Below are 49,979 nucleotides of genomic sequence, written 5' to 3'. Positions count from 1 at the left end.
AAACAAAATTGGTACTGAGAGAAGATTTTTCTATCAGTACCAAATATTATAGAACCCTTTTTTGTAATAAATTTATTTATGTTTAGCAGAAAAGTTCTACATTTATGAAACAGCGTCACTTAAAAAGTCAGTTAGTTCAGTAGTTGAAAGATTAGCGCTGAGCCCAACTAATAATTTAATGCGAGCCTTCTGTCCATTTAAGCCATGACAAAATGTGATTCCCAAGTTGCTTAATTGGATTCCGCCGCCATTATATGAATAGACTTCTTGAGCAATTCCGTTGAAGCAGCGTGATACTAACACAATCGGTATTTTACGAGCAAGTAACTTCTTGAGTGCAGGAAGAACACTCGGAGGTAAGTTACCGGCACCCAGAGCCTCGATTACAATTCCGTTTGTTTTTTCATTATCCATAAACTCCAACATTTCTGGATCCATCCCGGCGTACGCCTTTATGAGGTAGACATGATTTACAACATGATCAATTGGATGATAATCATTAAGTAGCAGCTGTTCGTAGAAGAGAACACGATTTTTAGTTACTAGTCCAATTGGACCGAATGTGGGTGTACGGAAGGTTGCGACATTAGTAGTATGAGTCTTTGTAACATAACGGGCAGTGTGGATTTCGTCATTCATTACAACTAGAACACCTTTGTTTTTTGCTTCGTCGCTTGCTGCAGTTTGAATTGCGGTTTGAAAATTGTGTAGTCCATCAGATCCAATTTCATTTGCAGAACGCATTGCACCTGTCACAACTACAGGAAAGTCGTTCGGAACAGTTAAATCAAGAAAATATGCTGTTTCTTCAAGTGTATCTGTTCCGTGGGTAACGACAACACCATCAACGTCTTCAGATGCGGCCTGCAGTATTCTTTTTTCTAGTATTAGCATTTCAGCAGGACCAATATGAGGAGAGGGCAGATTAAACACATCCTCTGTAATCAGATTGAGTTTACCAATAAAGGGATTCTTAAATGTATCCAGTGGATTAGCACTACTAGGAGCAACGCCACCATCTTCATTTTGTGACATTGCAATCGTACCACCAGTATGTAATATGAGTATTGTTTTCATTACCGGAGACCTCCTATAAGAATTAACTTTTCTATTATATACACTTAGTGAATTAAATGCTAGCTGCAAAAATAATTTAAGGTGGTTGCTGTAAATTTATAGATGTAAGACCCTAATTATTTAAAAAAGAAAGTTGTATTCATGATAAATTATACCGTTATTCCTTGGAGTGATAATCTTTGTTTAATTCAGAGTGCTTAGAGCAAGTTTTTCATGCAGCGTTTCTTCATTGGCATCTCTTCTTTGTGAAACTATTTAATTGAAGTATTTTTTTGATGAATTACAGGATGAGTTAAAAAAGCAGTTTCATTATATTTTTCAATAATGTAATGCCCACTTTGCTCAACAACCTGTGATAAAGATAGATTTGAAAGCCCGCCGAGATTGTTATTATTAGTCAAACGCTGAATACCTAGTTGACTGATTGCACCATGTGAGACCACAAGGCAAGTCTGATTACCATTCATTTTTTCGGTAATGTCATCAATTGACTTGCAAAATCTTTTTTGGGCATTTAAAAAGGATTCGACTCCTAATTTCTGAAGACGAATATCATCTGTTCTAGAAGACAATAAATCAAATTCAACAGGATAGTCTGTTAGTAAATTTTCTTTCTTAAGGCCTTCAAAAAAGCCAAAAGAAATTTCTGCCAAACCGGGATCAGTAATCACTTGAATATCTGCAGAAATTTGTGAAGAAAGTAATGATGCCGTTTTATATGCTCGTTTGAGTGGACTGGAGTATACAGCCGAAATGCTAAATAGTTTCAAGTAAGCAGCGAGTGCCTTTAGATCAGATTGAATTTCTGGAGTATATATGAGGGGACTATCACCATGCGCACCTTGTAGACGTCCCTCAACATTCCATTCTGTTTTGCCGTGACGAATAAAAATAATTCTTTTACTCATTATTTGATTTTACCTACCGTATCTCCACGAAGACCTGTGCGCAGAGTTTCTAGGGAAATTGCATCAGTAGACGCAATATTACCTAAATTGACTTGAGGTCCAAATTTTAAAATTAAGTCCACTTGTTGCTTTTTCAAAGGCGCTTCAAATATAAGTTTATCAGTTCCAATTTCTGCTAAAATATCAAGTTCTTGTGAAATGATATTGCCGCTTTCATCATAGATACCGATATTTTTACCTGCCTCGCGGGCTTCGATAATTACGAAGTTCGACCCAGAGGAAATATCAGATTGGATTTGTGAGACACGAGTTTCAATACTGATTTTGTGATCCAACAATGGATTTTTCTTACCAACTTCGGAAACAACAAAAAATCCTTTCTCACGTGCCAAGAAGATGACATTGTCCCGAATTTTTTTAGATAGTGACGTTGATCCATCACTTACCTCAATTGCATTGAAACCTAGGCGAGAGGTTTCTTTGAAAAAAAGATCCAGTTTCTTTTCTTGGATTGCAATTTCTAACAAGGTTCCGCCAGGATAAGTCAATATTTTATTGTCATGATATATCTTGTTTTTTTTGACTACTAAATCAGATTCGAATGTAGCCGCAGTTCCCCAACCGAATTTAATGAAGTCAATGTATTCACCAGCGCTTTGGACCAAGTCAGATGCCTCATTTAAGCCTAATCCCTTGTCTAGAATCATACTTAAACCGGTTGTACTTGTTTTGGAGTGTGGAACTTTATTTAAAAATTCATATGCATGCATGAAAAAACCACCTTTTTAATTTTATTTAGTTACAAAAGTCGGTTCTAAAAAATTCTTGAATAGAAAAACTTTTATACTAGATTAACTTTAACAAAAGAAAGCGTGAGTAAAGTATGGCAACTAATGCGAAATCACGAATATAGAAGCATACCCTTTTACTATGAGTGATCTAAGGTTAGTCGTAGAAATTCAACTTATGTCACACGTTTAACCAGAATAATAAAGAGGCTAGATCAAATATTACCTTTTGACCTAGTCCCCAATAATCTAATAAATTAATTATTTTTTGTATGCTTCCCCAGTGAGTTTCTCGACAGGCTTGAAGCAATCACGGAAAGATTTTTCAAGCAAATCGCTGCTATTATTTTTTTCGTAGAAATATGCGAGTGTAAATTGAACAAAAGGTAGGTACAAGCATCCACCAATTATTCCAACGATTGGTCCGCCATAAATCATAATTGGTTCCCAAATATAAAATCCGAAATAGGTGACGACACTCCAAATTGCAATCCAAATGGCTAGTGGAATACTTAGACCAATTAATAATAATAGATATTTGAAGCGCAAATTCTTGATGAATCTTTTACTTGCTTTTAAGGCGTAGCGCTGAGACTGTCCAAGAAACTGTGGCTGATTTTCTCTATATAAGAAGATTGCCTGTGAATAATCAATCCCCTTCCAAAGAACCACAACAAAGAATAGGAATTGCAGAATATAGGTTACAATCTCAATCTTACTAGTGAATATATGAATCACAAGCAGAGGTAATAGCCATAAGAAAATGAATAATGCCAAGTAGCAGAACAAGCGAAGTACTTGATTTTTGTTTAACTGCTTAAATTTCTTAAAAACACTGGAAAAAGAAACTTTAGCAAGTTCATTTTTTAGAGTATCTTGAATAGCATATTGAATAGTGATTCTAACAAAAAAGCAAAGCAGCGCAATTATGAAGAACAAGATAATACTGCCAATTATTTCTAAAAGACTGATGAAAATCAGATAACTTTGTCCGTACAATAAAAGCGTAACACTTGTAGAAATTGATGAAACACCTACTGCGAAAAGTTCATAATCTAGCAAAAACAGTACACCTGCTACAAAAATAAGCAAAATATACAGTATACCAGCCAAAAGCCAGTTGTTTTTGAAGATAGTTTTGTTCTCTCCAAAGTAGGATTTTAATGAATTAGAAAAATTTTTTATCACAACATGTAACCTCATCTCATAAATTATTATTGTTCCATAAGTCGATGTTAACACTAATTTAGTACTAAATGCGTAAAGAAAGTAAATATTCAAAAAGATATTACATGAATTTCACAAAAAAAACGTTTTTCAAATGATTGAAAAACTATATTTGAAACTTATTAGTCAGTAGATGTGGTGCAAACAGCAGATATTTTAATATATAGATGAGGGTATTTATGAAATGTGGAAATAGTTAACACATGGATTGGTCTGCTTATTTTATGCAGGAAAATCTATAATTATTTGAATTATATCTATTTATTAGTGACATAAATATTATTTTGCTTATTCGGAGAAAAATAATAACAATTAATTGGATATTTGTGATACACTACCTTAAGTACGCAGAGTACAAATTTCGGGGTAGGAAATAAAGCGTCAAGTGCTGGAAGGACGGAATGTGTCTTCCAGACGAAAGGTTAACGCCTGCGGTTTTATTTTCGCATTCGCCGCATTTTTTTGTGGCAACTCCAAAAGGGAGATGTCTTGTATGAATAGTAGTTTTGTTTCACGTTTGTCGGTACGCAACATTGTGTTGATGGGTTTATTGATTGCCCTAAATATTGTTGTAGCCAAGTTTTTGTCATTTGGTATCTGGTCTGTGAGGATTAGTTTTACCTTCGTTGTTGTGTTTTTTATGGCATATTGGTTTGGTCCGTTATTAGGGGCAATTGGGGCAGCATGTGCAGATGTTGTTGGGACCTTGATTTTTGGAGGTCTTGGAGGATATTTTGCAGGTTTTACACTTTCTGCCTTTTTAGGGGCCTTTGTCTATGGTATTTTGTTCTATAAGAAGGATGTTACACTCGTGAGAGTCATTATCGCGGTATTGATTAACATTTTTCTTGTGGATGCATTGATGAATACCTATTGGATAACTCTTTTATATCATGCAGATTTTGGGACGATTTTCCCAGCGAGATTTATTAAAGAGTTATTAATGATTCCTGTCCAGATTATTTTGTTATATGCTCTTGGAAAGAACAAAGCACTCGCTGGGTTAGTCAAGCGAGTTGATTGATTTATGACAGTAAATAATAAAATTTAAAATTCAATTAATGATGGGGTAATCTATAATTACTTCCATCATTTTTTTGAGTGTAAAAATAAGAATGGGACTAAATATTCGAGAATTGTTCTTAAGAAAATATTACAATGATTAAAAAATTAGCATACAGGCTTGTTTATACTATAATTGTGTTAGTATTATTCATGGAATTTAAAGATGAATTGGAGCGGAAAAAAATGAATGTATTGGCAATTGATACATCAAATCAACCCTTGAGTATTGCGATATTGAAAGATAAAGAGCTGATAGCAACGGTAACTACAAATGAATCAAAAAATCATAGTGTGACATTAATGCCACAAATTGCTAATCTATTGAATAGCGTCGGGATGAAGCCGATAGATATTGATAGATTCGTGGTCGCAAAGGGGCCGGGTTCGTATACAGGTTTACGAATAGGAGTCACGACTGCTAAGACATTTGCATTTACGCTTTCTAAAGAACTAGTGGGTGTTTCAAGCCTAGCAGTTTTAGCGGACGCGATTAATGAAGAAGGAACGTTAATAGTTCCGCTTTTTGATGCGAGACGAGGCAATGTTTTTGCGGGGGGATACGTCAAAAATGGTACTGAACTCATGAATGTAATTCCAGACCAGCATGTTTCCTTGGGTGAATTACTTGAAAAAACTAAAAGTTATAAACACATTTTTTTTGTTGGAAGTGACAGTCATAAGTTTGAAGAACAAATCTTAGAGAAGATGAGCAAAGAACAGCGGGTTGTTTTTTCGAGTAATGAAGATGATTATCCACAAGCGTATCACTTGGGTTTGTTGGGAATAAAAGAAAAACCAGTTGAGATTCATAGCTTTGTACCAGAATATCTGAGATTAACGCAAGCAGAAAGTCAGTGGTTAGAAAATCATCAGGAGAAGGTAGATGAAACATTTGTTGAGAAAATTTAACAAAATTTTGGATTATTGCTTTAGTTATTTTGAAGATACCTCATTAGCTTTCGACAATAAGAGGGTTGTAATTCATGATAACGAATATCTTCTATGTCGGGCTGTGGTCCCTGACATAGATGAGATGCTTCAGTTGCAGAAGTTAGTCTATACGGATGATAATTCATGGGATGAGACTGTTTTCGAGAATGAGTTACGCAATGAAAAAAGTAAGTTGTATTTAATAATGCGTCAAAATGATCGTCTTATTGCTTTTATTGGTGCTTCATTCAAACAGAAAATCAGGGATGTACACATCTCAAATGTTGCAGTGCATCCGGATTTCCAAAATCGAGGGTTAGGAAAGTTTCTGATCAGGACAATGATTGATTGTGCAAAACATAATGATTATGCATCACTTTCTCTTGAAACGCGATTGAGCAATGTACGCGCTCAAAAACTTTATAGTACAATCGGATTTAAAAATATGGGATTAAAAAAATCCTATTATCAATCTAACCATGAAGATGCTGTAGATATGCGTTTATCAATAAAAAGCAAGAAGGAAACGGTAAATGAGTAATAAGAAAAGAGAATTGATCTTAGCTTTTGAGTCGAGTTGTGACGAAACAAGTGTCGCAGTTATTGAGGATGGCAAAAAAATTTTGTCAAACATTATTGCAACTCAAATTAAAAGCCATAAAAGATTCGGAGGAGTCGTACCAGAAGTTGCAAGCAGACATCATATTGAACAAGTCACAATGTGTTTGGAAGATGCAATGACAGAAGCAAACGTAACATACGACGATCTTTCTGCGGTCGCAGTTACATATGGACCGGGACTAGTTGGGGCACTTCTTGTTGGTGTTGCGTGCGCTAAGGTAGTTGCATTTTCACATAACTTGCCATTAATCCCAGTGAACCATATGGCAGGACATATTTATGCTGCAAGATTTACAAGCAAAATTAAATTTCCAGCGATGGCTTTGCTGGTATCAGGTGGGCACACTGAATTGGTTTATTTGCCTAAAGAAAATGTGTATCAAATTATTGGTGAGACACGCGACGATGCAGCAGGTGAGGCTTACGACAAAATTGGTCGTGTTTTGGGATTAACATACCCTGCTGGAAAACAGATTGATGAGATGGCTCATAGAGGCAAGGATACATTTTCATTTCCAAGGGCGATGTTCAAAGAAGATAACTTTGATTTTAGCTTCAGTGGTCTTAAGAGTTCATTCATTAATACTGTCCATCATGCAGATCAAGTTGGAGAAAAACTAAGCCCTGATGATTTGGCTGCAAGTTTTCAACAGAGCGTGATTGACGTGTTGTTGCACAAAACAGAACATGCACTCGACACCTTTCAGATTAAGCAATTGATTTTAGCAGGTGGTGTTGCGGCGAATCAAGGGCTAAGAGACGGCTTAGACCAGCTAATAAGAAAACATACTGGTGTTGAACTACTCAAGGCTCCATTGAAATTATGTGGTGATAACGCTGCAATGATTGGCGCAGCTGGGTATGTTGCATGGAAAAATGGAGAAGTTGCAAATCTATCATTAAACGCGGATCCAAGTTTGGAATTTGAATGGTTTAAAAAAGAACAATAGTAAAAGACTTGCTAAGATAAAGTAGCTGTGACGCAAAAAATGAAGTTAAATAATTAAATTACTAGGCAACTAGTTGCCATCCAAGTTTGGGTGGTAGCCAGTTGCCTAGTTTTATCTGAAGATAGTCTGTTATGCAAAAAGTAAGATAAATTTAACCAGAAATTATAAAGAATAATTCAAGTTAGACTAGGTATTTTTTTTATCTAGTACTATTGTGTTAAGCAAAGGCGGGAGGTAGTCTACCAAGTGATTTTTGTTTTCTTTACAAAAATCACTGATGCTTTCTTCATTTAAATTAACGGGTAGCAGATTTTGTAATTCGGGTAATCTATTCATATTTGATAAAGCGTTAGTATGTCTCTGGAATAAGTTTTTGATGTCAGTCCAGCTCTTATCCAAATTAATCCAAAAAATAATTGCTGTATATTTCATGTATGAATCAGTTTTTAAATACGCTGGAGTTAATTTATTTTTAGGAACACTTATTCCAATCTCTTCATTTATTTCCCTGCAAATACTATTTCTAAGATTGAATTTATTTTCTTCTAAGTCATTGGCGTCAATATTACCGCCTATACACTGTATTCGACCTGGACTTGACGTGCTTGTTCCCATTTTGCCCAAGATGATCTTGTTGTCATTTGTTAACAAAACCACGGACGTGAATATGATTTTGCAATCTTCCTCTTGTAAGTTATGACTATTGCTATATAAATAGTGGGCATAATCAGTCTTGTTTACCGAGAAAATAATTTCATTTTGGGTACTGCAAATCCGGTTAACAGTATATATATCACCATTAAAATATCTTTTTTTACGATTTATAGAATTCCAATTGCTAGTAATTTTTCTTTGATTTTCGACAGACAAAATTGTACTAGTACCTGAATAGGTAACAGAAATCTTTTTTTTAACCTTCTGTATTTTTAAATTATTCATGTTTTTCTCCAAGTATAGAAAGATATCTCTTGTTTGTGAACAAGCGCAAATTATTGGAAACTAAGTCTTATAATATTTTAGTACTTTAAAATTTAGGTACCAGTATAACCGGTTATTTATAATCTATGATTTTCGAAATTATTATAGCTGTGATAAAAAGTCAGCGCAATAATAATGTTTTAAACATTTATGTCTTGTGTGCTTTTTTTTCATGTGCAGAGTTCCTCAGAAAATATAATGTCTATTTTTGATTTTTTTGGTTAAATTTCAGTAGTGATCAGTAGTAAAAAGAAAATATTAGTCAAAATTCTCAAGTCTCATACTTTTTTCTTCCCATGAGTCTTCCAAGTTAGCAACTTTAGCTTGTGTATTCTTTAGTAATTCTTGTAACTCAGTACTTTGTTGAGGGTCAGAATAGACCTCTGGAAGTGTCATTTGTTTTTGGATTTCTTCTTCTTTCGTATTGAGTTTCTCAAGTTGATTTTCGATTTCTTCAATTTCGCGACGCAATTTTCGTTCCTTACGCTGTTGTTCCTTATTAAGTTGATAGTTGTTTTTTTCAGGTTTCTTAGCAACTGTAATTTCACTTTGTTCATTTTCCTGTGCAAGCAAAAGTTGTTCTTCTTTTTTATCGACATAATAATCATAATCACCTAAGTAGAGTTGACTACCATTTTCAGATATTTCTAGAACATTGGTCGCAACCTTGTTGATGAAATAGCGATCATGTGAAATGAAGAGTACAGTCCCATCGTAGTCCAAAAGAGCTCTTTCAAGCACTTCTTTACTATCAATATCCAAATGATTAGTTGGTTCATCAAAAATTAAGAAGTTATCGTGGTTGAATGCAAGTTTTGTCAGCAATAAGCGAGCTTTTTCACCACCGGAAAGATTGTGAACCACTTTCTTAACATCATCTCCAGAAAAAAGGAAACTGCCTAAAATCGATCTAATATCTTTTTCAGGGGTAGTGGGATGTTCATCCCATAACTCATTTAATACAGTCTTAGTAGCATGCAAGTTTTTTAGCTCCTGATCGTAGTATCCAGTGTCAACATTTGTCCCAAATGAATACTCACCACTGATCAAAGGAATTTTGTTGAGGATACTTTTCAACAAAGTTGACTTTCCAACTCCATTGCTGCCAACAATCGCCATCCTTTGATGTTTTCGTAAATCAATATTGATTGGCCCTGATATTGGATCACTTTCATATCCAATAAAGGCATTGTTAACAGTTAAAACGATATTTCCGCTCTGACGGTTTGCAATGAATTGAAAATGCGGCCCCTGTTGTCCATCAGTTGGCCGTTCAAGTCGATCTATTTTTTCAAGTTGCTTTCGCCGGCTTTGAGCCCTTTTTGTTGTTGATGCTCGCACAATGTTACGCGCAACGAAATCTTCAAGTTTCTCGATTTCTTCTTGCTGTTTTTCATATTGCTTCATTTTTTGTTGAAAGCGTTTAGCCTTTTCTTCAATATAGAAAGAATAATTTCCCTGATAATGTTCTGTTCCACTTGAGGTGAGTTCGTAAACTTCCTTGGCAATTTTATCAAGAAAATAGCGGTCATGTGAAATAATTAGGAGGGCACCTGAGTAAGATTGCAAGTAACCTTCTAGCCAGCTTAAAGTCTGGATGTCTAAATGATTTGTCGGTTCATCCAATATTAATAAGTCGTTTTTTTCTAATAACAGTTTTGCAAGTGCTAGGCGAGTTTTTTGTCCACCCGATAGTGTTCCAATAATAGTGGTGAAATCTTTTTCATAGAATTTAAAGCCATGCAAGACAGCTCGAATTTCTGACTCATAGCCATAACCATTTGCTTCTTTGAAATTGTGCGATAGTTGGTCATAGCTGCTAAGAAGTGCTTCATACTTTGAATGTGGTTGATCAGAGTGATTAAAAGATGAAATCTCATTTTCTAGTTTGTGCATCTTTACTTCCATCTTCTTCAGATCATCAAAGACGGTAAGCATTTCGTCGTAGATACTTCTTGTAGAATTCAAACCATTGTCTTGAGCTAGGTAACCAATTGTCATATTTTTATTTTTAGTAATTTGACCATTATCAGGAGATTGCAGACCAACAATCATTTTGATCAAGGTTGATTTACCAACCCCGTTTCGCCCAACAAGAGCGATCCTAGAATTGTCTTGAACGTCAAGGTTAACTTTCTCAAAGAGAACATCACTTCCAAATAGACGCTCGACATTTTGTACTTGAAGTAAAATCATAAAAAACACCTCTTAAATATTAAAATATGGAGATTAAGGCAGTTACAAGCCTTGTGAAATTTAGCAAGTAATTGTATGCTCTATTGCATGTGAATGTAATTTAGTGTAGCATAAACACGGTAAAACATAGTGTACAATATTAATGCTTGTGAAGATAGTTAAACACATAGCTTCACAAGGAGTGTGTTATACTATTTAAAAAGACTGAATTATTTATTAGCGAAAGGAGCTAAAACATGGTAACATCAAAAATTCCTCATGCGACAGCTAAAAGACTGCCGATCTATTATCGTTACTTGCACTTTTTATCGGATGCAGGTAAACAAAGAATTTCATCAACTGAACTTGCAGATGCTGTTAAGGTTGATTCTGCAACAATTAGAAGAGACTTCTCATACTTCGGTGCCCTTGGAAAAAGAGGGTACGGTTATGATGTAGACAGCCTACTTGCTTTCTTCAAAAAGACTTTAAACCAAGATCAGTTAACAAATGTAGCACTGATCGGAGTGGGTAATTTAGGACATGCGCTTTTGAATTATAATTTCCATCAGAGCAACAATGTACGTATTAGTGCAGCTTTTGATATCAACCAGGATATTACTGGAACGATTCAGAGTAGTGTGCCAGTTTATGATATGGCTGATATGAAGGAACAGTTAACAGTTCAACAAATCGAGATCGTAATTTTGACTGTTCCTTCCAGTGTTGCTCAAAAAGTTACGAACGAACTTGTTGATGTCGGGATTAAAGGAATACTTAATTTTACACCCCTTAGAATCACTGTACCTAATACTGTTAGAGTCCAAAACGTTGACCTAACAAATGAATTACAAACACTGATTTATTTCTTAAACAAATTCGGTGATAAAGATGAAACTTTATTAGACTAACATCACGCTTTACCAAAGTTTTTACTGAGGTAAGGCTTTTTTATTTTAATTGCAGTACGATGACAAGAATATTCATAAGTATATGAGCAATTATTGGTGCTTTAATGTCGTGAGCTTTGTAGTATATAAAGCTCAAAACCAGTCCTAAACAAGCATAGGTTAAGTAATGTCCGTCGGCATGCGCAATGCTGAAAAGAACACTCGAAAAGAGTGCAGCTCCCATTGGATTGATGAATGTTGAAAGATTACCAAAGAACACCTTGCGAAAAATAAATTCCTCCATTACCGGTGCAGCAGCTATTACGTATATTAAATAATAGGGATAGTGAGCAATAATGGTCATTATTTGGCTAGTGTTTTCAGAAACAACTGATTGATGCAGAAGATAGATTTCAACAAGCATCGTCACTTTTTGGATAACAAAAGCTAGAATCGTCCCTAAAAAGCCTAATAATAGTACAGAGGTCAATGAAATTTGTTTTGATTCAATGTTGTTTTTAAATGGAAATTTTCGATTGAGATAGAACATAAAAAATATTCCTACAGTTCCCATGATACTAGTTGTGATAAACAACAGTGGGTTGCTTTTGATTACTGTAAAAAAGATGTTTGGAAAGAGCATAACAACGAGATATGTTATGAGCAGTGCTAAAGAATTTTTTCTGATATCCATGAGTTACTCCATTCACTTTAATAGTAAACCCAGTATAACATACATTAATTAGCACTCTCGTAAGTAGAGTGATAAAAAACTTGCATTTTTAGTGCGAATTGATTATAGTAATAGTTGTGATTAGCACTTGAATTAGCAGAGTGCTAAAAACAAAACAATATTGGAGGGATATATAGTGCTTAAACCTTTAGGAGATCGTGTTATTTTGGAAGTTCAAAAAGATGAGGAACAAACTGTTGGCGGCATAGTGATTGCTAGCAATGCTCAAGAAAAGCCACAAACAGGAAAAGTGGTTGCAGTTGGTGCAGGCCGAGTTTTAGATAACGGTGAGAAGGTTGCTTTATCAGTTAAAGTCGGTGAAACGGTTTTGTTTGATAAATATGCTGGCACAGAAGTCAAATACGAAGAAAAAGAGTATTTGGTTGTTCATGAAAAAGATATTGTTGCAATTGTAGACTAAATATTATTATATAAATTGACTATGAGGTGAATTATTGATGGCAAAGGAAATTAAGTTTTCAGAAGATGCTCGTTCAAAGATGCTTGCAGGTGTTGATAAGTTAGCAAATACAGTTAAATCAACAATTGGTCCAAAAGGAAGAAATGTTGTTTTGGAACAATCATACGGTTCACCAACAATCACAAATGATGGTGTAACAATTGCAAAAGCAATCGAGCTTGAAGATCATTTCGAAAATATGGGAGCAAAGCTTGTTGCAGAAGTTGCTTCAAAGACAAACGATATTGCAGGTGATGGTACTACAACTGCTACTGTATTAACACAAGCAATTGTTACAGAAGGAATGAAGAATGTGACTGCTGGTGCAAATCCAGTCGGCATTCGTCGCGGTATTGAATTAGCAACTAAAGCTGCAGTTGATGAATTGCATGAGATGTCGAATAAGGTTGAATCAAAGAGTGATATTGCTCAAGTTGCTTCAATTTCTTCAGCCAATGAAGAGGTTGGTAAGTTGATTGCAGATGCAATGGAAAAAGTCGGAAACGATGGTGTTATCACAATTGAGGAATCAAAGGGTATTGATACTTCATTGGATGTTGTGGAAGGAATGCAGTTTGATCGTGGATATCTTTCACAATATATGGTAACAGATAATGATAAGATGGAAGCCGATTTGGATAATCCATATGTCTTGATTACTGATAAGAAGATTTCAAACATCCAAGAGATTCTCAATCTTTTACAATCAATTGTAGAGCAAGGACGTCCATTATTGATTATTGCTGATGATGTTGATGGTGAAGCATTGCCTACTCTTGTTTTGAACAAGATTCGTGGAACATTCAATGTCGTTGCTGTTAAGGCTCCAGGCTTTGGTGATCGTCGTAAGGAAATGCTCCAAGATATTGCTACGTTGACTGGTGCAACAGTTATTACAGAGGACTTGGGCCTGCAATTGAAGGACACAACGGTTGATCAGCTTGGTTCTGCAAGCAAGATTACTGTTACAAAAGAAAAGACAACCATTGTTGAAGGTGCTGGAAACAAGTCAGAAATTGCTGAGCGTGTAAACGTAATCAAGAAGCAAATTGCTGAAACAACTTCAGATTTTGATCGTGAAAAATTACAGGAACGTTTAGCTAAACTTGCTGGGGGCGTGGCTGTAATCAAAGTTGGTGCAGCAACCGAAACTGAATTAAAGGAACGTAAGTACCGCATTGAAGATGCATTAAATGCTACTAGAGCCGCTGTCGAAGAAGGATTTGTTTCAGGTGGTGGTACGGCATTAGTTAATGTCATTGGTAAAGTGGCTGAATTAAAGGAAACAGGCGATGTTCAAACAGGTATCAACATTGTTAAACGTGCTTTGGAAGAACCTGTTCGTCAAATCGCTGCAAATGCGGGTCTTGAAGGATCTGTAATTGTTGAAAAGCTGAAATCACAGAAACCAGGTATCGGCTACAACGCCGCTACTGATGAATGGGTTGATATGGTAAAGGCTGGAATAGTCGATCCAACTAAGGTAACACGTTCTGCTTTGCAAAATGCGGCAAGTGTATCTGCTTTGTTGCTGACTACAGAAGCTGTTGTTGCTGATGTACCAGCACCTGAGGCACCTGCTGCTCCTGCACCTGCTGCACCAGGTATGGGCGGAATGATGTAATAAATACAATATTAAATAACTAATAACAACAGAGCTAGGTCAAAAGTTAACTTCTGACCTAGCTCTGTTGTTTACTGTGTGTGAACGTATTTCATAAGTCGAAATTTTATTTTAACCATGACTTACAGGTAGAAAAGCATTCATAGATGTTTGAAATTTCTAATTAGTACTTAACTTAAATTTTTTCAGTTTATTTCACATTACAAGTTTTTATTGTAAAAAACGGATTTTGGCGTATTTATTTTTGAAATAATCAAGTAAAATTTTATTGAGTAAAATATTAAAATTGTACTAAGTTGTTGCTTGTTAGAATAGTTAAAATAGGAAATAAAGTGTGTAAGAAAGAGTATTAATTTATTTGCTGATGTATCTGAAAGAATATTCAAATTCAGATTGGTATTGAATTTAAGGTGCAACTGAATGTAAAGTGTGATAAATTGTTTTAATAGGGAATTAGCAGATAGCAAAATGATGCTATTTCATAGAATTTGATTATCTTAGTCATCAAAGAGGGGAAATTAAATGTGGCACTATTTAAAACGATTATTAATTGGAAAGCCTTTAAAAACAACGGATGAAGGTAATCAACAGCTGACAAAATTCAAAGCTTTGGCTCTGTTATCTTCAGATGCATTGTCTTCAGTGGCTTACGGTACTGAACAAATTACAGCAGTTCTGGTAGTTTTGTCGGCTGCAGCTACGTGGTATGCTTTACCGGCTGCTGGAATTGTCTTGATTCTATTGTTTGCAATAACCTTGTCGTATAGACAGATTATTCATGCTTATCCATCCGGTGGTGGGGCATATATTGTTGCAACAAAAAACTGGGGAACGCCTGTTGGTCTAGTTGCAGGTGGTTCGCTACTAGTTGATTACATGCTGACTGTTGCTGTTTCTGTAACTTCTGGGACCGAGGCTATTACGTCAGCTATTCCATATTTAAGGGCGCACAGTATCGCAATTTCAATTATCATTGTTTTGTTTATTATGACTTTGAATTTGCGTGGTATGCGTGAGTCGGCTTCTTTTTTGACGTTCCCAGTTTATTTGTTCATCACCATTCTGGTTTCGATGTTAGCATGGGGACTATTCAATATTGTTACAAACAAAATTCAATACAATGCTGCTGCACCAATAGGCGGAGCTGTTCCAGGAATGTCTTTAATCTTGTTTCTCAAAGCATTTTCGGCTGGATCATCTTCCTTGACCGGTGTTGAAGCTATCAGTAATGCAGTTCCAAACTTTAAAAAACCAAAAAGAAGAAACGCAGCCAATACATTAGCTTTGATGGCATTGATTTTAGGTGTATTTTTCACCGGAGTTACGTTCCTAAGTTATTACTTAGGTGTACTTCCCAGTACTAAAGAAACTGTCCTGTCCCAAATTGGGATAGCAGTTTTTGGTAAGGGTATCTTCTATTACTTACTGCAATTTTCGACGGCTATGATACTGGCAGTCGCTGCTAATACGGGTTTTTCGGCCTTTCCAATATTGGCTTATAATTTGGCAAAAGACAAATTCATGCCTCATATGTATATGGATAAGGGAGACCGCTTAGCATATTCGAATGGAATTATTTCGCTTGCAGTTGGAGCGATTGTCCTAATATTGATTTTTCATGGGCAGACTAACTTGTTGATTCCCTTGTATGCAGTCGGTGTTTTTGTACCATTTACACTTTCTCAATCAGGGATGATAATCCATTGGTTCAGGGAAAAAGGAAAAAATTGGATTTTGAATGCACTCGTGAACTTGTTAGGAACAATTATTTCATTTCTTTTAGTTGTATTCTTGTTCTTGCTGCATTTTCAAAATGTATGGCCATACTTGGTAATTATGCCAGTTCTGTTATTTGCATTTCAAAAAATTCACAGTCACTATATCATGGTTGCTTCTCAATTACGTTTGAGTGAAGAGGCTACACTTCATGATTATGATGGCTCGACTGTAATTGTTCTTGTAAGTTCAGTAACACATGTAACGACAGGGGCTATCAATTATGCAAGGTCAATAGGTGATTATGTGATTGCAATGCATGTTTCGTTTGATGAGAATCCAAAAAAAGAACATGAAACTGCGAAAGAATTCAAGGAGTCATTTCCAGATGTACGTTTTGTTGATTTGCATTCTTCATATCGCTCGGTAGCAACCCCTGTTTTGCGTTTCTGTGATGTTATTGCTAAAAACTCAGCTGAAAAAAATTATTCAATGACAGTCCTAGTGCCGCAATTTGTACCACGTAAACCATGGCAAAATATTTTACACAATCAGACCAGTTTAAGGTTGCGTGCTGTGTTGAATTCGCGTGAAAATATTATTGTGTCAACGTATAGTTATCATTTGAAGAAGTAGACTTTATGCGACTCTATAAAAGCTATATGAGTTTATGTTATAATGACTGAGAGTGGTTCTATAATTTTAGTAGATAATTAAGCTCTTCTTTAATTTATTAAAGAAAAAGAAAGAGGACGGCGTATGTATATAGTTGTTGCGTCTTTTTTGGCAACACTGGCATTTTCGTTTTTTTTGACACCAATTATTAGACGATTGGCTTTCAAAATAGGCGCGGTTGATAATCCGAATGCTAGGCGTGTCAACAAAACACCAATGCCGACAATGGGGGGCCTTGCAGTTTTTTTGGCCTTTAATATAACAAATATATTTATTTTAAGAAAAGAATATCCTAGTAGTCAATTTTGGCCACTTCTAGCAGCTGAATGTGTAATAATTTTGACAGGTATAATTGATGATATTTTTGAACTTAAGCCCAAACAGAAGATATTGGGGATAACGATTGCGGGGTTAGTGATTTATTTTTTTGCGAATATCAGGATGACGACATTAACACTTCCTTTTTTGGGTACCCTCGATTTGGGGATTCTGAGTCTGCCGGTTACTTTAATCTGGATTTTAGCCATTACTAATGCGGTTAACTTGATTGATGGTCTTGATGGACTTGCTGCCGGAGTATCAGTAATTGCTCTGTTTACAATGGGGATTACAGGCTTTTTCTTCTTGACGGTTACAAGTACGTATGTTTCAGTTTGGATCTTTATGTTGGTGGCAGCCTTATTAGGCTTCTTGCCATATAACTTTCATCCAGCTAAGGTTTATCTTGGAGATACAGGAGCTCTTTTTATTGGGTTTATGATTTCAACTTTTTCTCTTTATGGGCTCAAGAATGCAACTTTTATTTCAATAATTATTCCAGTGATAATACTTGGTGTTCCAATTACTGATACCGTTTTTGCGATATTGCGTCGCTTTTTGAATAAGAAACCGATTGCACAAGCCGATAAGCACCATTTACACCACAGATTAATGGAAATGGGCCTATCACATACACAAACAGTGCTGGTGATATATGGGATAGCACTTATCTTTTCAATGATTTCGCTGCTTTATCCGATTTCTAACTTGGGAGGCTCAATCTTGTTGACTGTTGCAACATTGGTCGGACTAGAATTGTTTGTGGAATCAATCGGGCTAGTTGGACCTGAGAGAAGACCTGTATTGAATTGGATAGGGAAAGTCTTGAAGATAAAGGGACATAAATTTTCATCTAAAAATAAGAAATGATAATTATCAATAAAAAATAGGAGTCTTTGACAAGGAGAAATACTTTGTCCAAGATTCCTTTTTTATTTGATTTGCGGCGTTTCAATATATTTTGTTCCGTTTGGTCTGAATGTGACCTGCCCATTAAGGAGATCTTTTATTTCGGATAAATTTGTAGATGTTTCAGAAGGATCTGTTAAGAGGGAAAGAAGAATGTTTTCTTGATAAGAAATTGAATCAATTACTAGTTGATTTTCGGCAGCAAAATTTTGAAAGCGTCCAAGTTGGGAATAACTGATTGTTATTTCAGTAATATTTTGCGGTTTTATCAAAACAATCGCATTGTTAAGTGCCAATGTCGTTGCTTGTCCATAAGCTCTAATTAATCCACCAGTTCCAAGTTTTATACCGCCAAAATATCTTGTTACTACAGCAGTTGTATTTCGAACATTTGTCTTTAGAAGTACGTTTAAAATAGGAACACCGGCAGTTCCCGAAGGTTCTCCGTTGTCGCTTTGTCTTTGAACATCATTTTTGGAACCAATCACATAGGCGAAACAATTGTGATTTGCCTTGGGGTTAAGTTTTTTGATTTTTTCGATAAATTTTTGTGCATCCTGCTCAGTATCTGTGCGCGCAACACTACAGATGAAAGAGGATTTCTTGATTATTAAGTCGGCAGAATTTTCTTGCCCAATTGTTAAGTAACTTTCGATGTTAATCGACTCCTTTGCGTATTTATTTTTTGATGAGGGGTGAGGCAATGCAGAAAAAAGATTTCTTTGGGAGATGGGTAGCATTAAGGAAAACAAATCAAGTTATGGTCATGGATGAAGGTTTGTTTTCAAAAAGGGCAGCATTAGAAGTACAAAAGAATATAATAATTTGTAATAGATGCGGTCAGAAAACGCCAAAGAAACGAGCATTTCTACCTAATCAACAATATTATTGTCCTGCATGTATAATGTTGGGAAGACTTACAACACAACATATATTATACACGATAGAGGAACCAAATCTTTTTTTGGATATCCCTGATCCATTGACATGGAAGGGAGAACTGTCTAAAAATCAATTGAGATGTTCGAATAAAATCATTCAGATTCAACGAGACAACAAGAATTTTTTATTATGGGCAGTAACTGGTGCTGGGAAAACCGAAATACTTTTTGCAAGTCTGGCCGATGCTTTTAAGAAACATAAAAGAGTTTGTATTGCCTCACCACGCGTTGATGTCTGTAATGAATTGTATCCAAGATTAAAAGCAGCGTTTGAATGTGTGACAATGGTGCTTTTACATGGTTATCAGGCTGAAAAATATGAATATACGCAATTGGTAATTTGTACTACACATCAGTTATTACGTTTTAAAGGTGCATTTGATATGCTCATTATTGATGAGGTTGATGCTTTCCCATTTAAAGATGATGTGATGCTAATGAATGCAGTTAATTCAGCTAGAAAATCTGTCAGTTCATTAATTATGCTAACAGCAACTCCTACTCATTCTTTAATGAAACAAGTTCGGCGAAAAAAATTAGAAGTTGGTTATCTGCCTTCCAGATACCATGGACACGAGTTGCCTATTCCAAAGATAATTATAAGAACAAACTGGTTGAAGGAATTACAAAGAGGAAAAATTTGTAATAAGCTCAGGAAGATTATAAATTCTTGGATTGATAATAAAGAACCATTTCTAGTCTTTGTTTCGCGAATTGATTTTTTAAGGGATGTGAATTTGGTAATTAACAAATTTGTTAATGGCAGATGTGAGGGAGAAACAGTTTTTTCAGCTGATAAGGAGCGAATTGAAAAAGTTCAAAAGATGAGAAATGGGACATTTCAATATTTAGTAACTACAACTATTCTTGAGCGTGGTGTGACTTTCGCTGGTTTGAATATTTTAGTATTGGGTGCAGATGACGAGTTGTTTAACAGTGCATCTCTTGTCCAGATTGCTGGAAGAGTTGGCAGAAGCGCACAAGAACCTGATGGTGACGCAATTTTTCTATGTAGCCGTAAGAAAATGACTGTTGTTAATGCGAAGAAACAGATTATTTTGCTTAACCTGAAAGGAAGAAAAATAAAAAATGAGTCACTGTTTGATGTGCCAGAGTAGAATTAATGAGTATTTTGATCTTGAATGGGTACTTTCCTTCCAGCGGCCAAAGAAAAAATTTCTCTGCCAAAATTGCAAAAATAACTTTGTGGCATTACTTAATTATCCTAGGTGTCTTGGCTGTGGAAGAAAAATGAACGAAGAAGATATCTGTGTTGATTGCAGAAAATGGGAAAGGGAATATAGTGACTTATTAGGAAATATTGCATTGTATGAGTATAACGAGTTGATGAAAAAATATTTTGAAAGATTCAAGTTTATGGGTGACTACTATTATTCCAATATTTTCAATGAAGAATTAAAAGAAATCGTTCAAAAGGAATATGGTAAAGGGTGGTTGTATGTACCAGTCCCACTTTCTAAACAAAGTTTTCAGATAAGGATGTTTAATCAGGTAGAAGCATTGTTTTCAGGTTTGACGTTCACGGAACTGCTCACAGTTAGAAACGATGAAAAAAGACAGCAATCAAAGCTGAATAGACGAGAACGTTTAAGGAGAAGACAGCCTTTTATACTAAATAGTGATAGACGGGTAGAAGTTGAAGCGGCAAATATATTGTTGCTTGATGATATTTATACAACAGGCGGTACCTTGTATCATGCTGCAAAAATAATGAAAGATGCAGGTGCCAAAAAAATAAAGTCAATTACACTTGCAAGATAGTTAGGGATAATATTTGTTAATTGTAACGTTTTCTTTTATAATAAAGTTAGCATACCTTTGCTCGTTGATATGCTTTAGCGAGTGATGGTGCTGAGTTGTGAAAGGAGAGGTTTGTTATGCTTAAGTACAATATTCGTGGGGAAAATATCGAAGTCACAGAGGCAATCAGAAGTTATGTCCAAAAGAAATTGACTAAATTAGAAAAATATTTTGAAGATACTTCTAACTCAACAGCTCATGTAAATTTAAAGGTCTACTCTGATAAGACCGCCAAGGTTGAGGTTACCATTCCATTACCGTACCTTGTACTGAGAGCTGAGGAGACATCGCCTGACATGTACGCTAGTGTTGATTTAGTGACAGATAAGCTAGAACGTCAAATTCGCAAGCATAAAACTAAAATTAATCGTAAGTCACGTGAAAAAGGATTCAATAATGTTCAAGTAAAGGATGACAATGAGGAAAGTGAGAACGGGTTTGATATTGTTCGCTCCAAACATTTCTCGTTAAAACCAATGGATAGTGAAGAGGCTGTTCTTCAAATGAATATGTTGGGACATGACTTTTTTATCTATGAAGATGCAGAGACAGACGGAGTCAATATTGTTTACCGCAGAAAAGATGGTAGATATGGTTTGATTGAATCTACAGAAGATTAACCGAAAAGGCGGGCTTTTCTCTTTTAGGGACGAGCTCGTTTTTTTGTGAGAATTGAAAATATATTGTAATTGTTTCAAATTAGAGTAATTGATGATAAAATACGTAGTGATATGCTGTTTTTTTAAATAACAGAATAAATTTTTATATTGAGTTTTTTGGAAAGGAAATATGACATGGTAAATGTCCTAAGAAAATGGGTCGAAAGTGATAATAGAGAATTAAAACGCTTGGGAAAAATTGCTGATAAAGTTGAAGCATACGCTGACGATATGGCAGCCTTAAGTGATGAAGAATTACAAGCAAAGACACCGGAATTAAAGGCAAAATTTGTAGCAGGAGCATCCTTGGATGATTTACTACCAGAAGCTTTTGCAGTTGTTCGCGAAGGTGCAAAAAGAGTTCTTGGATTGTATCCATTTAGGGTTCAAATCTTTGGTGGAATAGTTTTGCATGAGGGTAACATTGCTGAGATGAAGACTGGTGAAGGTAAGACCTTGACGGCTACTATGCCGGTTTATCTAAATGCTCTTGCTGGAAAAGGTGTTCATGTTGTAACTGTTAATGAATATCTTTCGGCACGTGATGCAAAAGAAATGGGTGAGTTGTATTCTTGGCTGGGGCTTTCAGTTGGATTGAATATTTCGAGTTTATCGCCAGATGAGAAACGTGCTGCATATAAATGTGATATCACGTATTCAACAAATAGTGAGCTAGGGTTCGATTACCTTCGTGATAACATGGTTGTTTATCGTGAAGATATGGTTCAAAGACCACTTAATTTTGTAATAGTTGATGAAGTTGATTCAATTCTGATTGATGAGGCCAGAACTCCTTTGATTATTTCTGGACAGGCTGAAAAATCTACAACATTGTACACTAGAACAGATCGTTTTGCTAAGACCTTGACCGAAGAAACTGATTTTAAGATCGATCTTGAATCAAAAACAGTTTCTCTAAGTGAAGATGGCATTAAGAAAGCTGAAAAGTATTTTGGTCTTGAAAATTTATATGATCCTGACAACACAGCGTTAACACACCATTTGGACAATGCTTTGCGTGCAAATTTCATTATGTTGCGTGATAAAGATTACGTTGTTTCTGATGGTGAGGTTTTGATCGTTGATCAGTTTACAGGACGTATCATGGAAGGACGTCGTTATTCGGATGGACTTCATCAGGCAATTGAAGCTAAGGAACATGTTGAAATTCAGCAGGAAACGACGACAATGGCTAACATTACCTATCAGAATTTCTTTAGAATGTACAAGAAAATTGCTGGTATGACTGGTACTGCTAAAACTGAACAAGAAGAATTTCGTGAAATTTACAATATGGAAGTTATCTCCATTCCTACTAACAAACCTGTTTTACGTGAGGATCGCCCAGATTTGTTATATCCTACATTGAAGAGTAAATTTGCAGCTGTTATTGAAGATATCAAGGAACGCCACGAAAAAGGACAGCCGATCCTTGTTGGTACAGTCGCAGTTGAGACTTCAGAGTTGTTGTCAGAACTTCTGGATAAAGCAGGAATTGCACATGCTGTCTTAAATGCTAAGAATCATGCTAAGGAAGCTGAAATTATTATGAATGCCGGTCAACGTGGTGCTGTAACAATCGCTACCAATATGGCTGGACGTGGAACGGATATTAAGTTAGGACCAGGTGTTCGCGAAGTTGGTGGGTTAGCAGTTATTGGGACTGAACGTCATGAATCTCGACGCATTGATAATCAGTTGCGAGGACGTTCAGGACGACAAGGTGATCCAGGGCTAACACAATTTTATCTTTCGTTAGAAGATGATTTGATGCTTCGTTTTGGTTCAGAAAGAGTAAAAGCGATTCTTGAGCGTTTCAAAGTTGCGGACGAGAATGCTGTTATTCAAAGTAAAATGATTTCACGTCAAGTTGAATCCGCACAAAAACGTGTAGAAGGTAATAACTATGATACGCGTAAGCAAGTGTTGCAATATGACGATGTAATGCGTGAACAGCGTGAAGTTATTTATGCTCAAAGGCAGCAAGTCATTATGGAGGAAAAATCTCTTAAACCAATTATTTTAGCAATGATCAAGCGAACTGTTGAACATTTTGTACAAATGCATACACAAGGTGAGCAAAAAGATTGGAACTTGCAAGCAATTCTTGATTTTGCGATTGGTGCTATGGTTAATGAAGATAGTATTACAATTAAGGATCTGCAAGGTAAAAAACCTGAGGAGATTGTTAATTACCTGATGGACTGTGCCAATGCTAATTATGCAATGAAAGAGAAACAACTGTATGATGCTTCGCAAATGCTTGAGTTTGAGAAGGTTGTTGTTCTACGAGTAGTTGATTCAAGGTGGACAGATCATATTGATGAAATGGATCAATTGCGTCAATCCATCGGACTGCGTGGTTATGGGCAACTGAACCCATTAGTTGAGTATCAAACTGATGGATTTAGAATGTTTGAACAGATGATCGGAGATATCGAGTATGATATTACTCGCTTGTTCTTGAAGGCTGAAATCAGACAAGATATCAAGCGTTGATAATTTAGATAGATTTTTTATGAGTCTTAACATGTTCAGTTTTACTGGAATATGTTGAGACTCTTTAGTTAATAAATAAAAAGGAGTATACAAATGGAAATAAGTGATTATAAGCGAATTATCGAAAAAATGAATGAACAAGTCACAGACTTTAGGGGGTCTCTTTGACTTAGATGCATTGAATATTAGAATTTCTGAAAATGAGGCACAAATGGCTAATCCGGATTTTTGGAATAATCAGGAGGAAGCCCAGAAGTTAATCGAGGAAACTAATGAATTGAAAATCAAACATGATAATTTTAAAGAATTAACTGATAAACTTGATGAACTTGAAGTTCTTCTGGAATTAGTAAAAATTGAGCCGGATAAAGAAATGATTGCTGAATTGGATGAAAAAATTGAAAGTGCACAAAAGAAAATGAACAGTTATCAGCTAACACTCTTGTTAAACGGCAAGTATGATAAGAGCAATGCCATTCTGGAAATACATCCAGGTGCTGGTGGAACTGAATCTCAAGATTGGGGTTCAATGTTGCTGCGGATGTATGATCGTTGGGCACAGCAGCATAATTTCTCAGTGGAAGTTTTAGATTATCAAGCTGGAGATGAGGCAGGAATCAAGAGTGTTTCCCTCATGATTAAAGGAACTAATGCTTATGGATATTTGCGCAGTGAAAAGGGAGTGCATAGACTAGTCCGAATCTCACCATTTGATGCCGCTGGAAGGCGACATACCTCGTTTGCGTCAGTCAATGTAATGCCTGAATTAGGAGATGACGTTGAGGTCGAGCTTAGACCGGAAGATGTCAAGATGGAAGTATTCCGTGCTAGCGGTGCAGGTGGACAACATATCAATAAGACTTCTTCTGCGGTTCGTTTAATCCATATTCCAACAGGAATAGTAGTATCAAGTCAGGCCCAACGTTCACAATTTCAAAACCGTGCGACTGCTGAAAGCATGTTGAGGTCTAAATTATATCAACTAAAGTTAGAGGAGCAGGAAAAGAAAAAAGCTGAGATTCAAGGCCAACAACTTGAGATTGGCTGGGGTTCACAGATTAGATCTTATGTTTTTCATCCTTACTCATTAGTAAAAGATCACCGGACAAATTATGAGACAGGGAATGCACAAAGCGTTATGGACGGAGATCTAGATGGATTTATAAATGCATTTTTACAGTATGAATTACAATTGAGAAATCCACAATAAACTAATTGAAACTAAATTGTAACGTTGTTGCAATATTGCATTTAGTATTAATGATATAATACTTGGGGTGTATCAAAATATAAGGAGGAAAATCCTTTTGATTGAATTTAAACATGTGTTTAAAAAGTACCCCAATGAAGTCTTGGCGGCTAATGATTTTAACGTTAAGATTCGACAGGGTGAATTTATTTATGTGATTGGTCCCAGTGGAGCTGGAAAATCAACATTTATAAAAATGATGTACCGTGAAGAACGTCCTACTTCCGGTGAAATCAAGGTTAATGATTATGAATTACAAAAGATAAAGAATAGTGAAATTCCATTTTTAAGGCGTGAATTAGGGATTGTTTTCCAAGATTTCAAGTTATTGCCAAAGCTCACTATTTTTGAAAATGTTGCCTATGCACTTCAAGTTATTGAAAAAGACCCTGAGACAATTGCGACCAGAGTGAATTATGTGTTGGATTTGGTGGGATTGAAGCATAAAGTAGATGCATTTCCTAATGAACTCTCAGGCGGTGAGCAGCAAAGAATTTCGATAGCACGTGCCATTGCTAATAAACCCGAAGTTGTAATTGCTGACGAACCAACTGGTAATTTGGATCCAGACACCGCAGCTGGAATAATGGAAATTCTTGAAAGAATTAATAGTGAGGGAACAACTGTTGTAATGGCCACCCATAATAGTCAAATTGTTGATCAATATAAGCACCGTGTTCTAGAGATAGAAGATGGAAAAATTGTTCGTGATCAGACTGAAGGAGGATTTTTCCAAGATGAAGATTAGTACGTTTAAGAGACATGTGGTTGAAAGCTTAAAGAGCTTAAAACGTAATGGTTGGATGTCTGTCGCTGCGCTTAGTGCGGTTACGGTGACCCTTCTTTTAGTGGGTATTTTATTTTCAATTCTAATGAATGTTAATAAAGTCGCTTCTGATATTGAAAATGATGTTCAGGTCAGGGTACTTATTGATCGTGGGACGAACAAGAAACAAGAAGCAAAACTTAAACAGAATTTAGCAAAACTTCATTCTGTCAGCAAAATTAAATTTTCTAGTAAAGAACAAGAGCTTAAAAATGTAATTGGAAGTTACGGAAAAGAGTTCAAACTTTTCGGTGGCGATGATAATCCGCTAAACGATGTCTTCGTTGTGAGTGCAAAGAAACCGGAACAGACCGTAACAATTGCTAAAGAAGCAAAAAAAATGAAGCATGTTTATGATGCAAAGTATGGTGGGGCTTCTGCAAAGAAGTTGTTCAATATTGTTGATAATATCCAAAAATGGGGTATCGCCATAAGTCTCTTATTGCTTTTTGTTGCAGTTTTCTTAATTTCTAACACGATTAGAATCACGATTCTATCACGCAAAAATGAAATTTCGATTATGCGCTTGGTTGGTGCGACAAATGGCTTTATCAGATGGCCTTTTATTCTTGAGGGAGCTTGGACGGGATTGTTTGGTGCGATTATCCCAATAATTATTGTTGATTTAGGATATGTATGGCTTTATGGAATTATTTCAAATTCTCTTGCCAGCACTGGATATAGCCTGTTGACTCCGAGTGTCTTTTTATTCCAGATTGATACCTTGTTAATTTTGATTGGTATTGTAATCGGAGCAATTGGTTCTGGAATTTCAATGAGACGCTTTCTCAGGATTTAGTAGTAAAAGAAGATTTTAATTAGTGTAACAGATGTACTAGAAAAATGTTGTATGAAATAGTTTTTTGTTTTGAAATAGAAAGGGGCTGGGTCATAAATTAAATTTTGACTCAGTCCTTATTTATTGTGTACAAGTATATCCTAATAAGCCAAAATTTCCTGTTTTATGTTTTACTCTGAATTACTTTTACTCCAAAGTAATTATAGTAGGGGATATGCTATATTCGTAATTTTGCGTTAATACGCAAATTTTATTGCTTTAGGTCATGCTCCTTTTTGGCAATCTGTATATTCATTACTTTTTTGTGATAATCATGATATATTGCTATACTATAAACGTGGATAAATTAAGTAGTTTGGGAGGATGATTAAGATGGAGCTTATGGCTTTTTTAGCGCTGCTTATTTTAAATCCGATTGTTTTGTGTGGCCTAATTGTAGTTTTTCTGGGTTATCTGAGAAGAATAAAACATGAGAGAAAACACTTTAGAACGGCAATAAATAATGATTTTTTTGAGGGACGCTATTATATAAAAAATGCGCTTAAGCTAGGTTTTTTAAGCTCAGTTATTACTATTTTATTAGGATTAGAGCTGACAAAACAGTGGATTTTTGTTTATATGGGAATCACGTTTGTCGGCATTGTTTTGTCATTATACATAGATTTGAATACTGTTTTTTTATTGATTTTCACTGGAAGCAGCATAGGAATAGCTGGTTTACAGCTATTTAGTGATAAATTAATTGTTCCTACGAGTCTGAAATCCTTTCTTGATGTTAAGCCGGGCACTATTTTTGCTATCTTAGTAATTTTTTATTTGGCGAAATTATTGATGTTAAGAGGCTACCATCAAGACTCTTTTCAGCCTAAAATATATAATGGAAAAAGAGGTAGGAGATTAATCAGGTATTCTTTGAAGGATCAAACCGTTCTGCCATTGATTGTTCTTGTACCGGGTAATTATATACACAGTCTTATTTCCTTTTGGCCGGTTTTTAGTTTTGGGGGTCAATCCTTTACACTATTTGTTTTACCACTATGGGTCTCTTGGACACTAAGACTTTGGCGAAATACCGTTGAGTCAGAGTTAAAAAATGCAAAAGCTAATACACAACAGGAGCTGATCATTGCTATAGTTGGAACTATCTTAGGATTCTTGATCCCAATTACTGGAATCTTTGTATTTGTTATATTACTTTTACTGGTTATCTTGCGCTTTATACAAAGGTATGCAAAGATGAAGAGAAAGGGCAAATGGTATGCTGAAACTCATGACGGAATTAGGGTTGTCGCAATTCAACCTGAAACGCCTGCTGCAAAGATGAATCTGGAAATTGGGGACGTAATAATTATGTGTAATGGAGTTCCTGTTACAACAGAGTCAGAGTTTTATGAAGCATTGCAAAGAAATTCAGCATACTGTAAATTAAAAGTTAGAACATATGAAGGTCAGTTGAAGTTAGCAGAGAGCGCAATTTTTGCAAATTCACCACACGAAATAGGCGTAATATTGTTTCATTAATTCTTTGGAGGAAATGCAGTGAAAAAAATACTTGTAGTTGATGACGAAATGTCTATAGTAACATTATTGAAATACAATCTGGAACAGGCTGGGTATGAGGTTGATACTGCGCTTGACGGCCAGACTGGTTTTGATAAGGGCCGTAATTTTAAATTTGATTTTATATTATTGGATTTAATGCTGCCAGGGATGGACGGATTGGAAATTACTAAAAGGTTAAGACAAGAAAAAGTAAAAACACCTATTATGATTTTGACAGCAAAGGGTGAAGAATATGATAAGGTCATTGGTCTTGAATTGGGTGCTGATGACTACTTGACTAAACCATTTTCACCACGGGAGGTAATCGCACGAATAAAGGCGATTGCTAGGAGAACAGAGGAGATACCTGCTGATAGTCTTAGTGTAAAAGATATTATGGAAAATGAAGCTGAAACAGAAGAGGTTTATCATTTTCCCGATTTTTCAGTTGATTTAGTAAACTATTCTGTTACAAAGAATGGTAAAAAAGTTAAGCTGACGCCTAAGGAATTTGAACTACTTGCATATTTTATTAAAAGAAAGCATCGTGTATTAAGCCGTGATAAACTGCTAAATGGTGTTTGGGGATTTGATTATGTTGGACAAACTAGAATGGTAGATATGCATGTAAGTCACTTGAGGGAAAAAATTGAGCAGGATCCTAAGAATCCATGTTATATAGAAACTGTCAGGGGATTTGGTTATCGATTTGAAGGTGAAAGCAATTAAGATAATTAGAGCTTTTATTATTGACTTTATTATAATAATTTCAGTCATATATGTACTGCTTTCGATTCTCACGACTGAAAATGGTACAAGTTTAAAGGAAATTCTAGGTGCCAGTGAAGGTATTTTGATTGTTATTTCCGCAGTTTTATTGGCTGGAGCCGAGGTAGGTTATAGATATATCAGATATAGATATAATAAGCGGGAACTGGATCTGCTTTCACAGAAGTTAAATGATATTACCGAAGGAAAGAAGCCTGGACACATCTTGCTTGAGCCAAGTGACCCGCTATATGGAATCTCGCGGACAATCAACAGGCTTGAGAATAAACAGCATGATTTTACCAAGAATTTTACGATTCAACAGAGAGGATATTTCTCATTGATTGAGTATCTGACAATTGGTGTAATGATACTTGATCAGGATAGAAAAATCTACATGAGTAATCATGCTATGAGTGATCTGATGGGGCGTGAGATGAATCTGCAGGGGCAAATTTATATTAATGAAATCAGAACGTACGATTTGAGCCGTTTGATTGAAGCCGCATTTTCTTCGCAAGAAGATCAGCACAGTGAAATTCGGCTTGATTTAACCGATAAGGTCGTTGATGCTCACGTTGTTTATGTTCCAGTCAGCAAGCATCGGTTGCTAGTAATGGTGTTATTGTACGATATCACAGAGCTAAAGGAAATTGAAAGAATGCAGCTGGACTTTGTCGGAAATGTCAGTCATGAGTTGAAAACACCGATTACAGCGATAACTGGTTTTAGTGAAACCTTGCTCCAAGGTGCGATGAATGATAAGAAGGCCTTGCCAGAGTTTTTGGCGATTATTCACAAGGAAAGTCTGAAATTGACAGATTTAGTTGAGGATATTTTATCCTTATCGAGGATTGATGCAAGCCCAGAATTGAATTTGAAAGAAATCAATCTGAGAAACTATATAACTGAGCTTTTGAAGACATTCAAACCGCAGTTAGAAAAAAAGAAAATCAAGGTATTTCTTGAGATATCTGAAGCCTATATAGTTGATATGGATCAAAACAAATTGAGACATGTTATTGATAATTTAATTCAGAATGCCATCAAGTATAATAATTTCCAAGGAAAGATTTGGATTGATGGTTCAGTTGATGAAAAGAGTTGGAGTATCAGTATCCGAGATAATGGTTATGGAATTCCACAAGATAAACAAGAACGGATTTTTGAGCGATTTTATAGAATTGATACATCACGTTCGCGTGATAGTGGAGGAACTGGACTGGGATTATCCGTCGTTAAGGAGTATGTCGCAGCGATGAATGGTGAAATTACATTAGAGAGTCAAGTTGGTGTGGGATCCAAATTTATAATAAAATTTCCAATAGAGCAAGACATACAAAAATCACAAAAGGAATCCTTATGATTCGGGTTTAGTCTAGCATCATTCCGGAGGCTGTCACAAAAAGTTGTTTTGTGCTACAGTCTTTTTTTGTAGAATGAATTATTGATAGGGATTGCGTATAATTTGATAAAAGTATAGAATCTAACCTAATAAATAGTTATAATATTTTCTCCGATAAAGATTATTAGAAAGAGGAGGTGGTAGTGTGCGTAAAACATTTAACGATGAGTTAAACAAGTTACACGTTAGATTTGCGGAACTAGGTATGATGGTCAATGAGGCAGTACTTCGTGCAACTAAAGCTTTCGTGAATCATGATAAGGTTCTTGCAGAGTCTGTAATTAAAAAGGACCCTGTGATAAATAATTGTGAGAATGATTTAGAGAAGATGACGCTTGAGCTAATTGCATTGTATCAGCCTGTAACCGAAGATTTAAGAGATGTCATTACTATTTTGAAAGCAAGTTCTGACATTGAGAGGATTGGAGATCATGCGGTAAGCATCAGTCATGCTACCGTGAATATGAAGGGCAGCCAGAGGATTGCCGAAATTGAGATTGAAATTGCGAAAATGGCTGAATATGTATGCCAAATGTTTCAGAGTGTGCTTGATGCCTATATGAAAAAAAATGAAGAAAGAGCTCTAAAAATTGCAAAGGACGATCTATTTTTGGATGAAGAGCTTAGGAAAATCAGGAAGAGATGTGTTACGATAATGCAGGAGGATTCCGACTCGGTTATCAGTGGTTCATACTATTCTTTGGTTGCTGCATACTTGGAGCGCATTGGTGATTATGTAACTAATGTTTGCGAATGGATTGTTTTTCTCAAAAAGGGAGAAATTGTTGAGTTGAATCCAAGCACTAGAAAGTATTAAAATTTATTTTTTATTAAATTTAGTGGCTCCTTTTTTACATAATTTGCTAAACACTCTGTGACACTGTAGAATTCTGATTGAGGATATATTTATTTGTTGGGAGGAAAAGCAACTATGAAATCCGATAAAAAAATGAGACGCTCAAATAATCGAATTATTTCTGGCGTGTGTGGTGGTATAGCTGATTACTTTGGTATTAATCCATGGATTATCAGAGAAATTTTTATTATTTTGGCAGTCATACCGCATATTACAGTTTTGATTGTAAGTATTTATGTAATGTGTATTGTCTTAATTCCATCTGAGGAAAGTAGCCTCTTTTCTATGCTATTTAAAAAGGAAAATCAGGATTATACAAAAGAAAAAAGAAAAAGTTCACGGAAAATTCTTAAAGATGTCCGTGAAAAGGATATTCGTTAAATTAAAAATTATGGAGGAATTATAGATGTCTTTTTGGCGCAGAGCCTTGGTTAATGCAATAATATTTATTTCAGCGGCTGGATTTTTTCCGCAAGCATTTCATGTATCTAGTATTTGGATATCGCTTCTTGCCGCGGTTATATTAGGTCTACTTAATATGTTTGTGAAACCAATATTACTGCTTTTTTCATTGCCTATTACTTTTATGACTCTGGGGCTATTTTACTTTGTTATTAATGGTTTCATGCTTGAGTTGACTTCTTATTTAGTTGGCAGTTCATTTGCCTTTGCAAATTTTGGCGCTGCCTTTTTGTTAGCTTTGATTCTTAGTTTGGTAAATATTGTAATAACGAACTATTTCAGGCGTTAGAGAAAGCTTTTTGATTAGAAGGATTAGATTTGGGGAGGAGCTTTTTAAGTGAGTGATATGGTAAGTGTTGAGAGCTTGGTTAGAGCAACAGGAATGAAGGTATTTTCAGGTGGTAAGTATCTAAGTACAAAAATGATAACCACAAGTGATATATCAAGGCCTGGTCTTGAATTGACAGGTTATTTTGATTACTATCCAGCAGAACGGATTCAACTTTTTGGGATGACGGAAGTTTCATTTGCCAGGAAGATGGATAAGCAAAAACGTAGGGAAATTATGGAGCAGATGTGCATAGAAGATGTTACACCTTGCTTTGTGATTTCCCGTTATCTGCCTGTACCGGAGGAATTGGATGAAGCAGCCAAGGCACACGGTATACCTGTTTTACGTTCAAAGCTACCAACCACTCGCCTATCTTCCAAAGTTACGGATTTTTTAGAGACGCAATTAGCAGAAAGAAAGTCGCTGCATGGTGTCTTAGTCGATATTTATGGCTTGGGTGTTTTAATTACGGGTGATTCTGGTGTTGGTAAGTCCGAAACAGCTTTGGATTTAATCAAAAGGGGTCATCGATTGATTGCTGATGATCGAGTAGATGTTTATCAAAAAGATGAGCAAACAATTATTGGTGAGGCCCCCAAGATTCTTAGACATTTACTGGAAATTCGCGGCATTGGTATTATTGATGTCATGAATCTTTTTGGTGCAGGTGCTGTTAGGACTGAGACTGATATCTCACTGATTGTCCATTTAGAAAATTGGAGTCCTGATAAGCAATTCGATCGGTTAGGAACGGGTGAACAGAAGTTAAGAGTCTTTGATGTAGATATTCCTAAGATCTCGATACCGGTAAAAATCGGGCGTAATTTGGCGATTATTATTGAAGCAGCAGCGATGAACTATCGTGCAAAGACGATGGGTTATGATGCAACAAAGCTGTTTGAGAAAAATTTGAATAGTCTGATTCAAGAGAATTCAGATTAAGTAAGGATGTGTCTTTTTATTTATGCCAATTTTGGGTGCGTTAAATCCGGTTGCCTTTTCTTTGGGACCAATTGAAGTCAGGTGGTATGGAATCATTATTGCTAGTGCAGTAGTGATTGCTACCTATCTTTCTGTGAGAGAGGGCAAAAGAAGGGGAATCGCTGAAGATGATATTTATGATCTAATTCTTTGGGGGCTTCCAGTAGCAATAATTTGTGCACGAATTTATTATGTGATCTTCGAGTGGGGCTATTATTCACAAAACTTAAGCCAGATTTATCGTATCTGGGATGGTGGAATAGCAATATATGGCGGTTTGATTGGTGCTGTAATAGTTTTAGTCACCTTATGCAAAAGGAGAAATATTTCATCATGGCTGATGCTTGATGTAGCTGCACCTACCGTAATCATGGCACAAGGAATAGGTCGCTGGGGCAACTTTATGAATCAAGAAGCACACGGACGAGCAACTACCTTGTCCTTCTTGCATGAATTACATTTACCAGATTTTATAATCAAACAGATGAACATAGCAGGAACATATTATCAACCAACCTTTTTATACGAATCGGTTTGGGATTTGACAGGTTTTGTACTTTTGATGTTGCTAAGACATCAAGAGCATTTGTTTAAGCGCGGAGAGGTATTCTTTGCTTATGTTATCTGGTATTCCTTTGGAAGATTTTTTATTGAGGGAATGCGTACAGACAGTCTTATGTTGGGACCATTGAGAGTTTCACAGTGGTTATCAGTTGTATTGTTCTTAGGTGCCATGATTTGGTTGGCAATGCGTCGTTATTGGAGACCGTTGAACCCATGGTATTTGGACGGTACAGATGAAGCTTATCATAAATAGGAGTGGTTTTTTTGTGTAAAAAGGTTGCAGTCATTGGAGCAGGTTCTTGGGGCAGTGTTCTCGCAAATATTTTAGTTATGAACGGGGAAAAAGTAAAAATCTGGTCAAGAAGACAAGAACAAGTCGATGAACTTAATCTGGAGCATACTAATAAGGCATATCTTTCAGATATTAAGTTGTCTGAAAAACTAGTTGCATCTAACGATCTAGAGGAAGTTTTGAAGGAAGCTGGGTTGGTGTTGCTGGCAGTTCCAACCAAGGCTATGAGAGAAATGTCTCATAAAGTTGGATTATTAATTGAAAAGTTGGATCTTCATCCGATTATTGTTCATGCTAGCAAGGGATTGGAATTAGAAACACATAAGCGTATTTCTGAAATTATTTCAGAAGAAATATCACAAAAGTATGCTGCTGGAATTGTGGCGTTGTCTGGTCCTAGCCACGCTGAAGAAGTGGCGCGCCATGATTTGACTTTGATTACTGCTGCATCATCTGACTTGCAGGCGGCAAAAAGTGTTCAAAAAATATTTATGAATAGCTACTTCCGTGTATACACAAACAGTGACATTATTGGAGTTGAACTCGGTGCGGCATTTAAGAACATTATTGCATTAGGAGCTGGCGCTTTGAATGGCTTAGGTTATGGTGATGATGCCAAGGCAGCATTAATGACCAGAGGACTGGCTGAAATAGCACGTTTAGGAATTGCATTAGGGGCTGATCCATTAACGTTTATCGGATTGTCGGGTGTAGGAGATTTAATTGTTACTTGTACAAGTGTTCATTCAAGAAACTGGCGTGCCGGCAATCAGTTAGGTAAAGGTGCAAAGGTCGAAGATGTTGTTAACAATATGGGAATGGTCATTGAAGGATTGACGACGGTTAAGGCAGCGTATGAATTAGCAAAAAGCCGTAAAATTGAGATGCCGATTACTGAAGCTATTTATCAAGTTGTTTATCAAGGAGAAGAGATAAAGACTGCGATAGCAGATTTGATGACGCGTGAAGGAAAATCTGAAGAGGAAACATTTTAGTGGAATGCTTATTAAAAGTAAGCTATAATACAGATATGATCTAAAGTGGGAGAAGGTAAAAAATTGACTAAAAAATATGATGTGGTTGTAATTGGTGCAGGTCCTGGTGGGATGACTGCAGCACTATATGCTTCTAGGGCTAACTTATCAGTACTAATGCTCGATCGTGGAATATATGGTGGGCAAATGAATAATACAGCAGAGGTTGAAAATTACCCAGGATTCAAGTCGATTTTGGGGCCAGATTTGGCAAAAGAAATGTATGAAAGTTCAACACAATTTAATGCTGAATATGCCTATGGTAATGTTGAAGAAGTAACCGTTGCTGAAAACGGAGTGAAAACAATTAAGACTGATAGTGACACATTTGAAACTTATGCTTTAATAATAGCAACAGGTTCCCAGTATAAAAAATTGGGTGTCACAGGAGAACAGGAATATAGTGGGCGTGGAGTCTCCTATTGTGCAGTTTGTGATGGCGCCTTTTTCCGTGATCGTGATGTTGTTGTAGTGGGTGGCGGTGATTCTGCAATTGAAGAAAGTTCATATCTTTCTAAGTTGGTTAAAGAGGTTAATGTGGTCCATCGTCGTGATGAGCTGCGTGCACAGAAAATCTTGCAGGATCGTGCATTTGAAAATCCAAAAATCCAATTTACTTGGGATACTGTGCTAACAAGCATTGAAGGTGATGGCAAGAAGGTCACAGGAGTTAAGACACTGAATAAGAAAACTGGTGATGAATCAGTTGTTCCTACTGATGGGGTCTTTATCTATGTCGGTTTAGTTCCAATGACAGAACCTTTTGAAAGCCTTAATGTAACAGATGAGCAAGGCTGGATTGTTACTGATGAAAAGATGCAAACGAAAATTCCAGGAATATTCGCAATTGGTGATGTGAGGAAAAAGGAATTACGTCAGATTGCGACAGCAGTTGGCGATGGTGGAATTGCTGGACAAGGGGCATATAATTATTTGGAGACATTGAAGGATTAGAAGTCAAAAGATTGTTAAGTTAATAATTATAGGAAAAGCTGTGATGGATAATAAATCGCAGCTTTTTTGTATTTAGGCTGAATTTAAGGTGATAGTTAGTAGTATTTGTTAAGAAACAGGAAAAATAATTGAATATTTTTGCTGTTTCATGCGTAAAAAAGCTGTTAATATAGTATACTAATTTTAGAAAAACAATGGGAGTGATTTTGTGAGTTGGAAAGAAACTTATCAAACATGGATTAACTATCCTGAGTTAGACAAGGAATTAGAACAAGAGTTAAGGGAAAATAAGGATAATGCCGAATTACTTGAAGATGCTTTTTATGCACCTCTTGAGTTTGGTACTGCAGGAATGCGTGGTGTAATTGGAGCAGGTATAAATAGAATGAATATCTATACTGTTCGTCAGGCTACAGAAGGACTTGCTTTGTTAATGGATACACTTGACGAAGCAACTAAAAAACGAGGAGTTGCAATAAGTTTTGATTCTCGTCACCATTCAGAAGATTTTGCACATGAGGCCGCACGTGTTTTAGGTGCACATGGAATTGCTAGCTTTGTTTTTGAAAGCCTTCGTCCAACTCCAGAATTGTCCTTTACAGTGCGTCATTTAAATACTTACGCTGGAATTATGATTACGGCTAGCCATAATCCTAAGGAATACAATGGGTATAAGATTTATGGTGAAGATGGTGGACAGATGCCGCCAAAGGAATCTGATATGATCACTGAATTTGTTAGACAGGCACAAGACTTGTTTGCTATAAAAGTTGCCGATGAATCTGAAATTCTTGAAAACGGTTTAATGAAAATTATTGGTGCTGAAGTCGACAATGCTTATTTAGCAGAAGTCAAAAAAGTTACTATTAATTCTGAGTTAGTTAAAAAAGAAGGGGAAACACTTAAATTAATTTTTTCTCCACTACACGGAACGGGTGCAATATTAGGTGAAAAAGCATTAAAGGGTGCTGGATTTACGAACTTTACAATGGTTTCTGAACAGGCAACACCAGATCCAGATTTTTCAACAGTCAAAAAACCCAATCCTGAAGACGCGGCTGCATTTGACTTGGCTATTAAGCATGGCAAAGAAGAAGATGCGGATCTTTTGATTGCTGTTGATCCAGATGCAGATCGATTAGGAGCGGCTGTACGTCAGCCATCAGGTGAGTATCAATTACTGACAGGGAATCAAATAGCGGCAATTATGCTTGATTATATTTTAACGGCACGAAAAAATGCGGGAACATTGCCTGCAAATGCAGCTGTAGTTAAATCAATTGTTTCAAGTGAATTTGCTACCGCGATTGCCAAGAGTTATAACGTTGAGATGATTAACGTTTTAACGGGATTCAAGTTTATTGCAGAGCAGATTAAACTTTTTGAAGAGACTAATAAGCACAGCTTCATGTTCGGCTTTGAAGAAAGCTATGGTTATTTGATTCGTCCATTTGTAAGAGACAAAGATGCTATTCAGTCACTCGTAATGCTAGCTGAAGTTGCTGCTTATTATAAGAGTAAGGGAAAGAATCTTTATGATGGATTGCAAGAACTATTTACCAAATTTGGTTATTTCGCTGAAAAGACAGTTGCGTTAACATTTGATGGTGTTGAAGGTGCAGAACAAATTAAGAATTTAATGACCAAGTTTAGGGAAGCCGCACCAAAGGATTTTGCTGGGGTTAAAGTTGCCACTATGGAAGATTTTGCTAATTCGAAAAAGACAACAGCTTCTGGTGATGTTTCAACTATTGAGCTACCTAAATCAAATGTTCTAAAATATTTGTTAGAAGACGGATCGTGGATTGCTGTGAGACCTTCAGGAACAGAGCCAAAGATTAAGTTTTATATTGGAACGCAAGACAGTACACAGGAAAAGTCACTACAAAAACGTCAGTCCTTTGAAGATGATATTAAGAGCTTTATAGAGAAATAATTAGCTATTTTCGGAATTTAAGCAGGTATCCAGAAAAACAATTTGTCACAGCCTTTTGTTTTTCTAGACAAAAAAACAGGTGATGAGATTGAAAAATAGTAATGTACGAAGACGCGCTGGTATAAGAGATGATGTATTGAATTCTGATTTAATAAGTGCAACAGCCTTAGCTGCAAAGTATGGGGTTTCACGCCAAACAATTGTGGGCGATATTGCTTTACTTAGAGCAAAAGGCGAGCCAATTATTTCTACTGTTAGTGGATATAAATATCAGAAAAAAGAATCGTGCTACCACGGTTTGATAGTTTGCCAGCACACAATTGAAGAAACACGTTTGGAACTTGAAACAATTGTCAATATGGGTGGAGAGATCGAAGATGTTATTGTTGATCATAGCCTATATGGACAATTAGTCGGAACACTTGGAATTTCAACATTACATGATATCAATGATTTCATGAGCCGAGCTGAAAAGGGCAATCACCTGTTGCTTTCTAGTCTGACTCAGGGCATCCATTTACACAATATAGCTTGTAACGGAGAAGCAGAGTTTCTTGAAATTAAAAAGAAATTATCAGAATTAGGATTAATTTATCTTGGTTAGCCAGGGGTGTCTTGACATCTTATCGAAAAAGGGTTATTTTCTAGATACTGGCTTTCAAAGAGCAGATAAATGTAAATTATAATAAGACGAGACCACAACATAGGTCGATAAAAGTTAAGCATTGATTTGAAATTATAAGCATAACGGATTTGTTGCTATGTCTGATTCAAAGCTAAATGGAAATTTTGACTTAATTCCGTCTTGTCAAGTTGGGAGAAAAATAATGGAACAGCGAAACTTGACCTTGTTAATGGATTTGTATGAACTAACAATGGCCAATGGTTTTTTTAAAGAAGAGCCAAGCAAGATAGGTTATTTTGACTTGTATTTCAGAAAAGTACCGGATAAAGGTGGACTTGTTATCTATGCTGGTCTGGCACAGGTCATTAAGTATTTAAAAGAGTTGAAATTCACGGATTCAGACATAGAGTATTTACAAACACTGGGGATTTTTGCACCGGAATTTTTGGAGTATTTACGTACATTTGATTTCGAGTGTGATGTATGGTCCGTTAAAGAAGGAACACCTGTTTTTCCAAATGAACCACTAATAATAGTGAGAGGTCCACTTATTCAGACACAATTATTAGAAACAATGTTGTTAAACATCATTAACCATGAGTCGCTAATTGCTACTAAGGCTAGACGGATATGTATGGTTGCTAAAGGAAGACCAGTAATGGAATTCGGTTCTCGCCGCGCTCAAGGGGCTGATGCTGCAACATTTGGAGCTCGAGCAGCCGTGATTGGCGGCTGTATTGGCACGGCAAACGTATTAAGTGCAAAGCTTTTTGGCCTGACACCGCTAGGAACTATGGCACATAGCTGGATTCAGTCTTTTAAATCTGAACAAGCGGCCTTTGAGGCGTGGTATCGGATCTATCCAAATAATTGTCTGCTACTGGTGGATACCTATGATGTGCTAAATTCAGGAGTACCACATGCAATTGAGATTTTTAACAAATTAAAGGCTAGGGGAATTACAGAGCATATTGGAATCAGAATCGATTCAGGTGATATCACGTTTTTGACGAAAGCAGCTAGAAAAATGTTGGATGAAGCTGGCTTTGAGAACGCAACAATTACAGTTTCAAATGCCTTGGATGAGGATGTTATTCAAAATGTCTTAGAGGAAGGGGCCGCAATTGATAGCTTTGGTGTTGGTGAGAAATTGATAACGGCATCGTCTGATCCAGTATTAAGCGGTGTCTATAAGCTTGTTGCTACGCAAGTTGATGGTAAAATCACACCAAAAATCAAGTTGAGCAATACGATTGAGAAGACAACGATTCCCGGATTTAAAAAGCTATATCGCTTATATAATAATAATGGCAAAGCCGTTGGAGATTTGTTAGGATTATTCGATGAAATTAAATTAAATGAGGGTAGCGTATACAATTCTGATCCAAATAAAACGCTGCAAAAGAGGAGAATCGATAACTTTAGGTTAGAGCCGTTGATGATACAAGTTTTCGACAAGGGTAAGCTGGTTTATAGCGAACCTGCTACGAATGAAGTTAAAGATTTCTCAAAAGCAATGACCGAATCTTTGCCAGAAGCTTGCTTACGCTTGAAAAACCCGGATTTATATAATGTTTTTTGGACGAAAGCACTGAAAATAATGAGAACAGATATGATAGAGAAATATTCAGAAATGAATTCTTAAAAGTGTACGAAAGTATGTTCGATATGTTAGAATGAATAGGCGTGATGGTGGACAATAAAAACCACTATCTACGCCTTTTTCATTTATTAATTAGGGGGTAGGATGAATGATTGAACGACAAGACAATCATCAATTTGAACTAGTTTCTGCGTATAAGCCTACGGGCGATCAGCCTAAAGCAATTGAAGAACTCACTTCTGGAATTTTGGCAGGAGAAAAGGCTCAGATCCTTTTGGGAGCAACAGGAACGGGTAAGACATTTACGATCTCAAATGTAATAAAAAACGTTAATAAACCTACCCTTGTTTTGGCTCATAATAAAACATTAGCTGGACAATTGTATAGTGAGTTTAAGGAATTCTTTCCAAACAATGCAGTTGAATACTTTGTCAGTTACTATGATTATTATCAACCTGAAGCATATGTACCTTCAAGTGATACTTATATTGAAAAGGACTCGAGTATCAATGATGAAATTGATAAATTACGGCATTCGGCAACAAGTTCCCTGCTAGAACGGAATGATGTAATTGTTGTTGCTTCTGTCTCTTCTATCTTTGGATTAGGTGATCCTAACGAATATCAAAAGCATACATTGTCATTACGGGTAGGACAAGAACTAGAACGAGATGCATTGTTGCGACAACTAATTGATATACAATTTGAACGGAATGATATTGACTTTCAACGTGGGAGATTCCGGGTACATGGCGATATTGTTGAGATTTTCCCTGCTTCACGTGACGAACGAGCACTGCGTATCGAATTTTTTGGGGATGAGATTGATCGTATTCGTGAAGTTGATGCACTTACAGGTGAAATTGTTGCGGAAAGAGAACACGTATCGATTTTCCCTGCCACTCATTTTATGACAAACGAAGATATCATGGAAAAGGCTATTGATGGAATTCAAGAAGAATTAAAGGCACGTCTGGCCGAATTAAAAGGTCAAAATAAATTATTAGAAGCACAGCGCTTGGAGCAAAGAACAACATACGATATTGAGATGCTGCGTGAGATGGGATATTGTTCAGGCATTGAGAATTATTCGCGGCATATGGATGGGCGAAAGCCAGGTGAACCGCCATATACATTGTTGGACTTTTTCCCAAAGGATTTTCTGTTGGTGGTAGATGAGTCACACGTGACAATGCCACAGGTACGAGGAATGTACAATGGTGATCGTGCACGCAAGCAGATGCTGGTTGATTATGGATTTAGATTGCCAAGTGCTATTGATAATCGACCATTGACACTGCAAGAATTCGAGAAACATATAAATCAGGTTGTTTACATGTCGGCTACACCAGGGCCTTATGAGCAAGAGCAGACAAATAAAGTTGTACAGCAAATCATTAGACCAACAGGGTTATTGGATCCGATAATTGAAGTTAGGCCGATTATGGGACAGATGGATGATTTGGTCGGTGAGATCAACAAGCGGGTAGAACGGAATGAAAGAGTTTTTGTAACTACCTTGACTAAAAAGATGGCAGAAGATTTATCGGATTATCTTAAAGAACTACAGATTAAAGGAAAATATCTGCATTCAGATATAAAAACCCTAGAGCGTACAAAAATCGTCAGGGATCTACGGTTGGGTGTCTTTGATGTTTTAGTAGGTATCAATCTATTGCGAGAGGGTATCGATGTTCCTGAAGTTTCTTTGGTTGCAATACTGGATGCCGATAAAGAAGGATTTCTAAGAAGTGAACGCTCATTAGTTCAGACAATCGGACGTGCTGCGCGAAATGAGAACGGACGAGTTATCATGTATGCTGACAAAATTACGGATTCAATGCAGGCAGCAATTGATGAAACCAAAAGAAGACGTACCATTCAGGAGAAGTATAATGAAGAACATCATATTACTCCAAAGACTATCAAGAAAAAAGTTCGCGATTTGATTTCAATTACCAAGCCTGCAGAAGGCGGCGGTAAGAAGAAACAGTCATTTACGGAGCTTGAATTTTATGATATGGAAAAAGAGGATCAAAAAGAGATGCTGGCTAAACTAGAGGAACAGATGAGATCTGCAGCTAAGCAGCTTGATTTTGAACAAGCTGCGACATTGAGAGATACCATTATTGAATTAAAGGCCCGCATAAAATAGAAAAGGGGATAATACTTTGGCACAAAATAAGATTGTTATTCACGGTGCGAGAGCCCACAATCTGAAGAATATTGATGTGACAATTCCTAAGGACAAGCTAGTTGTTATTACAGGATTATCTGGTTCAGGGAAAAGTTCACTTGCATTTGATACATTATATGCTGAGGGACAAAGACGATATGTTGAGAGTCTGTCCGCCTACGCTCGTCAGTTTTTGGGGCAAATGGATAAACCAGATGTTGATTCAATTGATGGTTTATCACCTGCAATTTCAATTGATCAAAAAACAACTTCAAAGAACCCTCGTTCAACCGTAGGGACTGTAACAGAAATTAACGATTATCTTCGCCTCTTGTGGGCACGTGTCGGGACACCTTATTGTCCGAATGATGGTCATGAGATTACAAGTCAATCTCCAGAGCAAATGGTAGATAAGATATTATCACTTCCTGAAAGAACAAAAGTACAGATTTTGTCACCAATCATTCGTGAAAAAAAAGGACAGCATAAAAAAATATTTGAGAAAATTAAGCGTGATGGTTTCGTAAGAGTTCGTGTTGATGGGGAGATCTTGGATATCGGTGATAAGATCGAGCTTGACAAGAACAAAAAACACACTATCGAAGTGGTTGTAGATCGTGTGATTGTTAAGGATGGAATTAGGTCGCGACTATTTGATTCTTTCGAGGCAGCGCTGCGCTTGTCAGATGGTTATGCCAGTGCTGACATTGGTGACAGTAAGCTACTGCAGTTCTCCGAAAATTTTGCGTGTCCTTACTGTGGCTTTACTATTGGAGAATTAGAACCACGATTGTTTTCATTTAATGCTCCTTTTGGTGCTTGTCCAGAATGTGATGGCCTGGGAGTGAAGCTTGAGGTAGATCTTGATTTAGTAATTCCAGATAGTTCAAAAACACTTAGAGAAGGTGCAATTGAGCCTTGGAACCCAATAAGTTCACAATATTATCCAATGATGCTGGAACAAATGTGTCAGGCATTTAACATTGAGATGGATGTACCATTTAATAAACTTCCAAAAAAAGATCAGGAGACTGTATTATATGGAGCAGGTGAGAAAACTTTCCATTTTCATTATGAAAATGATTTTGGTGGAGTTAGGGATGTCGATGCTAAGTTTGAAGGTGTCATCCCAAATATCGAACGCCGTTACCATGAAACAAATAGTGATTTTACGAGAGATGTGATGCGTAAATATATGACGAGTTTGACTTGTCAGGCTTGTCAAGGATATCGTTTAAATCGTAAGGCGCTTGCTGTACAGATCAATGGGAAACATATCGGACAGGTGTCTGAATACAATATTGAGGCAGCATTAGACTTTTTCAAAAATTTAGAATTCAATGAGCAAGATAGTGCGATTGCCAAGCCAATTTTAAAAGAAATTAAGGATCGCCTGACTTTCTTGATCAATGTGGGCCTCGCATACTTGACGCTCAGTCGCTCAGCTCGTACACTTTCTGGTGGTGAGGCTCAGCGAATCAGATTGGCAACACAGATTGGTTCAAATTTATCAGGCGTTTTGTATATTCTTGATGAACCTTCAATTGGATTGCATCAAAGAGACAATGATCGCTTAATTGATTCATTGAAGAAGATGAGAGATTTAGGGAATACACTGATAGTTGTTGAACATGATGAAGATACAATGAGGGCTGCTGATTATCTGATCGATATTGGCCCAGGGGCAGGTAACAATGGTGGACAAGTAATGGCAGCAGGGACACCAAAGCAGGTTGCTAGAACTGCTAAATCATTGACTGGCCAGTATTTGTCAGGTAAAAAACATATTCCGGTACCGAAGCAAAGACGTGCAGGCAACGGGAAAAAGATTACGATAAAGGGTGCTAGTGAAAATAATTTAAAAAATATTGACGTTGATTTTCCATTAGGTACTTTTATCGCTGTTACAGGTGTATCAGGTTCTGGTAAGTCAACATTAGTCAACATGATTTTAAAACGAGCTTTGGCGCAGAAACTAAATAATAACTCTGAAAAACCAGGTAAATATAAAGAAATCATTGGAACTGAGGCTCTCGAAAAAGTTATTAATATTGATCAAAGTCCAATTGGTAGAACACCGCGCAGTAATCCTGCTACTTATACAAGTGTCTTCGATGATGTTCGCGGTTTGTTTGCACAGACAAATGCTGCTAAAGTTCACGGCTATAGTAAAGGGAGATTTAGTTTTAATGTCAAAGGTGGACGCTGTGAGGCTTGCAAGGGTGATGGAATTATCAAAATTGAAATGAATTTCTTACCTGATGTGTACGTTCCATGCGAGGTTTGTCATGGCGCGCGCTATAATTCTGAAACGCTTGAGGTTGAATATAAGGGCAAAAATATTGCACAAGTATTGGATATGACGGTCGAAGAAGCGCTTGAGTTCTTTAGTGCGATCCCCAAAATCAAAAGAAAATTACAGACAATTGTTGATGTTGGACTGGGTTATGTTAAATTAGGACAACCGGCGACGACTTTATCTGGAGGCGAGGCGCAGAGAATGAAACTTGCATCGGAACTGCATCGTAAGTCGGATGGCAAGACATTCTATATTTTGGACGAACCGACTACTGGTTTACATACCGATGATATTAAGAACTTGTTGCGTGTCCTAGTACGTCTGGTAGATTCAGGAAATACTGTTCTAGTAATTGAGCATAATTTGGATGTTATAAAAACAGCGGATTATCTAATAGATCTTGGACCTGAGGGTGGTGAAGGCGGTGGTACAATTATCGGTACCGGAACACCTGAGCATCTCGCAGAGAATCCTGCAAGTTACACTGGTAAATATCTCAAAATGGTGTTAAACAGATACAACGACCAATAGGTATTGATTTTTACTAACAAAATGCTAGAGTTAAAGTGTAATCACAATTAGATTGGAGTGTTTAATGATGGCAAAAGTTGAAAGCTTTACGCTGGATCATACTGCTGTTAAAGCGCCTTACGTGCGCTTAATTGCAGTTGAAGAAGGCAAGAAGGGTGATAAGATTTCAAATTATGATCTGCGCTTGGTACAACCAAATGAAAATGCTATTCCAACTGCAGGATTGCATACAATTGAGCATATGTTAGCAGGATATTTGCGCGATCGTATGGATGGTGTAATTGATTGTTCCCCATTTGGATGCCGTACAGGATTTCATCTTATCGTTTGGGGCGAACAAGATACAGCAGATGTTGCAAGAGCATTGAAAGGCTCACTTGCACAAATTGTTGACTCTACTTGGGATGATGTTCAAGGTACTGATATCACTAGTTGTGGCAACTATCGTGACCATTCACTTTTTTCTGCTAAAGAATGGTGTAAGAAAATTCTTGCTGAAGGTATTTCATCAGATGCTTTTGAGCGCAAGGTGGTTTAGTTTAAGAATATAAAGTTGAAAAGCAGACGGTAACAGATTATTGAATTTGTTGCTGTCTGCTTTTTTAGGATGAATGTTTAGCAAGCAAGTAGGATTGATAAAAAGTCGCTATGACATACCCGGTATGTTATAATGACGAAAGGTTAATTAATGGAGGTTTGGATAAATGAAAGAGCCATTAAAACTTGTTGTAATAACTGGGATGAGCGGGGCTGGTAAGACCGTAGCGGTGCAGAGTTTTGAAGATTTAGGATACTTTTGTATCGATAATATGCCCCCATCTTTATTACCTAAGTTCTGGGAGTTAGTTCGTGAATCAGGTAAGATTAATAAAGTTGCACTTGTGATTGATTTAAGATCACGAGCATTTTATGATGAGATAATTGAGTTACTAAGAAACTTGGGCAGTGACAATGCCATAGACACAAAGATTCTTTTTTTGGATGCGTCTGACGAAGAGTTGGTTGCACGGTATAAGGAAACGAGACGTTCTCATCCACTTGCTATGGAAGGTAGATTGATGGATGGAATCAATCTTGAAAGAGATCTTCTACGAGATATGCGGATGAAAGCTCAACTTGTGGTAGATACTAGTAAACTTACACCTAGACAACTGCGTGAAGAAATCTTCCATAATTTTGAAACTAGTTCGGAAACGGCTTTTCATATCGAAATTATGTCATTCGGATTTAAATATGGGGTACCGATAGATGCAGATATTGTTATGGATGTAAGATTCTTACCAAATCCATATTATATTGATGCTTTAAAGAAAAAGACAGGACTTGATAAAGACGTCTACGATTATGTAATGAACTCAGATAAAACAGAAGTGTTTTATACGCAATTTATTACGTTGCTTCAGACAATCATTCCTGGTTACAAAGATGAAGGAAAAACAAGTTTGACAGTTGCAATTGGATGTACAGGCGGGCAACATCGCTCAGTAGCTTTATCAAAAAGAATTGGAGAAGAGTTGAAGAAAAGCTATCCTGTAAGAATTTCACATCGCGATATTGCACGACGGAAGGAGACAGTCAATCGCTCATGACGAAACACTTATTAAGAAAACAGCGGCCAAGTATCGTTGTTATTGGTGGTGGAACTGGCCTTCCAGTAATTTTGAAAGCCTTAAGAAGAAAAAATGCGGATATCACTGCAGTTGTAACGGTGGCTGATGATGGTGGCTCATCTGGTATTATTAGAGATTATATTAATGTAGTTCCACCTGGTGATATACGAAATGTTTTGGTAGCCTTGTCTGATCTGCCTGAAATTTATAAGAATATTTTTCAGTATAGGTTTGATTCTAAGGATCAATTTTTTTCGGGACACGCAATTGGTAACTTGATAATTGCTGCATTGTCGGAAATGAACGATAGTGGGATTTTTAATGCTGTCCAAGAACTCACAAGGTTGATGAAAGTGGAGGGACATGTCTATCCTGCATCAAATTATCCTTTAGTTCTCAATGCAAGGTTTAAAGACGGTTCGATAATATCTGGAGAATCGGAAATATCAGCCGCAGGAAAAACAATCGATAAGGTTTGGGTCTCTAGATCAAATGATGAGCTCCCAGAAGCGGTTCCTGAAGTGATCGACGCTATAATGGATGCAGATCAAATTGTTTTGGGACCAGGTAGTCTGTTTACAAGTATTTTGCCAAACCTAATGATTTCAAACGTTGGTAAGGCTGTGTGCAAAACAAACGCAGAGGTGATCTATATCTGCAATATTATGACGCAAAAAGGTGAAACGGAGCACTTTACAGATGCAGATCATGTGCGCGTTTTGCATCGACATTTAGGAATGAATTTTATTGATACGGTTCTCGTCAATACAGAGCCTGTACCGAATGATTATATGGATCAACAAAGATATGATGAATACCTATACCAGGTCAAGCATGATTTTAATGGGTTGCGAGATTTGGGGTGCAGAGTAGTTTCCAATAATTTTTTGGAACTGAGGAATCATGGTGTTTTCCATAATGGCAGTCAGGTTGTTGATGAATTGCTTGGTTTAACGAGTCGTCCATTATCTTGGATGGATAGCGAGTTGAATTAGAAAGCTTAGAAGGTAGAAGGGGGTGGTCGCGTGTCTTATGCTAGTGATGTAAAGAAGGAACTAACCACACTTGAGGTTCACTTTGGAAATGCAAAGGCTGAGTTGATGGCTCTGATTCGGATGAACGGTTCTCTAAGTCTTGTAGACCACCATTTTGTATTAAATGTTCAAACTGAGAATCCAGCTATTGCACGTCGAATATACCAGCTTCTGAAAAAGTTTTATGATGTTGAAAGTGAATTATTAGTAAGAAGAAAGATGAAGCTAAAGAAAAATAATTTATATATTGTTCGTTTGAAAACAGGTAGCGAACAAGTATTGAGAGATCTTGATATACTTGATGGCTTTCAGTTGAAAACGGGTGTCCCCCTTGATTTTTTGGAAAATGATGCAAAAGTTAGATCATATTTAAGAGGTGCCTTTTTGGCAGCAGGTTCGGTTAATAATCCAGAAACAAGTCGCTATCATTTAGAGGTTTATTCACTGTATGAAGAACAAAATGATGTGATTTGTGACTTAATGAATCGTTATGGATTGAATGCACGAAAGACTGAAAGACGTAGCGGATATATTACCTACTTGAAAGAGGCGGAGAAAATTGCCGATTTCTTATCATTGATCGGTGCTACGAGTGCGATGCTCAAGTTTGAAGATATTAGAATTGTGCGTGATATGCGCAATTCAGTCAATCGAATTGTTAATTGTGAGAATGCCAATATGAATAAAGTTGCTGATGCAGCAAAACATCAAATTGAGAACATTGAATTTATTGATACTAATTACGGGATTAACAAATTACCACCTAAAATTCAGGATATCGCCCGAGCAAGACTGGCACATCCAGAAGTCAGTTTAAAGGAATTGGGTGATTTGGTTGAGAATGGTCCAATTTCTAAATCAGGGGTTAATCATCGATTACGGAAAATAAATGAAATAGCTGATCAATTAAGGAACGGTAATGAAATATTAAATTAGCGAAAATATAGTGTTCGTTTATAGACCTAAGCGCTGCTTGTGGGCACTTCGTGACTTAATAAAACTATAAACGACATGGGCAAAGTAGTATATCAATGATAAAAAAATAGGGCTAAGTCAAAAGTTATTTTTGACCCAGTCCTATATTTTTTACTATTTAAGATTCTTTTTGTTTTCCATGATTCCATCAATCAAACCATAATCAACTGCTTGTTGAGCAGTCATAAAGTTATCACGTTCAGTATCACGATTAATTGTCTTAATATCTTGACCAGAACCATCCGCTAAAATCTTGTTGATCAATTTCCGAGTCTTCAAGATGTGTTCGGCAGCAATATTAATATCGGTTGCCTGACCTTGTGCTCCACCAAGTGGCTGGTGAATCATAATTTCTGAGTTAGGCAATGCAAAGCGCTTGCCCTTTGTTCCAGCAGTTGAAAGGACACTTGCCATAGAAGCAGCCATGCCCATAACGATAGTTTGAACATCTGCTTTAACAAAGTTCATCGTATCATAGATTGCCAACCCAGCAGATACGCTACCACCTGGTGAGTTAATATAAATGTAAATGTCTTTTTCTGAATCTTGTGCATCCAAGAATAGCAATTGTGCAATGATGGCATTGGCCATATCATCATTAACTTCTCCGGAAAGCATGACAATGCGATCTTTTAAAAGTCTTGAATAAATATCATATGCACGTTCACCTTGTGCTGATTGTTCAATAACAGTAGGTACTAAATTCATTGAACGACGACCCCCTCAAACTATAATTTAACATTTTAAGTGTAGCACTCAAACGTTTGTATTGCTAGTTTAACCTAATGGTCAAAAAAGGTCAAATAGAAAGGTAGATAATCAATAATTAACATTCTTTTTCGATAATGATAACCATATTAATCAAAAAAAAGAACAGTTCCAAAGGCAAGTAGAAGATGAAATTTGATTTAGAATCAGATAATTGATAGGGTAAAAAAAGAGTCGTGTCACAGTAACTCTCTGGCATGGCTCCATCATTAGGTTTATATAGATTCTAATAAGTTAAGTAACACGGTTGGGCAGCTAATTACTTATGGTAAAGTGGTAACTTGATGAGTAATTCACGGCATTCCCCAAGCCCTATCAGCTTATCCTGGATATTTCCTTAGTCTCTAAATAGTTGTTTTGTAAGCGGTAAACACTTATAATCACCAGTAGATAAT

General features: G+C 36.6%; 44 protein-coding genes and 1 riboswitch. Of the genes, 35 read left to right on the top strand and 9 right to left on the bottom strand.

The window, feature by feature from the left end:
- Window positions 1–102: 102 nt before the first annotated feature.
- From IV36_RS04105 to IV36_RS04090, 4 genes are all read right to left on the bottom strand, one after another.
- Window positions 103–1,077 carry an asparaginase gene (locus IV36_RS04105; RefSeq protein WP_056990922.1) on the bottom strand — a complete coding sequence of 325 codons (975 nt, stop codon included), beginning with the start codon at window positions 1,075–1,077 and terminating at the stop codon, window positions 103–105.
- A 251-nt stretch (window positions 1,078–1,328) separates the two neighbouring features.
- Window positions 1,329–1,985: a histidine phosphatase family protein gene (locus tag IV36_RS04100; RefSeq protein WP_056990921.1), complete on the bottom strand. Its 657-nt coding sequence runs from the start codon at window positions 1,983–1,985 to the stop codon at window positions 1,329–1,331.
- Window positions 1,985–2,755, bottom strand: a complete 771-nt coding sequence (gene comA, locus IV36_RS04095) for a phosphosulfolactate synthase (protein ID WP_056990920.1) — start codon at window positions 2,753–2,755, stop codon at window positions 1,985–1,987. Before comA ends, IV36_RS04100 begins: the two co-directional genes overlap by 1 nt.
- A 279-nt stretch (window positions 2,756–3,034) precedes the next feature.
- Complete coding sequence (locus IV36_RS04090; protein WP_056990919.1) at window positions 3,035–3,961, bottom strand: hypothetical protein; 927 nt, start codon at window positions 3,959–3,961, stop codon at window positions 3,035–3,037.
- Window positions 3,962–4,360: 399 nt separating this feature from the next.
- Window positions 4,361–4,457, top strand: a riboswitch (THF riboswitch).
- Window positions 4,458–4,493: 36 nt separating this feature from the next.
- Here IV36_RS04090 and IV36_RS04085 point away from each other — a divergent pair.
- The 4 genes from IV36_RS04085 to tsaD all read left to right on the top strand — a co-directional run bounded on the left by IV36_RS04085 (window position 4,494) and on the right by tsaD (window position 7,566).
- Window positions 4,494–5,024: a folate family ECF transporter S component gene (locus IV36_RS04085; protein WP_056990918.1), complete on the top strand. Its 531-nt coding sequence runs from the start codon at window positions 4,494–4,496 to the stop codon at window positions 5,022–5,024.
- Between the two features lie 224 nt (window positions 5,025–5,248).
- Window positions 5,249–5,974: a tRNA (adenosine(37)-N6)-threonylcarbamoyltransferase complex dimerization subunit type 1 TsaB gene (gene tsaB / locus IV36_RS04080; RefSeq protein ID WP_056990926.1), complete on the top strand. Its 726-nt coding sequence runs from the start codon at window positions 5,249–5,251 to the stop codon at window positions 5,972–5,974.
- Entirely contained in the window at window positions 5,949–6,536 is a 588-nt protein-coding gene (gene rimI / locus IV36_RS04075; protein ID WP_056990917.1) for a ribosomal protein S18-alanine N-acetyltransferase, read from the top strand. Before tsaB ends, rimI begins: the two co-directional genes overlap by 26 nt.
- Window positions 6,529–7,566 (top strand): tRNA (adenosine(37)-N6)-threonylcarbamoyltransferase complex transferase subunit TsaD, encoded by a 1,038-nt coding sequence (gene tsaD, locus IV36_RS04070; protein ID WP_056990916.1) that lies wholly within the window; start codon window positions 6,529–6,531, stop codon window positions 7,564–7,566. Before rimI ends, tsaD begins: the two co-directional genes overlap by 8 nt.
- Window positions 7,567–7,752: 186 nt before the next feature.
- Here the strand turns inward: tsaD and IV36_RS04065 are convergent, their stop codons facing one another.
- A complete protein-coding gene (locus tag IV36_RS04065; protein WP_056990915.1) occupies window positions 7,753–8,505 on the bottom strand; it encodes an NUDIX hydrolase in 753 nt (250 codons plus the stop codon).
- Window positions 8,506–8,802: 297 nt separating this feature from the next.
- Window positions 8,803–10,740 (bottom strand): ABC-F family ATP-binding cassette domain-containing protein, encoded by a 1,938-nt coding sequence (locus IV36_RS04060; RefSeq protein WP_056990914.1) that lies wholly within the window; start codon window positions 10,738–10,740, stop codon window positions 8,803–8,805.
- Between the two features lie 236 nt (window positions 10,741–10,976).
- Between IV36_RS04060 and IV36_RS04055 the strand changes: the two genes are divergently transcribed.
- A complete protein-coding gene (locus IV36_RS04055) occupies window positions 10,977–11,630 on the top strand; it encodes a redox-sensing transcriptional repressor Rex (RefSeq protein WP_003688849.1) in 654 nt (217 codons plus the stop codon).
- A gap of 40 nt (window positions 11,631–11,670) precedes the next feature.
- On the opposite strand, the gene IV36_RS04050 is transcribed toward IV36_RS04055, so the two are convergent.
- Entirely contained in the window at window positions 11,671–12,303 is a 633-nt protein-coding gene (locus IV36_RS04050) for a CPBP family intramembrane glutamic endopeptidase (protein ID WP_056990913.1), read from the bottom strand.
- 175 nt (window positions 12,304–12,478) lie between these two features.
- On the opposite strand from IV36_RS04050, the gene groES reads away from it, so the two are divergent.
- From groES to IV36_RS04030, 4 genes are all read left to right on the top strand, one after another.
- Window positions 12,479–12,763, top strand: coding sequence for a co-chaperone GroES (gene groES / locus IV36_RS04045; protein WP_003688845.1), 285 nt, complete (start codon window positions 12,479–12,481; stop codon window positions 12,761–12,763).
- A 37-nt stretch (window positions 12,764–12,800) separates the two neighbouring features.
- A complete protein-coding gene (groL, locus tag IV36_RS04040; RefSeq protein WP_056990912.1) occupies window positions 12,801–14,426 on the top strand; it encodes a chaperonin GroEL in 1,626 nt (541 codons plus the stop codon).
- 522 nt (window positions 14,427–14,948) lie between these two features.
- The gene (locus IV36_RS04035; RefSeq protein ID WP_056990911.1) at window positions 14,949–16,778 is read left to right on the top strand and encodes an APC family permease; all 1,830 of its coding nucleotides are present in this window, start codon (window positions 14,949–14,951) and stop codon (window positions 16,776–16,778) included.
- Window positions 16,779–16,901: 123 nt separating this feature from the next.
- Entirely contained in the window at window positions 16,902–18,005 is a 1,104-nt protein-coding gene (locus IV36_RS04030; RefSeq protein WP_056990910.1) for a glycosyltransferase family 4 protein, read from the top strand.
- Window positions 18,006–18,067: 62 nt separating this feature from the next.
- Here IV36_RS04030 and IV36_RS04025 read toward each other — a convergent pair whose 3' ends face one another.
- Window positions 18,068–18,784, bottom strand: coding sequence for a YigZ family protein (locus IV36_RS04025; RefSeq protein ID WP_056990909.1), 717 nt, complete (start codon window positions 18,782–18,784; stop codon window positions 18,068–18,070).
- Here IV36_RS04025 and IV36_RS04020 point away from each other — a divergent pair.
- The 26 genes from IV36_RS04020 to whiA all read left to right on the top strand — a co-directional run bounded on the left by IV36_RS04020 (window position 18,748) and on the right by whiA (window position 48,777).
- Window positions 18,748–20,103 (top strand): ATP-dependent helicase ComFA, encoded by a 1,356-nt coding sequence (locus tag IV36_RS04020; protein WP_056990908.1) that lies wholly within the window; start codon window positions 18,748–18,750, stop codon window positions 20,101–20,103. The genes IV36_RS04025 and IV36_RS04020 overlap by 37 nt on opposite strands.
- Window positions 20,090–20,767 (top strand): ComF family protein, encoded by a 678-nt coding sequence (locus IV36_RS04015; protein WP_235810235.1) that lies wholly within the window; start codon window positions 20,090–20,092, stop codon window positions 20,765–20,767. The genes IV36_RS04020 and IV36_RS04015 overlap by 14 nt, the downstream gene beginning before the upstream one ends.
- A 116-nt stretch (window positions 20,768–20,883) precedes the next feature.
- Window positions 20,884–21,426 (top strand): ribosome hibernation-promoting factor, HPF/YfiA family, encoded by a 543-nt coding sequence (hpf, locus tag IV36_RS04010; RefSeq protein ID WP_056990906.1) that lies wholly within the window; start codon window positions 20,884–20,886, stop codon window positions 21,424–21,426.
- Window positions 21,427–21,600: 174 nt separating this feature from the next.
- Window positions 21,601–23,964, top strand: a complete 2,364-nt coding sequence (secA, locus tag IV36_RS04005; protein WP_056990905.1) for a preprotein translocase subunit SecA — start codon at window positions 21,601–21,603, stop codon at window positions 23,962–23,964.
- Window positions 23,965–24,057: 93 nt separating this feature from the next.
- Window positions 24,058–25,174, top strand: a protein-coding gene (gene prfB / locus IV36_RS04000; protein ID WP_235810234.1) for a peptide chain release factor 2 whose coding sequence is annotated in 2 segments (ribosomal slippage) — window positions 24,058–24,129 and window positions 24,131–25,174 — 1,116 coding nt in all. Because the reading frame shifts where the segments join, the coding sequence is not laid out codon by codon here.
- Between the two features lie 97 nt (window positions 25,175–25,271).
- On the top strand, window positions 25,272–25,961 hold the full coding sequence (ftsE, locus tag IV36_RS03995; protein WP_056990904.1) for a cell division ATP-binding protein FtsE: 690 nt from the start codon (window positions 25,272–25,274) through the stop codon (window positions 25,959–25,961).
- Entirely contained in the window at window positions 25,951–26,838 is an 888-nt protein-coding gene (gene ftsX, locus IV36_RS03990; protein ID WP_056990903.1) for a permease-like cell division protein FtsX, read from the top strand. The genes ftsE and ftsX overlap by 11 nt, the downstream gene beginning before the upstream one ends.
- Window positions 26,839–27,201: 363 nt before the next feature.
- Window positions 27,202–28,359, top strand: coding sequence for a PDZ domain-containing protein (locus IV36_RS03985; protein WP_235810233.1), 1,158 nt, complete (start codon window positions 27,202–27,204; stop codon window positions 28,357–28,359).
- An 18-nt stretch (window positions 28,360–28,377) separates the two neighbouring features.
- Complete coding sequence (locus IV36_RS03980; RefSeq protein ID WP_056990901.1) at window positions 28,378–29,109, top strand: response regulator transcription factor; 732 nt, start codon at window positions 28,378–28,380, stop codon at window positions 29,107–29,109.
- Complete coding sequence (gene pnpS / locus IV36_RS03975; protein WP_235810237.1) at window positions 29,096–30,514, top strand: two-component system histidine kinase PnpS; 1,419 nt, start codon at window positions 29,096–29,098, stop codon at window positions 30,512–30,514. The genes IV36_RS03980 and pnpS overlap by 14 nt, the downstream gene beginning before the upstream one ends.
- A gap of 184 nt (window positions 30,515–30,698) precedes the next feature.
- Window positions 30,699–31,370 (top strand): phosphate signaling complex protein PhoU, encoded by a 672-nt coding sequence (gene phoU, locus IV36_RS03970; RefSeq protein WP_056990899.1) that lies wholly within the window; start codon window positions 30,699–30,701, stop codon window positions 31,368–31,370.
- 114 nt (window positions 31,371–31,484) lie between these two features.
- Complete coding sequence (locus IV36_RS03965; RefSeq protein WP_056990898.1) at window positions 31,485–31,790, top strand: PspC domain-containing protein; 306 nt, start codon at window positions 31,485–31,487, stop codon at window positions 31,788–31,790.
- Window positions 31,791–31,815: 25 nt separating this feature from the next.
- On the top strand, window positions 31,816–32,160 hold the full coding sequence (locus IV36_RS03960) for a phage holin family protein (RefSeq protein ID WP_010077672.1): 345 nt from the start codon (window positions 31,816–31,818) through the stop codon (window positions 32,158–32,160).
- Window positions 32,161–32,208: 48 nt separating this feature from the next.
- Window positions 32,209–33,144 carry an HPr(Ser) kinase/phosphatase gene (hprK, locus tag IV36_RS03955; protein ID WP_056990897.1) on the top strand — a complete coding sequence of 312 codons (936 nt, stop codon included), beginning with the start codon at window positions 32,209–32,211 and terminating at the stop codon, window positions 33,142–33,144.
- Between the two features lie 22 nt (window positions 33,145–33,166).
- The gene (gene lgt / locus IV36_RS03950; RefSeq protein ID WP_056990896.1) at window positions 33,167–34,000 is read left to right on the top strand and encodes a prolipoprotein diacylglyceryl transferase; all 834 of its coding nucleotides are present in this window, start codon (window positions 33,167–33,169) and stop codon (window positions 33,998–34,000) included.
- Window positions 34,001–34,011: 11 nt separating this feature from the next.
- The gene (locus tag IV36_RS03945; RefSeq protein ID WP_056990895.1) at window positions 34,012–35,034 is read left to right on the top strand and encodes an NAD(P)H-dependent glycerol-3-phosphate dehydrogenase; all 1,023 of its coding nucleotides are present in this window, start codon (window positions 34,012–34,014) and stop codon (window positions 35,032–35,034) included.
- Window positions 35,035–35,097: 63 nt separating this feature from the next.
- On the top strand, window positions 35,098–36,027 hold the full coding sequence (gene trxB / locus IV36_RS03940; RefSeq protein ID WP_056990894.1) for a thioredoxin-disulfide reductase: 930 nt from the start codon (window positions 35,098–35,100) through the stop codon (window positions 36,025–36,027).
- 208 nt (window positions 36,028–36,235) lie between these two features.
- On the top strand, window positions 36,236–37,963 hold the full coding sequence (locus IV36_RS03935) for a phospho-sugar mutase (protein ID WP_056990893.1): 1,728 nt from the start codon (window positions 36,236–36,238) through the stop codon (window positions 37,961–37,963).
- 88 nt (window positions 37,964–38,051) lie between these two features.
- The gene (locus IV36_RS03930) at window positions 38,052–38,567 is read left to right on the top strand and encodes a transcription repressor NadR (RefSeq protein ID WP_301674804.1); all 516 of its coding nucleotides are present in this window, start codon (window positions 38,052–38,054) and stop codon (window positions 38,565–38,567) included.
- A 223-nt stretch (window positions 38,568–38,790) separates the two neighbouring features.
- On the top strand, window positions 38,791–40,233 hold the full coding sequence (locus IV36_RS03925; protein WP_056990891.1) for a nicotinate phosphoribosyltransferase: 1,443 nt from the start codon (window positions 38,791–38,793) through the stop codon (window positions 40,231–40,233).
- A gap of 106 nt (window positions 40,234–40,339) precedes the next feature.
- Window positions 40,340–42,346 carry an excinuclease ABC subunit UvrB gene (gene uvrB / locus IV36_RS03920; protein ID WP_056990890.1) on the top strand — a complete coding sequence of 669 codons (2,007 nt, stop codon included), beginning with the start codon at window positions 40,340–40,342 and terminating at the stop codon, window positions 42,344–42,346.
- A 16-nt stretch (window positions 42,347–42,362) separates the two neighbouring features.
- Entirely contained in the window at window positions 42,363–45,197 is a 2,835-nt protein-coding gene (gene uvrA, locus IV36_RS03915; RefSeq protein ID WP_056990889.1) for an excinuclease ABC subunit UvrA, read from the top strand.
- 67 nt (window positions 45,198–45,264) lie between these two features.
- On the top strand, window positions 45,265–45,735 hold the full coding sequence (locus IV36_RS03910; RefSeq protein ID WP_056990888.1) for an S-ribosylhomocysteine lyase: 471 nt from the start codon (window positions 45,265–45,267) through the stop codon (window positions 45,733–45,735).
- Window positions 45,736–45,901: 166 nt separating this feature from the next.
- Entirely contained in the window at window positions 45,902–46,786 is an 885-nt protein-coding gene (rapZ, locus tag IV36_RS03905) for an RNase adapter RapZ (RefSeq protein ID WP_056990887.1), read from the top strand.
- Window positions 46,783–47,802 (top strand): gluconeogenesis factor YvcK family protein, encoded by a 1,020-nt coding sequence (locus IV36_RS03900; RefSeq protein ID WP_056990886.1) that lies wholly within the window; start codon window positions 46,783–46,785, stop codon window positions 47,800–47,802. The genes rapZ and IV36_RS03900 overlap by 4 nt, the downstream gene beginning before the upstream one ends.
- Before the next feature lie 30 nt (window positions 47,803–47,832).
- On the top strand, window positions 47,833–48,777 hold the full coding sequence (gene whiA / locus IV36_RS03895; protein WP_056990885.1) for a DNA-binding protein WhiA: 945 nt from the start codon (window positions 47,833–47,835) through the stop codon (window positions 48,775–48,777).
- Between the two features lie 153 nt (window positions 48,778–48,930).
- Here the strand turns inward: whiA and clpP are convergent, their stop codons facing one another.
- On the bottom strand, window positions 48,931–49,524 hold the full coding sequence (clpP, locus tag IV36_RS03890; RefSeq protein WP_003688769.1) for an ATP-dependent Clp endopeptidase proteolytic subunit ClpP: 594 nt from the start codon (window positions 49,522–49,524) through the stop codon (window positions 48,931–48,933).
- Between the last annotated feature and the right edge of the window lie 455 nt (window positions 49,525–49,979).

Source organism: Liquorilactobacillus mali (assembly GCF_001437155.1).
Lineage (GTDB): Bacteria > Bacillota > Bacilli > Lactobacillales > Lactobacillaceae > Liquorilactobacillus > Liquorilactobacillus mali_A.
This window is presented reverse-complemented; position numbering and strand designations above follow the sequence as displayed.

Excerpts from the sequence above, each read along its gene's own strand:
- hpf (WP_056990906.1), top strand. The coding sequence starts at position 20,884 with ATGCTTAAGTACAATATTCGTGGGGAAAATATCGAAGTCACAGAGGCA.
- rapZ (WP_056990887.1), top strand. The coding sequence starts at position 45,902 with ATGAAAGAGCCATTAAAACTTGTTGTAATAACTGGGATGAGCGGGGCT.
- secA (WP_056990905.1), top strand. The coding sequence starts at position 21,601 with ATGGTAAATGTCCTAAGAAAATGGGTCGAAAGTGATAATAGAGAATTA.
- IV36_RS04025 (WP_056990909.1), bottom strand. The coding sequence starts at position 18,784 with ATGCTACCCATCTCCCAAAGAAATCTTTTTTCTGCATTGCCTCACCCC.
- IV36_RS04100 (WP_056990921.1), bottom strand. The coding sequence starts at position 1,985 with ATGAGTAAAAGAATTATTTTTATTCGTCACGGCAAAACAGAATGGAAT.
- IV36_RS03910 (WP_056990888.1), top strand. The coding sequence starts at position 45,265 with ATGGCAAAAGTTGAAAGCTTTACGCTGGATCATACTGCTGTTAAAGCG.
- IV36_RS04015 (WP_235810235.1), top strand. The coding sequence starts at position 20,090 with ATGTGCCAGAGTAGAATTAATGAGTATTTTGATCTTGAATGGGTACTT.
- IV36_RS03960 (WP_010077672.1), top strand. The coding sequence starts at position 31,816 with ATGTCTTTTTGGCGCAGAGCCTTGGTTAATGCAATAATATTTATTTCA.
- IV36_RS04060 (WP_056990914.1), bottom strand. The coding sequence starts at position 10,740 with ATGATTTTACTTCAAGTACAAAATGTCGAGCGTCTATTTGGAAGTGAT.
- IV36_RS04035 (WP_056990911.1), top strand. The coding sequence starts at position 14,949 with ATGTGGCACTATTTAAAACGATTATTAATTGGAAAGCCTTTAAAAACA.
- IV36_RS04085 (WP_056990918.1), top strand. The coding sequence starts at position 4,494 with ATGAATAGTAGTTTTGTTTCACGTTTGTCGGTACGCAACATTGTGTTG.
- comA (WP_056990920.1), bottom strand. The coding sequence starts at position 2,755 with ATGCATGCATATGAATTTTTAAATAAAGTTCCACACTCCAAAACAAGT.
- IV36_RS04055 (WP_003688849.1), top strand. The coding sequence starts at position 10,977 with ATGGTAACATCAAAAATTCCTCATGCGACAGCTAAAAGACTGCCGATC.
- IV36_RS04030 (WP_056990910.1), top strand. The coding sequence starts at position 16,902 with ATGTATATAGTTGTTGCGTCTTTTTTGGCAACACTGGCATTTTCGTTT.
- tsaB (WP_056990926.1), top strand. The coding sequence starts at position 5,249 with ATGAATGTATTGGCAATTGATACATCAAATCAACCCTTGAGTATTGCG.
- groL (WP_056990912.1), top strand. The coding sequence starts at position 12,801 with ATGGCAAAGGAAATTAAGTTTTCAGAAGATGCTCGTTCAAAGATGCTT.
- rimI (WP_056990917.1), top strand. The coding sequence starts at position 5,949 with ATGAAACATTTGTTGAGAAAATTTAACAAAATTTTGGATTATTGCTTT.
- IV36_RS04050 (WP_056990913.1), bottom strand. The coding sequence starts at position 12,303 with ATGGATATCAGAAAAAATTCTTTAGCACTGCTCATAACATATCTCGTT.
- clpP (WP_003688769.1), bottom strand. The coding sequence starts at position 49,524 with ATGAATTTAGTACCTACTGTTATTGAACAATCAGCACAAGGTGAACGT.
- ftsX (WP_056990903.1), top strand. The coding sequence starts at position 25,951 with ATGAAGATTAGTACGTTTAAGAGACATGTGGTTGAAAGCTTAAAGAGC.
- uvrB (WP_056990890.1), top strand. The coding sequence starts at position 40,340 with ATGATTGAACGACAAGACAATCATCAATTTGAACTAGTTTCTGCGTAT.
- IV36_RS03900 (WP_056990886.1), top strand. The coding sequence starts at position 46,783 with ATGACGAAACACTTATTAAGAAAACAGCGGCCAAGTATCGTTGTTATT.
- IV36_RS04020 (WP_056990908.1), top strand. The coding sequence starts at position 18,748 with ATGCAGAAAAAAGATTTCTTTGGGAGATGGGTAGCATTAAGGAAAACA.
- tsaD (WP_056990916.1), top strand. The coding sequence starts at position 6,529 with ATGAGTAATAAGAAAAGAGAATTGATCTTAGCTTTTGAGTCGAGTTGT.
- IV36_RS03925 (WP_056990891.1), top strand. The coding sequence starts at position 38,791 with ATGGAACAGCGAAACTTGACCTTGTTAATGGATTTGTATGAACTAACA.
- IV36_RS04065 (WP_056990915.1), bottom strand. The coding sequence starts at position 8,505 with ATGAATAATTTAAAAATACAGAAGGTTAAAAAAAAGATTTCTGTTACC.
- IV36_RS03985 (WP_235810233.1), top strand. The coding sequence starts at position 27,202 with ATGATTAAGATGGAGCTTATGGCTTTTTTAGCGCTGCTTATTTTAAAT.
- IV36_RS03965 (WP_056990898.1), top strand. The coding sequence starts at position 31,485 with ATGAAATCCGATAAAAAAATGAGACGCTCAAATAATCGAATTATTTCT.
- lgt (WP_056990896.1), top strand. The coding sequence starts at position 33,167 with ATGCCAATTTTGGGTGCGTTAAATCCGGTTGCCTTTTCTTTGGGACCA.
- IV36_RS04105 (WP_056990922.1), bottom strand. The coding sequence starts at position 1,077 with ATGAAAACAATACTCATATTACATACTGGTGGTACGATTGCAATGTCA.